This is a genomic window from bacterium (genome assembly GCA_012517375.1).
Taxonomy (GTDB): domain Bacteria; phylum Hydrothermota; class Tepidihabitantia; order B3-TA06; family B3-TA06; genus JAAYVC01.
Genome location: JAAYVC010000009.1, coordinates 1 through 43,209, shown reverse-complemented (window position 1 = coordinate 43,209; position 43,209 = coordinate 1). Strand labels below are relative to the sequence as shown.

Below are 43,209 nucleotides of genomic sequence, written 5' to 3'. Positions count from 1 at the left end.
GAGGGAAATGATGAAGAAGATTCTTCTTCTTACCGTCCTTCTTGCTACTATTGCCCTCGCGCAAAATTTTACTTTCGAGGGCATCCCGAATCCGGCAACTGTCGGACAAAAGTATGACATCACAATAACTGCAACTGAAAATACGGGAAATGTCAAACTCTATCTCGTGGTTGGATCCGATGCTAAAGAGTTTGTTATTCCCACGGATACGACTTTCGACGGTACGTCAGAAGTTACTTTTCCCCTTGAATTTACTTATGCGGGGAATGGTGTCAAGCTGCGTTGTGTTGATCCTATTGACGGAGACATCGGCGAATCAGATGCCTTTGATATCAACGCCGGAGCCTCCTCAAAATGGTTAATTGTTGCGCCTGGACAGACATACGCTCCGGGAACTCCGACCGGCAAAACCGGTACAGGTTCAGTTACCGCAGGCGATAGTGCCGATTATAACGTTTATGTAGTTGATAAGTGGTATAACGACAAAGGCGGCTCTGATATTCCGGAACTTGAAACTACTGATCTTTTCGGCCATGTACCTGAGACTGCTAACGTTGGAGTGAACAAAATCGAACTTCGCACTGCTGGCTCACGTACGGTTACAGTAAAAGGCGGAAGTTATACTCAGGATGTTTGTAACGTAATAGTCAATGCAGGCGCCGTGACGCAACTTCAAATTCTAGCACCTGATCAAGTGAATCTTCCAGGTGATGATTCGACTACCGCAAACGGCCCTAAAAAGAAAGCCTACCCAGGCACAACAGGGACTCCCGGTAAGGCAAGCGTCGGTTCGCCCTACATAGTTAAAATCTGGGCGGTCGATAAGTGCTGGAATGTAGTTACCAGTTATGGGCCATATGAAGTTAACGTCTTTGAATCTGGCAACAACACCGATTTAACAAGCACTACGGACGACACCATCAAATCAGGCAAAAACGATAATGTGAATGTTAAATTCACGACTGATAGCCCGACTAATATTTATGCCAAAGACAGCAACGGAAAGAACACGTCTTATAACACCAGCGTAGAAGTATTGGCAGGGATTGACTCATTAACGGCTACACTTAATCCTGCGATTGTACCAAAGGATGTCCATTCTACCCTTCATATTGAAGCGTATGAAAGTGCGAAGCCAGTAGCATTAGATTACGCTTACGTGGAGCTAGCTGAAGGCCCTAAAGAGTCTTTCCATATAGAAGATTCCACAAAAATAGTCGACGGCAAATGGGAATTGACCATTGTAAACGGAATAGCCGAGACAGAGGTCTGGGCCAGTGCTGAAACAACATACGTTCTAAAAGTAACTGCCGGGGAACAAACTAGAAATGTGACTCTTAATGTCAAAGACATTACCGGGCTTACAATAGCTCCCAATCCCTGGAAGTACGGTGCAGCCGGACACAATGCCATCAATTTTTCCTATAAAGTAGAACAGGCTGGTGCAGCAGAAGTTATGCTTCTCATTACAGATATTTACGGCAATGTCGTCTATAAGAATATCTTTACATCAGGAACACCTGTTCAGCCCGGTCAGCAGACTATCTCCTGGGATATAAAAAATGGTAAAGGCAACTCAATATCGAGCGGCATGTACCAGGCAGTGCTTAAGATTACACTAACTAACCTAAGCACTGAGGTGCTCAGGAAAAACCTCATGGTGATCTGGTAAGGTCTAGGAGGCAATGATGAAAGCAAAATATTTACTCGCAATCGTGCTTCTTCCCCTAATCGCCGGCGTGGCTTTTGCCCAACTGGATTCATCGGCAGTGGGCGGCAGCGGAGCCATGTTATTCGAGGCTGGCGGAAGCGCCCGTTCGCTTGCAATGGGTCAGGCCAACACCGGACTTGCCGATCAGGGCGAAGCCGTTCTATACAACCCTGCAGGCCTTGCAGAAATTCACTCTGCACAGCTTGCCCTTATGGGCGGTTCCTTGTACGGCGGATGCGCTCAGAGCGTTCTTTCGTTCAACATGCCCTGGGCGACCTTCGGCACATTCGGCCTTACCTACACTGGAGCTTTCGGCGCTATCGAGGATCCCGTTGGTCCTGACGGACAGCCCATCAGCGACCAGAGCATGAACAATTCAGGCGTTTTGATAAGCTATGCCAAGAAGTTCGGATTCCTCGGCGTTGGTGTTGCCCCGAAACTCATGTTCAGCCAGCTTGCCGACGAGCAGGCTCTTGGCTTTGATGTCGATGCAGGCTTTTCGTTCTATCCCATGAGTTTTGTGCCCTCCCTCTCCTATGATATGATAACCTTAGGTGTTGCAGTCAAGAATATCCTCGGCGCTACAATGGACTTTACGGGCAGCGGTATGGAGCCTGCAAACCCGCGCATCATCCGCGCCGGTCTCGGCCTCAGGCTTCTTGATGACCGCGTAAAGCTCGGTTCGGATATCTCCTACACTCTCGGCGACAACTCAAAGTTCGGCTGGTACGAAGGCCTTGAAGTTTATCCTGCAAAGCCGCTTGCCATCCGTCTTGGCGTAAACGATAGGTTCTTTAGCGCTGGCCTTGGCATCATCACCGAACTTTCCCGCAACCTTGGACTTGAAATCAATTACGCCTTCATGATGAATCATGCAAGCGAATTTAATCTGGACCCCATCCATAAGGTTTCATTGAATCTTGATCTCAAGAGCGTCGCAGGCGTCTGGGTTGAATCAAAGCCGGCACAGCTTAATTCGCCTGCAGATTATGCAGAGATAGTTGTCCACGGTAACTCCCAGTTCAAGAACCGAACCAAGCGCTGGATATTCGAGATTAAAGATGCCGGTGGAAACGTCCGATATCGTCAGACTCGTGACGTATACGGCGAGATCGACGAACTGCCAGCAAAATTCACATGGAACGGCGTGGATAATATCCGCGGCGGCCAGGTAGACAATGGCACCTATTACTATTCAATCAAGCTTTTTGATAAGCTTGGGGACCAGATTGTCTACGACGGTCAGCTTGTGAAGGTTGACTGGAAAGGCGTTAGGAGATAAGATATGAAGAAGGCAGCAGCCCTAGTAGCAATACTTATAGTTGCCGGGGCTCTCTTCGGTCAGGCAACGGACAAATTCATGTCCGATTACGAGAAGGCCGAGAAGCTTCTTTCCCAGAGAAATTACCAGCAGGCGTATGAGACCTACAACGGTCTCATACGCGATGCCGGCTCTCGCGGTTTTGCGGCGGAAATGAAGTACAGGACCGCTCAATGCGCCTATAATCTAGGGCGCTTTGAGGTCGCCATCTCGCTTCTGGAAAAAGCCCTGAACGAAGACATCCCCGCCGACTCCCGTTACGCCTACCTTGCTCCTCAAATCAAGTTTTCTCTCGGCTTGTGCTACTTCCAGATAGGCGAGGTGCAGAGGGCGCAGAGATTCCTTGATGAAGCGCAGGACATGGGCGGAATGGGTATCGCGGATTATCTCATTCGCAAAGACTATAAAACTGCATTCGATCATCTAAAAGATAAGGAATACCCGGTAGACAAGCTTTTCCTTGCGCGAAGCCTGATAAATTCGCGCGATCCGGCCTTTTTCAGCGATATTCGTTCAATACTTACTGAATTGTCGGATGACACCAACCTGGAAGAACTTGTCGATTTCAGCCGCGCAGAGATGTCGTTTTTCAATATGGATTACGCAACGGCAAAGAATGTTTTTAGAGATTTCATGACAAAGTATCCGCAGACCGCTCTGAGACCTTTTGCTGAGTATTACCTTGCTTGTACTTACTACCACGATAGGGAATACCGCTACTCTGTCGATTTGTTGAGCAAGCTTACCGATCCTAACAGGAATGGTCAGGTCCTTGCCGCCCATGCCTACTTTATGAGAGGCGAGGCATACAGAGAACTCAAGTTGGCGGATAGCGCGATGTTTTCCTTTGAGCAGGCAAGAATTGTAGCTCCAAACTCGATGGTTGATTTCTACACAACGTATCGGCTTTACGAGATAAATCGTAAAGAAGGGAATCTTGATATAGCCAAGGCAGAGGCCCAAAGGCTCGGAAGGATTGCTCTTACGAACCGCGGCCAGGGTATGATGGAGAATCTCTCCAGTATGGTTCTCGGAAATATTGAATTTGATCAGGCAAATTACACTCAAGCGCTCAACTATTATAATGCGGTTACTACGAATATTCCTAACGCGGATGCGCCACCAGAAGAGCTTCTGATATACGAAGGAACCATGACGATGGCTCTCTTAGCTCTCAACCGGCAAGATCAACAAGCGAGCTATAGCGACGCAATGTCGAGACCGAAAACGTACCTTTCGCTGTTCAAGCAAGACTCGGTTGCGATTCAATACGGCGGCGATTGGCGTGCATACCTTCTCTACAACCAAGCGGATGCAACGTATTACTCATCATATACTAGAGGAGAAATTCGCAACATAAAGCGGCGCGAAGATGCCAGAGTGTTGTATCAAGCGATTCTTGAAAAGTACCCCGAATCTTACATGAGCACTCTTGCAAAGGTTTCGATTGCTTGGTACAACATGGAAGCGAGACGTTTTGATGACGCTATTGCCAGCTTCGATAATATTATTGCTAACACATTGAAAACGGATGCGCTTGTTCTTGCCGCCTATGGCCAGGGTCTTGCTCATTTTTATAAAGGGGATTACCAGAATGCTGCCAACTGGTTCTTTGACGAGGCTGCTTACAGGAACGATATGCGCATCGCAGTTAGACGCGAGGAAGCTACATCTGATATTCACTATAATGAAATAGCCGATAGTCTCATCGATCGCGCGCTCTTCTGGCGCGGCAGGTGCTTTGAGCAGTTGAACTTTTACGGAGATGCTCTTCAGGTTTACCAGCACATTGCGGATTCATTCCCTCAGCGTAATACGGCCGGCGAGGCGTCACGAAAGATTATAGAGTTCTTCATTCGCGCCAAGCAAGTGGATAAAGCAGTGGCAAAAACCGAAGAAATCAAGGGGAAAATGACCAGAAACAGGCCTGTTTACAAGGATGCGTACGGATACGGTTTGGCTTCCCTTTTCGATTACTACCAGGGAATTGGCGATGAAGCCACTGCAGAGGTCTACGCAAAGAGACTTACCAGCGAACTTGGAACCACAGAGCCTATCGAAGTGCTGTATTATCGTCAAGCCATGCGGGACACATCAGTTGCGGACATTGCGGATCTCAGGGAAAAGATAGAGAAAATCAGAGCAAGAAATCCCCGCAGCGCGTATCTGCCTGATCCTCTCTTTCTTTTGAGTGTCCTTTTATTCGAGCAAAAAACATACGATGAAGCTAAAAACGTGCTTGTAGAACTCAAAAACTGGCCTGACGATAACGCTACGAAAGACAGGATGCCTGAAATTACTGTTCAGCTAGCAAGAGTTTATATCTCCAGTGAATCCTATCAGGATGCCATTACGCAGCTTGAAGCCTGGACGCGTTATTATGAACAAGGAGACAATGCACGGCTCGATTTGGCTCCGAGCGTTTACTATTATCTTGGTTTATCTTACATGAGGCTTGCTGAATCTGAACAGTCGCCGCAGGTTCGGGCAGGCAACTATCGGAAAGCTATTTCCAATCTTCAGACGATAAAAGATAGATACAAGGATAGCGATTTTTACAAACGCACTGGCGTGTCTGCTGATGTTGACAGGCTAATAGAACAATGCAAACGAAAGATTGGTTAAGGTTTGTCTTAACCTTTCTCGTAATTTCATCTGCATTTCCCCTCCAGATTCAAGGGGAAATGCAGATGACTCTTATTGAAGAGTACAAGGGTGTAATAAGGGAGCAGAAACCGCACGGATTGTTTCATTCCAGTATTGAATTGATAAAAGGGGGTTTTTCGCCGGAACAAGTTACTGCATTAAAGGATCTTGTAAAAAAAATGGAGTCACTGGCTGCCTACAGAGACGGCCTTGAGAATTTAATAATACTAGACCTTTATGAAAAAGGGAATTATGCCGCGCTTCTGAATGACGCTCAAGATTATATCGCTCGCTACCCTCAGGGAGATCCGACATTCAGACCTCATATGCTTTTTAACATGGCAGAAGCTTATTACTATCAGGAACAATACCAGGATGCTATGCTGCGTTACCGCGAACTCATGGACGATTACCCGGCTTCCGAGGTTTACGAATACGCTCATCACGGTCTAGCGTGGTGCCTCATGCATCTCGGGCGGTACGATGAGGCAAGAACTGTATTCAAAGATACATTTAGACCTGTGTCGCCGGATCTGATCATATCAACATTCTACGGTCAGGGGATTAATGAATTCAACTCGGGACGGTTTGACGAGGCGATCAGATACTTCTTTGATGACAAAGAATATCAACAGATTCCAGTCGAAGGCATATGGGGACCTTTGGCCAAGTCTCTGGTTCCTAAAAATCTATACTATAAGGGACTAGCTTATGACAGACTGGGTGAACAGGCTACAGCTTTACAATATCTTCGCCGTGTAGCCGACGATTATCCCAATCACCCTAAAGCACTGTCTGCAACCTATCTTGTTGGATGGCTTAGCTTTTCCACTGAAAACTATGATCTAGCAGTATTGTATTTCAATAAAGCCCTTAGCCTTGTCAAGGACAGTTCGGCTATCAGGGATATACGCATTAATCTTTCTCAGGCATATTACAATTCCGGAAGATTAAACGATGCTATAGATAACTGGAAATTAATCCGCAAAGGTTGGGGTGCAGCTTCTGCCAATACGGGTCTTGACATGTGTTATTCAAGGCTTGCAGCCGAAGCTCTGGCAGGGAATTACGGAATACTTCCAACTGATAGTCTTGAGAATCTTTTGAAGAATTTCGCTCAAGATGTACCTAACTCAAAAGACCTGCCCATTTATCAAATGCAGCTGGCGACCCGCTTTTACGATGAAGCAAAGTATGAAAAATGTCTTGCCTGGACCGCTCTGGCTACGGCTTCGCAAGCAAGCGAGGATGTAATTAAGAGCTCAAGGTCATTGCGGCTATATTGCTTTTACCCTCTCAAGGACTGGGATAAACTAATAACAGAGGGAGAAAGATTCAAAAGCCAGTACGTGTCCGATTTCACCTGGGATATGGCATTAATGCTTGGTGTTGCCTATGCTTCTAAAGCGCAATCCATCAAGAGCGCTAGTCCGACGGAGTCAAAAGACATGTTCCGCAAGGCAATCACCATGCTTGAAGACTATCTTGCAAGAGCGCCTGCGGCGGAATCGAATCGGGAATGGGCTACGAAACTTCGTGACGACTGCCGCCTGCAGACGCAGTAGAACGTTTCAAATCTAATTCAAGGAGGGAAAAGTGTTTATTCTTTTAGGTCTATTCCTTCAAATCAAAGAGGTCGAGAACTGGCAAGATAGCATTTCCACTTACCTTGAAATAATTCAAAACTACCCCGATTCAACAATTGCAGCCGAAGCATACTTGAAAATGATTGATATCTATACGGCAGCAGGAGATATAGATTCGGTGGAGATTATAACTGATCGTATTAAAAAAAAGGATAAGGGCATTTATAGAGAAGCCTACCGGCACGGATTGTCTGTACTATACAATTATTACCAAGACATGGGTCAGAGAGATAAGGCGGGTGAATTCATAAGGAAGCTAGCCAGGGATTATTGTGGGGTCAGCAATTACAGAAGTACCCAAGTTTATCGTCCAGAAGAAATAAGTGTTGAAAAAATAAAAGAATTGATTGATGAGGAAAAAATGAAACATCTGACGCCGCAACCGTTGTTCTTGATGAGTTTTCTTTTGGCGCTCGATTCGAGCTATACAAAAACGGAATACATTTTGTTGGAACTAAAGAGCTGGCCCGATAGCCAAGCCGTAAAAGGGATGATGCCTGATGTATCTTATCAACTGGCAAACGTATACTACCAGTCCGAAAAATACTACTATGCAATCGATGAGCTTAAAACATGGTTAGGGAAGTACGATACGCTCGATGAACCAGAGGTAGTCCAGTTGAAGCCTAAAACTAGATACTTACTTGCAAAAACCTATGAAAAGATACAATACTACGGGGATGCTCTATTGATATATCAATGTATCATCGACAGTTTTCCTAAGTTACCGGAGTCTCAAAAAGCAATAATAAAGATAATGGAGTTTTATCTCAAAGCAGGTCAGTATGATATCCTTGAGCGACAGCTTCAATCATCCCAATATCAATTCGATTCCTCATATTTTTCAGATATAAGCTTAATTAGAGCCAAAGTCTACATAGGCCAGAATCGCTATGAGAAGGCTAGAGCTGAACTAGAAAGCTGGATCTCAAAATATAACTCGGTGGAGATCACGAGAAACGACCTCAAGCCGGAGGTCTTGTACCTCCTTGGGATAATTCTCGAAAAGCACTACAAATCGTACTCCGAAGCGTTCGATAAATACTCAGAAGTCTTTGAAAATTACCCTAATTCGGAATGGGCAGGAAAGGCGGCAAAGAAGATAATTGTATTTCGCATCCTTGCCAAACAGGTAGACAAGGCAGTAGAGGTTACGGAAGAAGTCAAAAAAAGACTTTATAAAAGTAGCGAAGTTTACAAGAATGCATACGCCTATGGCGTCTTGTCGCTTTTCGAGTATTATACTTCGCTTGACCAGAAAAAGACTCCTCTTGCGAACAATTCTTTAAATCCCTTAGCATCGAGAATTTTTACAATATAGGGAAGTCTGATTTTGAAAAAGGTGATTATGAAGATGCACGGGATATCCTTTCAAAAATAAAGCTCCTGAAGGAATGTGAAGAGGCGAGGTCAATAATGCCGGAAGCCCTCGTCATTTTAGCCAAAAGCTACTACAACCTTGTCAATTACAACCAGGCGATAAATGAACTTGAAGAATGGCTCGAGTACGGTGAAGATGTAAAACAAGAGCATATTCCTCTATTACCAGAAATCTACTACTATCTGGCATTATCCTATTCTAATATACCGGAGGGTTCCTGCAAGGCGCTAGACAATTTTAGAATCATTAAAAGCAACTATCAGGATACAGAATTCTATAAATCAGGGGGTATATCAGCCGATATAGAGCAAAAGATAGCAGAAAGTGAAAAGGCTTGCAACGGCAACGTTAAGTGAGTATCATATCTTAAATCTTCAAGGAGCGTCTGGATGAGTTTTATATTTACAATACTTTTAATCGGTCAGGGGAATCTGGGGGTTCAGCAGGTCGAGGCATCAGAAGTGCTTCAGCGCAAGCCGAAGTTTGCGTATAAGTTGCCTGAATGGGTCACGGATGAATATCTATTCGCGCAAACGGGGTTTTCCCTTGACGATGAGATTGAAAAGTGCATTGATGCCACCATACTCTTATCAGAACTTGGGGGTAATCCCTTGATGCCTGCCCTGTCAGAATCCTATGAGCAGCTTGCAAGACTCAGACCTGACAGCGCGCTTAAATCGCTCGAAATGCAGCTTACGTTTAACCCTCCTCCCGATGCACGCCGTCAGATACTTTTATATCGAATCACGGCAGACTGGCTAAGAGGTGACCTTTCTGGCGTAAAGGCAAGCCTTAAAACCCTTGAGGCGGATAAGGAAGCTTCTTCAGGCGCCCCTATGGAATACATCCGCTCGCTTGTTTCATATCTTGAGAAGGGCGAGATTCCATCAAAGGATTCTCTTCTTTACTTTCTTTTTGTCAAAAGAGACGCAAGGAAGGCGCAAAGATTTTTACCGTCAAGAGAGGTTACGGCTCAAGCTTTAAGATACCATCTGGAGGATTCAGTCTCCACATTACCTTCCGGAAATGTTGGCAGATATCTCAGGGTGCACCGTCTGGTAAAGGCAGGTCTTTATAGCCAAGCTCATGATTCTCTGCAGGTTCTTTCCGAGATTCGCACGCCTTATAGCTCGCTTGTTAAATATGACATGGCTGAGGCTCTCCTGTGTCTAAAAAAGTCCAGAGAGGCGCATCTTGCGGTCCCGGACACATTCCTTTACCAGTGGCTTCTTCCTGAACGTGCGCTTGCCATGATTCGCGGCAGGGTTGAATGGATGGAGAACAGACCGGATGCCGCCAGGACATGGTTTAAAAAAGCTTCTGAAAACCCGTCGTATGCCGCTTATTCTCAATGGATTATAGGAGGCGGTGCCGGCGACCCGACTACACAGGCGTATTTCGAAAAGCGAAAGGCATCCGACTTGTACAACTTGCTTAGAGTTTCTGGGTATATACGCAAGGCGGACTATACTAGTGCACTGTTAATCCTAGGCAACATGATACAGAGTATGGATATGTCTAGTATTTCAAGCATGTCGAACATTATTCTTGCCGTTTATGCAGCATGTGAGAATGAAAAAAAAGAATATCAGCTGACACTTTCCCTTGCCGATGCAGTCAAGAATCGTGGTCAGGTCCTTGCTTCAAATCTTGGAAAAAGAGAAGAGGATTATTTCGCTACGGCAGCTCATGTGGCTGTTGGAGACGCATACTACTACTCTGGCGGGCGCTATGAGAAAATGGCAAGACCATATTACGAATACGCTATTCAGAGCTCTTATAAAGAACTGCGTCATCAAGGCTATTTCGGGCTGGCTTGGGGTTTTTTAACAGACAGAAATACGGGAGAAGTAAAAAAAATAGTAACGGCATTATCCGCCGATCAGCCGACCGAAATGGAGTCTCAAACTATTATTTTTCTCGAAGGATTAAATTATTACGCAGCCAGAGACTTCCGCGTGGCTGCGGAAGTTTTCTCGCGTTTAAACTTTTCTTCGGTTCCAGAGATGCGAATGCAGGGGCTATACTTTGAGGGACGTTCATATGAGCAAAGCGGCCGTTTCGACTTGGCAGCTTCAGCATATGAAGACCTTCTTGCGGCATTTCCGGCTTCAGAAGAGATTCGCGATGCGTGGTCAAGGCTTGCACGCGCCCAGATACAGATGGGGCACCCGGATAGAGCCGAAAAAACACTAGAGAAATTGATTGAACAAGCTAAATTGTACCACTTTCAATTTTCCGATATTTATAAAGAGATACTCCTTGTAATTTTTGATAATGCAATGGCTAAGGGCGACGAAGAACAAGCCAAGGAATTTGCGGAAAGGTTAAGCAGAACTCAGAACTCTACCCTGGCGCTGGAAACTTTTTATTATAGAACCGCTCAAAAAGACACAGCGCTCTGGCAAATCGATCACTTGATCGGGATTATTGCCAGGATGAAGAATATCAATCCTGAAAGTCCTTATCTGCCGACTCTGTTTCTGCAAGCTGCAAGAATGGAGATAGAGTTAGGCGACTACCCGGAAGCGGTTGCAAAATTAGAGAGCATTATTCAATGGCGCAGACTTCCAGAAGTAAATGATATTCTGTCCGAGGCTTCGTTCGAGCTTGTAAGGACTCTTGTGCTAGCAAAAGACTGGGAAAAAACCATACGTCAGGCCGAGATTTATCTTTCATCATATTCCGATTCGGATGAATACTCTTCAAGGGTACTTTACTTCCTTGCTTTTTCGCTCGTCAAAAGAGCCGGCAATAATGACCCCCTCGCTCGTAAAGATGACGGTAAAAAGGCACTTGAAGTTCTTGAGAAGCTTGAGCGTTTACACAAGGATAGTGAATTTGTTAAAAACTCACGCGCTGACATCGACGATTTGAAAAAGTCTGCAGAACTCCTGATTAAATGAAATTTGAATTATCCTAAATCATGGGGACTATTTTTTAGCTATCAGTTCAGGTTTTTGACTTAGGTTTTCACGTAAAGCATCTATCCTATTGACACGAGATGATTTCTGCTCAAAATGCAGATAGTATGATTGAGATTGGCACCAGCATGTTTATTGTTAAAAAAGAACCCCGCATAGGCGGTTCGTTCCGTAAACATTCGAGGCGCTTTAGACGTCTTAGTCATAGTAAAAACAATCATTTAGTTGCAGGCTCTAGTGCATATCCCATCAGGGGATATGGTCTTGACAAACTAGCAAAAGAGGATTATACTTTTGCCTAAGCTTCGCCATAAGGAGGAATTGAATGAAGCAACTGATTGATATAGTTACGCTTCTCTTCACCCGTGCCGCGCCAACTACGGGCATGTCAACTACGGAATCATTCGTAAGGATGATACTTCCATGGGATCCATCGTTCGACGCAACAATGGGACTTCTCGCCCTGATCTCTCTTGCAGCGATAACGCTGGTTGTAGAGAGATTTATATACTTCGGCAAGCGGCGTGTTAACGCAGACAAATACTTTGAAAAGGTTAAAGAAACTTTTACTACCGGTGGCATCCCTGAAGTACTAGCTCTTGTAAAGAATCATGACGTTCCCTTTGCTCACGTGGTTCGCGTCGCATTCGAGAACTATACGCTTCCTGACGATATGATAGCCGAGATGATGGAAAGCGAAATCCTCAAGCAGCGAGTTCAGATGGAACGTTTCTTGGCTGGGATCAACACCATTGGCAACGTAGGACCTCTAATGGGTCTTTTGGGAACCGTTGTAGGACTCATACAGGCTTTCTTGAACATAGCTGTAAGCGGATCAGGCGGTCCGGCTGTAGTAGCAGCTGGAGTGGGTGTAGCATTGTACACTACAGAGTTTGGTCTCGTTATCGCTATTCCGACCATCTTCTTCTACAACTATTTTGCAAAGAAATCCACTGACATAGTGGATGAGCTTGAGACATTTTTGCGCAAGCTGATGAAGCTCATCTCGCTTTCCAAGGGTGGATCTTATGAGAATCCGAAAGCCTGACAAGAGAAGCCACGTCGCGGGACAGGCTAATATTACATCGCTTGTGGATGTCGCTCTCAGTCTTGTCATCTTCTTTATAGTAACTCTGCCCGCTCTGCTTGAGAGCGGCATTTTCGTAAAGGCGCCCGGCGTGCAAACCGTTGGCGGAGCCGATCAAGGCAGCGAGTTTAAGGTAGCCATTTACATCAGGGCAGACGGAACTTATTTCCTGAATGATGAACCTGTAGAGAAAGACAAGATTCCGGCTCTAGTTGAACTTCTGCTGCAGCGCAGCGTAGATAAGCTAGTTGTTGTTCGCGCTGATGGAGCAGTCAGCCATGGAGCGGTTGTAGAGATTCTTGATATGGCTAAGGATAAGAAAGCCGGTAAGCTGGCTCTTCTTAGAGGCGTTCCTCTTGAAGAAGGAGGGGGCTGATGCCTGCAAAGAAAGAATCGCGTTCGCTTATGCCTAACATCATTCCTATGGCAGGAGTAGCCTTGCTCGTAGTTCTGATGATGATGATGACGGCTAATCAGCTTTTAACTCATGAGAATACGCCTGTCGAAGTGCCTTATGCGAACACGATGGAACGCAAGACTGAGGAGAATCTCACGCTTACGCTTCAAGTTGATCCGAACGGAACCAGAAATCTCTATCTAAACGATTCCCTCATGCCTCAGCCTGCAATTGAACGCGCTATAAGCAATAAGATGAGCGCCGATTCATATTATCTTATAGTTATTCGCGCGGATAGATCCGTTCCCTCGCAGTGGGTAATGGATCTTCTCGCACTGGTAAGAGAATCGGGAGCGCAACGAATTGCCTTGTCGACAAAGGCAAGGAAAAAGCCCGCCGAAGGATAAAGGAGTATTGAAATGGTTAAAATTCTGGGTTTCGAGCCTAATCTGAGGCCCAGGGATTGGGGACACGCTTGGAGACTGGCTCTCGTGAATACAGGAAGAGGTCTTGCCGAGATGTTCTCAAACAAGCGGCTATGGATAGGAATGGCAGTTTCGGCGTTGCTTCATGCTCTAATAATAATGTTCGCCCTTGGACTTTTTACAGGAACTAAAATTGAGGAGAGTGACGCAACACTGACTGAGGTGACTTCCTACGACGAGTCGCTTCCACCCAAGGCTCAGCAAATTGTTCAGAGAGAACAGCAATTTCTTACAAGCCCGACCGGGCTGGAAGAAGCTGCACCAATCGATCTCAGCGCCGGGAAGTTTACGTCGCAGGCGAAAATGTCGGTGGATAACTTTTCACTGGATAAGAGCCAGGCTAGTTTTTCCGGTGACGTAATCAGAATTAACCCCAACGCCAAAGTATCCACTGAAGAGATTCTTTCGCAAGCGCCCATTAACCTTGCCAGAGGTACGGGCGGCGTAGGCAACGTCAGTCCCTTTGAAAAAATAGCCGCTACCGGAGGAAGCATTGAACTGAACGAAGGCGCAACTCAGCTTGGTTCAGAAGCGATTAAGAAGCCCACGCTGGTCGCTCAGGAGACAAACGGCGGCGATGCAGCTCAGGCTGCAGGCAGCCAGAAATCCGGATTCTCGCTATCCGGAGATTTATCATTTGCGGATATTGTAAGCAGTGCCATGCCGGCATATCCACCGTGGGCGCGCCAGAAGGGTTTAAGCAACGTTAACGTAAGCATCCAGTTTTCAGCGGATGCGGCAGGCAATGTTTCGCCAACGATGATTGTAATAAAGAGCACCGGCTATCCTGATTGGGATGCACAGGTAAAATCTTCTCTTGCGCGTTGGAAGTTTAAACCTTCTGAAAGCGGAATTGCAAAACGTTCAGCGGTGGTCACTTTCAGATTTATCTTGACCTAGGAGGCAGCAAGTGACAAGGATACTCGGTATCTCTTTAGGAATACTGTTTCTTATGCCCGTATTCATGCGGGCTCAAGAAAAAATATACGAAGTAACTGAGACTGGTCTAATTGAATACAAACCTAAGGCTTTTTACTACGAGATAGATCCCTACCAGCCCATAGGAATAATGCTCGGCAGCACGCGTTTCATCCTTGACGACAATCTCATCACTCAGGTCGAAAAATCGGTCGGACGAAGCACATTCATGGCCGACCCTTTCCTGTTGCGCGTACCTGTTAATGTTACATCCTTCTACGACCTCGATCGTCAAACCTTGGCAATCGACGTTTCATCTTACCAGGAAAGAAACATTGCCAGCTGGACCGTTAACATACTCGACGCTCGCGGGAACACTTTCAGGACAATCCAGCAGAACGGAGCCCTCCCGGCGACAATAAGCTGGGACGGCAGGGGAGACGACCCCAGTCAGGTAATGGCCGTTGGAGACGTGTATTCCTTCATCATCATTCTGAATACTAAAGACGGTTCTCAGATGAGAAAGATAGGCCGTCCGATAGACTTAAACGGAATAGCTTATGAAAATGTTGTTGCAGTGAAGGAAGCGGAAATTGCGTCCTACGATGTGGGAGCAGTTTCTCAGAAAATCGCCAACTATTACCAATATGTCCTTAATCGTCTAAAAGAAAAGGGATTTACGAGTATTCTTATTAAAGCCTCCGATACTTATATTGCAGAAACAGCAAAACAATATCTGGATGAAAGGCTTTATCACACAAAAATAAACGTTCAAGAAGTCCCTGAATACGCCAGGGTCGAGTTTGTGTTTCAGTAGGCACCTCTTTTTGGCGAATTCTAGAAATGAAGAAAGCTCGTGTTGCTTGACACGAGCTTTCTTATTAATATAATTGTCATCCTCTGAAGGTTTGAGAATGAATGAGGAGCCGTAGTTCAGTTTGGTTAGAACGCTAGCCTGTCACGCTAGAGGTCGCGAGTTCAAGTCTCGTCGGCTCCGTTTTTTTAATCATATTTTACTCATCCTGGGAATTCGTTAACCCCTTCTTTTTTCGTCTTTCCAGCCAATATGAGAAAAGCCATAATACAGGCAACACAATCAAAGCCGTAAGTAGACCCCACCATCCAAGAAGAGTAAAAGATGTTACTACTACGTCAGCCGTGATGACCCCAAGGAATATCGTTACAATAGAAGGTAGAAACTGCAATCTCAATACAGAAGAGATTAAGGCTCCTGTCCAGGCGCCTGTCATAGGGAGGGGGATAGCGACAAATATGAACAGTCCTAAGTATTCATAGCGCTCTATTAATCCCCCTTTTCGTTGAGCTCTTTTCCTGAGCCATTCAAAAAAACGTTTGAAGATAGGCATTTTTCCAAGAAGCTTCATTATTGCATCAAGAAAGAGAAGAATAGGAATTACAGGCAGGATATTTCCTAGCAATGCAATCAATGATGCTTCAAGCCATGGGATTTTGAATGCGAGTATTCCCAGTGGAACAGCGCCTCTCAATTCCGAAATAGGTAACATGGATAAGAAAAACACAACGAGACGGTTTCCTAGGCCTCCGCCTTCCATCCAATCCGCGAATCTTTGGCTTAAGTCTTTCTCTTGTGAATTGCTGTTGTTTGATTCTTCGAGTTGATTTGTTTGTGCAATGACAGTTTCACCATGTAATACTTTTTCGCGCGATGACGGCTGAGCACTTGCGTTGCCATGCAACAACAAAAGAATAGACAGTATTGTTAAGGTAAGCCTTTTTTTCGTCTTTGCCATATCTCCAACATTAAAAGTGATCCTATAAGAATCACAATTATAGGTGTTTGTAAAGGTTTCAAAATAAGTGTTTTTCTTTTTGGAAGTGAATTCATGAAAAGTTCGAATCCCTCGGGTGAAGTTATTAACTGGCCTCGATTGTTTTCCGCGAGTGATCTGAGAAAATCGATATTTGCTCCACGGGAAGGTGATTCGGGTTCTTGCGGCATTATTTTAAAGCCTTTTCCTGGGCTGTAAGTTTTCTTTCCCCATCGTACTTCAAGAAAGTATTCCTTTTTCGGGGCATTGACAGAAGCTGTGAGTTTAATCTTATTGGATGAAATGAAAGCGGGAACAAGCTTAATTGAATCCGGGTTGAGCCATGCTTCAAGAGAACCGGCGCTAACTGGTATTTCAGATTCAAGTATCATAGAAATGTAGTTCGCAGAAGAATTGTTGGTAACTATCCTGAAAGGAAACCCTTCTGGATCTAGAAGGTAACGAACCGATGCTCTCAAGAAGAATTTGAAACCTTCTTGATTCCACTCTGTTTGTGCAGGCAAATCAGGCATTTCTAGGGCAAGAATTCTTTTAGCAGGCATCATTGAAGCGAGAAAGATGTTTCCCTTTTTTCCGTAGAGGGCTTGTGTTCCAGGTTTGTTCGAATAGGATGTCTCTTCACTGTGCAGGTTTTCGGGTTCCCACGTCGAGAAAAAAATATCTGAGATAGGAGTGGATATATCCTTGGTATTATTTCTTGATTTTACTGCCTGTAAAGGAAACAAATCTGCTAAGTCGGCAGGAATACCGGAGGCGGATTGGATGAATAAAATAGGTACTTTCCTGTTTGAATAACCCTTAATCAAATTGACTGTTGATTTCGATATATTATGTTGTAATGGTCCTATGATTACAACATCATATGTTTGCTTTGCGGCAGAAAGTGGTTTCCCGGAAGCTAGTTCAATCGCTGATTCAACATTGAAATCATTGATCTTATTCAGTTCGTTTCTTATTACCTCTGTTTCTCTTGAAATAACCCCAGCAATAAACAAGACGTTAATACTCGACGGATTGAAAGGATTAGTTACGCTAATACTATTATTGTCAAGACGGTCTTCTTCCTCAATAGAATCTAAAACGATAAGCAGTTCGGATTGAGGCTTCAAATCCGTGACAGGAACTGTGATTTCCGTAAGTTTTGATGGCAGTATAAGAAGATCGATTGTTTCAAGAAGTTTTGATCCTTCGAAAACTTGTAGTTCGTCTTTTACTTCCTGTTTAAAAGTAGATCTCAACCTTATCTTTAAGAGTTGATTTGAAATAGAGTTAATGGAATCTGATACTAGAAAAGCTTCTTCTATTGATAAGTCTGCAACGTTACCTGAACCGATGGGTTGTGCCCATAATGGGATATCGCTCATTTTCAGATTTGGATTATTGTGACTATTGTTTCTGCCGTCTGATATCATTAAGATTGCATCAGAATTGGAGTTATCTAATTTTGATAGCGCTCCGAATATATCCGTATTTTTTCCCCCAAAGGTTACAGATGATAAACTTTTTCCGGGCCGCAACGAATCAGAAAAATAATAATACTTCAGATTTGATACAGTCTGCAATCTTCGCAATTTTGATTGTAACGTACCTAGTTGATTCATTTTTCCTTCTTCATTCATACTTTTAGAATCGTCTATCAGTATAACAACTCGAGGTTTTGAAAAAAACATCGGTAGTTTTATCTCAGGAATAAATAACAACAAAGTCAGAATCATCAGAAAGGCGCGAAGAAGCCAGTTTAAAAATTTCACGGTTTTTCTTGGATAAGTTGCTCTAGGGAACGCGGGGGAACTGGTATATTAGTGATAATATTTAAAGCATCGGTTTCTCCTGCATAGATTAACTGCCCGTTTTCTTCAAAAAAACCGTCCCCGTCTATATCTGCCCATGCCTCAATTGTAACTGAAGTTTTTTTCTCAATTGCGGTACTGAAGCGCCCCGAACTGTCAGTTAGTGTAGCGGCGAATAAGGAATCATGATCTTTAAAAAGCAATAGTATGGGTCCTTTAGAGGGAGATGATGATTCAACCCTTCCAAAAACTCTATTTAATTCGAGGGCTGAATCTGCATATTCAAAAAAGGCCAAACCATTTCTTGTCTTATTTCCCGCAAAGTCAGCAATCCCTTGCGGAATTAATATATATAAAGGGTGTTTAATCAATGAGCTGTCCTTAAAATTGATGTCGAGTTTTTTCAGGTTCTGTCTCCAATAATACGAAATGTTTGAAACTGTAGGCAGATGAATTACTTTGAAACCGTCGCTTGTGTCCAAAGGTTCATTTGCCTCTAAAGTGACTCTATACGGGAATACAGTTAAGGTATCTTTAGGAAAAGCATTGATGCTTGGTGGAATGGAATCCTTTCGCTCAGAAGCCGTGAATCTGGAATTAATCGAAGAAGCGTTGTTGCTGTTATCAGTCGCAAGACCTATTAGCCTGTATTCTGAAGGCAGCAAAGGGGATGTATAAAAAACAAGTATTTTCGAATTGTCAGTGCTGGCCGTGATGAAACGGATTTCTGCGGTATCTTTGGGAGATAGAATCTGATAGGTTTCTTTCAATACTTTTACAGGATCGATAACTTCATCGAATCTAAGATGAAGCTCATTACGATTAGGCGAAGAGACAGATAAGAGATGGGGAGGGAACTTGTCAGGATTAGGTATAGCTCCCTGTCTAGCGCATGAAACACAAAGAAATAAGATCAGTAAGATCACGGAGCCAGTTTTATTGCCCATAGCCTTTAGTTTATTCTGTGTCCGCCAACTGTCAAGTGTAATACTTTAAACAATAGTAATATAAGAATTATACAAAAGGTTTAGGGGGATGCTTCTTTATTCTGATTGACTAGTATAACCTATTAAGAACATTGACTTAGATAGAAGCAGGTTGGCACAGAAATTGCTACTTGACATGACAGCATAATTATTCTATACTTACACTATAATGACCATTAAGGAGGTCGATAATTGATGCTTAAAAGAACAGCATTACTGATGTTGGGACTATCCGGCTTATTGCTAGGCGCAGCTAAACACAGACCTGGTGCTGTGTTTCTCACCATATGGCCCGGATCGCGTCCTACAGCCCTTGGGGGTTCGTTTACGGCAATTGCTGATGATGCTTCTGCCACATTCTATAACCCGGGAGGTTTAGGTTTTCAGGATAAGATTAACCTCTCTATTATGCATGTTAACTGGCTTCCTGCGCTAGCACCGGATATGTATTATGAATATCTTTCGGTATCTTCACCTTTTACGAAAATCGGGACTTTTTCATTTAACGGTATATATTTAACAACAGGTGAAACCCCCGTTGTTGTAAATGGCTCAAACCTTGGTAGCTATACTACATTTGATTTTTCTCTTGGTTTGGCTTATGGAAGGCAGATAGCTCCCAAGGTCGGAGTCGGCGGCGGCGCAAAATTCATATATTCGTTTCTTGCTCCGCAATGGGTTATTGATCTATACCCTGAGCTGCAAAATACAAGAGGTCAAGCCGTTTCGTGGGCTGTTGACGCAGGGGTTCTTTATAAGCCCTTAAGTAATTTAAATCTAGGTGTGGATCTGCAAAACCTTGGTCCGCCTATATCTTTTTCAGCTACTTCAGAACCTGACCCATTGCCGCTTTCCTTGAGACTGGGCGCAAGTTATAAACCTTTGAGTATAATGTCCAAGGATACTGGTCAGGCGCAATACGAAATAGTCGGGTTGCGTCTGACATCAGACATATCAAAGATCCTTGTCGGAATGTTTGCAATCGATCCCCCTGACGTCGATTCAATGACATTCGGTGAGGAGCTTGGTTACGAAATCTCTGAAAGCTGGCGCAGTATAGGTATGGAGCTATCTATCTTCAGGGAAATACTTACGATTAGAGGAGGTTACTTTTTTGATAAGACAGGCGCCCGGGGCGGTTTCTTTGTGGAGGATGAAAACGGCTTCAATGAGCATATCGGGCTTATCCCGTTTCTTTTTGAGGAACACGGCAAATTAAAAAAAGTAGGGGTAACTTTTGGGGCAGGCATAAAGTACGCAGGGTTCCAGCTCGATATCGGAATAGATGAAAACATATATGACTTTAAAACGACTAACCGAAAGTTCTCGTTAAGCTACACTTTCTGAAGATTTGAAAAACCTTGCGCTAATAGGATTGCAGTGGGGCGACGAGGGCAAAGGCAAGCTTGTTGATAAGCTCTCGGCCCGTTTTGATTTAGACGTAAGATATCAAGGCGGGCCGAATGCAGGTCATACCGTTGTAGTTGGAGGGAAGAAATGGGTTTTTCAACAGATGCCTGCAGGGATACTTAATTCCAATGTCAAGGTTGCATTAGCCTCAGGATGTGTGTTGCATCCCGAGACTCTTTTCGATGAATGGAAGAAGCTTGAAGAGCACGGTATTGAATACCGTGCTCGAACCATGATCGATCCCCGTGTGCATCTTATTCTTCCTCACCATATTCTTATTGACAGGCTCAGGGATGAGGCAAGAGGTGAAAAAAAGATAGGAACAACCGCCAAGGGAATAGGCCCTTGCTACGAAGAGAAAAGCTCTCGCTACGGTTTAAGGGTCGGTGATCTTTTCCTTCCATCTCTTGCAGAACGTTTAGGTCTTCAATTAAATCATGCGAATTCCATACTTCAAGAGGTTTACAAAGAAAAAACATTCGATAAAAACCAGATTCTTGATAATCTAAAGTTTGTTCGTGAAGAACTTACAGGTCTCGTCGGCAATGTATCGGATGAAGTGTATGAATATTTGCGGAACGGAAAAAAAGTTCTTTTTGAGGGAGCTCAAGGCGTTCTTCTGGATGTAGATCACGGTTCCTATCCTTATGTTACATCATCGAATACCGGAACTACGTCTATACCCACTGGTGTTGGTGTTTCGCCTAAAATCATAGATAAAGTTCTTGGACTCACTAAGGCCTATGCGACGCGTGTTGGCGCTGGTCCCTTTCCGACGGAAGCTACAGGAGAAGTTGAAGCCCAGCTTCAGAAACTTGGCAACGAGTTCGGAGCGGCTACAGGCAGACGCAGGCGCTGTGGATGGCTTGATTTACCGATGCTTCGGTACGCGATTAGGCTTAATGGAGTTGATGCGCTTGCAATTACGAAGCTTGACGTTCTTGATTACTTTGATGCTATTAAATATTGTACTGGCTACAGAAAACCAAACGGTGAGACAGCATTGACCGTTTCACCTTGGGATGATAATCCGGGCGAGCCTATATATAAGGAAGCGAAGGGCTGGAAAAGATCAACCGCAGATGTTCGCAATTTTACAGATCTGCCTAAGGCTGCTCAGAGTTACATAAATACTATCTCAAAAGAACTTGATCTCCCGATTTGGTTTGTCTCGGTAGGCGAGGAGCGCGAAGCGACCATTGAGCTTCCAGGATTTCCTTTCTAGAGAATGGCTCTAAAACTATTCTCGCCGTAAAGCGTGATTAGCAAACCTAAACTTTTATTTCATATCTGCTGCGCCCCAGACTCAACAGTTGTTTATGAACGTCTCAAGGACGACTTCGAGACTGCAGGATTTTTCTATAATCCTCAAATAGAGCCTTATAATGAATATGAGAGGCGTCTTGTTGATGCGCGTGAAGTTTCACATTACTTTGGTTTTCCACTTATCCAGGGAGAATACGATATCGAGAAATGGAAGCATGCAGTAAAGGGTCTTGAAAGGGAGCCTGAAAGGGGGAAGAGATGCGAGGTTTGTTATCGCTTGCGACTCGAGGAAACAGCTAAACTTGCCAGAGATATGAAATTCGAGTATTTCACGTCTACTCTTTCAATTAGCCCGCACAAATCCTTCGATTGGCTTAAAAATATAGGTGAAGAACTTGCCGACAAGTACGGCATCAGATTTTTGTCCGAGGATTTCAAAAAGTCGGAAGGTTTCAAAAAAAGCCTTGAGTGGTCGGCGAAGCTTGAGCTTTATCGTCAGGATTATTGCGGTTGTTTGTACTCCCTGAAAAATCGCAAAAGAGTTGTTGCAGAACAGGAAGAATCATACCGGATTTTTGCCAGGCAACTTCAAGGATGCATGCGTTGTAAGGATTTTCTTTCTCCAAGGGCAATATTCCAAGGCGGGGCGAGCCGCCCGCTCATGATCATCGGACAGGCTCCTGGAAAGCGGGAGATAGAAAAAGGCATTCCGTTCTCGGGTCCTGCCGGAAAAAAACTTTGGTCTTGGTTTAATACCCTCGGCTGCTCAGAAGACCATATTCGCTCCAATTCCTACATAACTGCAGTCGCCAAGTGCTGGCCCGGTGTCGGACCGAATGGCAAAGACGACGCGTCCCCCTCCTCCCAACAAAGAGGGAATTGTCTGCCTTGGTTGGAACAAGAGTTTTCTCACGCAAGGCCTAAACTCCTCATCCTGATTGGGTCACTTTCCTCAAAGACCATCCTTGGTAAGGAAGCCGGCATGAATCTGGTCGGAGAAAGGGTTGAAAGCCGCATCTTTAATCGCAAGGTTTCAATAATAGTCCTGCCTCATCCGTCCGGTCTCAACCGCTGGCCGCAAATGCCTGCTAACAAGAAAAAATTCCAAAAAGCTCTAGAGATTCTTTCTTCAGAGTTGAAGAGAATTATAACTTTTTAGTCTCAGTTTATTACAACCTTCTGAACGTGATTTCCTCTTTTCTCCAGAAGGGTGACGAAGTAGACACCTTTAGGTACATCTATTATATTCCAATTCACAGTATGATTGCCTGCTTCAAGATTATCATTAATAAGAGTATTTATGAGCCTGCCTGATGCATCGAAGACTTTAAGCATTACTCTTGAAGGGTTTGATAAGGTGAAGCTGATTCCAACATCTCGGTTCGCTATGTATGAAACTTCCATTTCGGTTGAGGGAAGCGGTACTGGTTCTTCAATGTAGGTTTTGGGTCCTTTATAGCCTATTCTTATCACGTGGAAGCTATCTGTTTCTGTTTCGATAGTACCCTGGTAGTATATACCCTTTGTACCGGATACATCCTCGATGCCGGTTGCAGGATTCTCCGTTTCCCATGATTCGGCAGTCGTATTGTGGTAAATGAAATGTATGAAGTGAGTACTTAACATCTCACCACCTGCTATTTCTTCAAGCAATTCCTTGCCTCCAAATTGCATAATAGCCATGAATTCATATCTGAACGCAGGAGTCTCACCAGAAGCCATATTATGCCATTCGACGAAAAGAGAATTCGCAACAGTATCGTAATAGAAATATACATAGCGCCAGCTAGGCTCAGGACCACCAGGATAATAATCGTTCCATAAAACTGAAAGCAATACATTAGGGGCATTCTCATTGGGGATAGGGGGAATTGTATTCGGCGGCGCGTAGAATCCATCTGGATAGGAAAATGGATCAAAGCTGAGCCAGCCATCAGGTGAAATGTACATTATTTCTCCTGGTCCATACCATATCCCATACAACCAGAAAGAGTCTGGAATTACATATCTATATGGTCGGTCGTTATACGGTGGACATCTAACCGATCCAGGTTTTTCCCATATTGAATAGTCCGAATAAGGTGGTTCAGGCATAGGCGGAAGCTCTGGCGATATAAACGGTGGATCAGACTTGTCATCGTACATGTAGTAGTAGCCTGTTTCCTCGGATGGCGCTTGTACCCACGCAAAAGCGGGGATTACACATGCAACCCCGATCAGGATTGCGGACCCTCCTAGGGCTTTTCTTACACTCACTTCTTCCATGAAATCCTCCTCTTGGATTTACTTAAGATAGAATAAGCTAATTTAAGTTTATGTCAAGGGTATTGAGATTGAACTAGATGATCTTTTGATTCAATTCTTTTTCTTTTTTGCTTCCCTAATTGCTTTTTTTTGTTCCCTGAGTGTTTTGAGTCTTTCCTTCAGTTTTGCCTCGAATCCCCTTTCCGACGGATCGTAATATGTGTGTTTTTCTATTGTTTGAGGACGGTAGTTTTGTTCCTCAACGGCATTCTCGTACGAATGCGGGTACTGATATTCCTTTCCGTACCCAAGTTCCTTCATGAGCTTTGTTGGAGCGTTCCTTAGATGAATCGGCACTGGCTCCGCCTGGGTCTCCTGAACATCCTTGCGCGCGGCTTGAATCGCTCTCAATGTAGCGTTTGATTTAGGAGCAAGAGCAAGATATATAGCCGCTTCCGTCAAATGAAAAACACACTCTGGGTATCCTACAAAATGCACAGCATCCTTTGCAGCGTTGGCTACGACCAGGGCCTGCGGGTCGGCGAGCCCTATGTCCTCTCCCGCGAGTATAACCATCCTTCTTGCAAGAAAGAGGGGGTCCTCACCCGAATCTATCATCCTTATCAGCCAATAAACGGCGGCGTCGGGGTCTGAACCTCTCATAGACTTAATGAAGGCGGATATGAGATTGTAATGCTCCTCTCCGGCCTTGTCGTACAGCAAGAACTTTCTTTCAAGCACGGCTTCCGCAACCTTAACGGTCACTGTTCTTCGTCCGTTCTCGTCAAGCTCAGTCACGTTCACTGCCGCTTCAAGGGCATTCAGGGCGCGCCGCGCGTCTCCGTCCGATACCTTCATTATGAAATCGAGCGCCTCATCCGGAACCTCGGGTTTAAGCGCTCTAAGCCCGCGTTCATCGGACAATGCCTGGAGCATAATTCTTTTCAAATCCTCGGTAGTCAAGGGATTGAAAACGAAAACCCTCGAGCGTGAGAGCAACGGACCTATAACCTCGAAGGAGGGATTCTCGGTTGTCGCTCCAATCAGGGTTATGGTTCCTCTCTCGACGTGCGGAAGAAAAGCGTCCTGCTGAGCCTTATTGAAACGGTGTATCTCATCTAAAAAAAGAATAGTCCTCTTATGATGCGCCTTCCAGACGAGCCTCGCGCGTTCGACGATTTCCTTGATATCCTTTATTCCTGCGGTAACCGCGCTCTTTGCCACGAAGTCGGCGTTTACTAGGGTCGCTATCAGAAAAGCCAAGGAAGTTTTTCCAGACCCCGGGGGACCCCAGAATATCATCGATGGAAGCCGACCGGATTCTATCAGTTTTCGGAGAGGTCGTTCTTTTCCTACAAGATGTTCCTGTCCAGTGAACTCGTCCAGATTTCGCGGCCGCATCCGTTCGGCAAGGGGAGCCTCTGCCGCATCCATATTTGTTTTCCTGTCTGTGAACATATCCACATATCATTATAGGGGTTACATTACCGTAGTCAATTCGTTGACTTGATGCAAAAAGCCATTTATACTTATCGACGCTGAAACAACTGGAGGAAATTTGTGAAAAAAACCACTCAATTAAAGAAGATGATAAACGAGCGCAGGGCGGTTGTTGCCCCTGGTTGCTATGATGTACTTAGTGCAAAACTAATCGAGGAAGCAGGGTTCGAGCTTACCCAGGCTTCAGGATTCGGAATATCAGCATGCCTCTTAGGAAAACCGGACGTCGGGCTTCTGGGATGGAACGAGATGCTCGATATGACGTGGCGCATCGCGCAGGAAGTCAATATCCCCGTTATGGGTGACGGCGATACAGGCTTTGGAAACGCTCTTAACGTGATTCGAACCGTTCAGGATTTCATCCAGGTCGGAGCTGCTGGTTTCAACATAGAAGACCAGGTTTTTCCCAAGCGCTGCGGCCATATGGAGGGTAAGCAGATAGTGTCTGAGGAGGAGATGGTTCTTAAAATCGAGGCTGCAGTTGAGGCAAGAAAGAAGCTGGATCCTGATTTCGTCATCAATGCACGGACGGATGCAATCGCTATTTCCGGCTACGAGGATGCGATAAAGCGAGCGAACGCCTATGCTAAAGCCGGAGCCGATATGATCTTCCTGGAAGCACCCACGAGTAAGGAGATGATCCTCGATGCGGTGAAGCGCATAAACGCACCTGTATCAGTCAATCTCTTCGATTCAGTAGTCGGCGGCAAGACACCGCTCATCCCGGTAGAAGAACTCAAAGCCATTGGTGTCGCCCGTATCTCGGTACCGGTTGGAACCATGTTCGTGGTCGTCAAGGCGCTTCGTGAATACCTGTTCGTTCTCAAGGAGCGCGGGATAATGCCGGACAGAACCGATCTTTTATGCACTTTTGCCGAGTTCAAGAAAGTAGTCGGACTGCCTGAATATACGGAACTCGAGAAGCGTTTCCTGCCGAAGTCGGTCGTTAGCCAGAAATACGGAGCTAAATAGGAGTTACTATGCCAATGACGAGTCCGCAGACTCTAGCCGAAAAAATCCTTGCAAAAAAGTCAGGGCAGAAGGAAGTTCACGCTGGTCAGATAGTTTCAGGAAAAGTGGATGTTGCCATGTCGCACGAAAACGGTCGCATGGTCAAGCTGTCTTTTGAGAAGATAGGCGTAAAGAAGGTCTGGGATCCTGACAAGATAATGATCATTTTCGATCACCGCGTTCCCGCGGAATCTGAACGCACCGCCGCTGGTCAGAAGGAGCTTCGCGAGTTCGTAAGGGCCCAGGGCATCAAGAACTTCTACGACATCAACATCGGAGTCTGTCACCAGGTGCTTGTAGAAGAAGGCTTTTCACGCCCTGGTATCCTTCTCGTAGGCACCGATTCACACACGACAACGGCAGGCGCCCTTGGGGCTTTTGCAACCGGCATCGGCGCCACAGAGATGGCGGCGGTATGGGCGACCGGCGAACTCTGGCTGCTTGTACCCGAAAGCCTCAAATTCGTAGTGGACGGCAAGCTCCCTAAGGGCGTGTATGCAAAGGACGTGATACTCAACATCATCGCAACGATCGGAGCCGACGGCGCCGACTACAAGGCGATAGAGTTCACAGGTTCCACAATCTCGGCAATGGACATCTCATCCCGCATGGTACTTTCTAATCTAGCGATGGAGGCCGGAGCAAAGGTCGCTTTCGTGGAACCCGACGAGATAACTGAAGAGTGGGTTAAGCCGCGTGCCAGAGGGCACTACGAGATGCTGAAAGCCGATCCTGACGCTACATATCTTTCAGAGAATCACATAGACGCTGCAAAACTAGTGCCTCAGGTAGCTTGTCCCCATGGAGTAGATAATGTTAAGCCCCTCACCGACGTCCAGGGGACCAAGATACATCAAGCCGTAATAGGTTCATGCACTAACGGCAGACTCGATGACCTCCGCGAAGCTGCGAAGATACTCAAGGGCAAGAAGGTTCATAAAGAAGTCCGACTCCTTGTAGTTCCCGCGTCATGGAAAGTCTTCTCAGACGCTCTAAAAGAAGGCATCATAGAAACCCTGGTCGATTCGGGCGCCGTCCTCGTAAATGCCGGATGCGGTCCATGTCTTGGCGCTCATGAGGGTTGTCTTGCTCCAGGCGAGGTCGCAATTGCCTCGACCAATCGCAACTTCCAGGGGCGTATGGGCTCGGCCGAAGCCTTCGTTTACCTTGCATCCCCTGCATCTGTCGCGGCATCGGCTTTGGAAGGTGTGATTACCGACCCGCGCAAATATATGGAGGCATAAGATGGATTCTGTAAAAGGCAAAGCATGGATATTCCCCGACGACGTCAACACCGACGTTATCTATCCAGGTCGCTACATGAAGGTAACGGATGCCGAAGAGACCCCGCAGTACCTCTTTGAAACGGTCTACCCGGATTTTCGTACTAAGGCAAAACCTGGCGATGTCATCGTCGCAGGCAAATACTTCGGTTGCGGTTCCTCCAGGGAGCAGGCGGCCACTGCTATCCGCTACTTCGGTATCGGTTGTGTCGTGGCTGAATCATTCGCACGCATATTCTACAGGAACGCCATCAACCTCGGCTTGCCTATCGCAATAGTACCTGATGTCCGCAAGCATGTCTCAGAAGGCGATGAAATAGAGGTGAATCTGGCAAAAGGCACGCTCAAAAATAAAACAACCGGAAAAGAAATCTCATTCGAACCACTTCCTGCCTTTATTCTGGATCTTCTCGGTCAGGGCGGGCTGATACCGGCTACGAGGAAGAAACTGGGAATTGAATAGGAATTTTATCCGCAGATTACACAGATTGCGCCGATTACTTTTTAGTATGAACGAATCTTTTGTATTCAAGAGAAACAGCACCAAAGTTGATTAACAAGCCTACTTCAAGACCACTTGCCTTGAGATAGTTAATCAATTGGGATTCTTCAACTGTTCCTATTTTGGACAGCGCTTTAAGCTCTACGACAATGGAGTCGTAACAAATAAAATCGGCACGATAGGAAGCGGTGAGTTGTTTCCTTTATAGAATATTGTTAACTCAATTTCTCTTTTGAAGGGGATAGCTCGATTCGTAAGTTCTAGAGCTAAGGCTTCTTGATAAACAGGCTCAAGGGAACCGTGACCAAGTATTTTGTGAACCTCCATTGCCGCGCCAATGATTGTGTATGTTCTTCTATCTTCTTCCATTAATCTGTGAAATCTGTGTAATCTGCGGATAATTCCACTTCACCATTCCTCGTAGGCGACGCGGAAGCCCTCGAACTCGAATGTAGGCTTTTCCCACTCCACGTCTACCTTCGTAACCCTTGCCGATGGCGGCCCAATCCTTAACTCATCGAGAAATGCTTTAAGCGAATCCTCCTTCCCCTCCGCGATTGTTTCTACCTTATCGCTTCCGACGTTTCGGACCCATCCCGTTAAATTAAGTCTTTCAGCCAGTCGGATTGTGAAGTAGCGGAAGCTAACGCCCTGCACGAGCCCTTGAATAACAACATGAAGTCTTGCATCACTCACTTAAAATCTCCTTGATCCTTAGTACTGCTTGTTCAGGTCCACCTACCTCTTCCACACCGGGTATATTCCATGTTTCGATCCCTAATACGCGCTTCTTTCGGGCAAGAGCAAGTGCAATCTCAGAAAGGGTTCCATATTTGCCGTCAACAGCAACCAGGGCATCTGAAGTTTGAACTATTATTACGTTGCGAGCCTCGGCCATTCCGGTTTTTATCACATGTGTAAGATAAGGGTTAGCCTTTGCCTCGTTTGATTCAGGGAGAATCCCGATAGTTACACCACCCACCTCATATGCGCCTTTGCAAGCGGCTTCCATAACTCCGCCGTGACCGCCGCAAATCACCGTCCATCCTTCTTTGGCAATTAGAACCCCCAATTCTTCGGCAATAAAAGAAATCTTAGGTGAGCAAAACCTTGCACCTATGACGCCTATTTGAAAACTTCGGCTCACAGGCATATCATTTTTCGAACTCGAGTACGCCGACATAGGGAAGATGCCTGAAACGGTCATCCCAGTCGAGTCCATAGCCGACAATAAACTTGTTAGGTACCGAAAACCCAAGATAATCAATATGTACCTCGACTTCCCTTCGCTGAGGCTTATCAAGCAAGGAACATACGGCAAGAGATGCAGGTTCTCTATCCTTCAGCAGATTGATAAGTTTTGACAGAGAATATCCAGTATCCACGATATCTTCGACAAGTATGACATGCCGTGCTTTGATTCCTGACTGTATATCTTTAAGAACTTGCACGTCCTTTGAAGAAGTGGTTCCAGAACCATAGCTTGAAAGCTGAACAAAGTCGGCGTGGTGAGGAATCGTCATAGCTCTTGACAGATCAGCCAGAAATACCCATGCACCCCGAAGTATTCCTATCATGATTGGGTTTTTGCCCGCGTAGTCCTCCGAAATCTCAGCCGCCAGTTCAGAAACTCTTTCGGCAATTCTCTCCGCGCTCAAAAGCGGGATTATCCTAGGCTTTTGTTCCATTATGAAAATCGGGGCGAGTGGATTTGAACCACCGACTTCTTGGTCCCGAACCAAGCGCGCTATCCGGGCTGCGCTACGCCCCGCAGATTTAGATTATACAAGAGCTTAGGGTTATGTCAACAATAAATTACAACAGAAATGAGTATTCCTTAAGTATTTAAGAAAAGATCCTACATAGAGTTAATCCAATATCAGTTTTTTTATTTTGTATGACCAGGAAGAAGAGGGACGAAATTACAGTCCGCAAGTTCCCGAATGCGTACTCCATGAGAACTTTTAATAATGAGATTTATTTTACCTTTTAATGGAATAACTATTCTTCCGCCGATCTTTAGTTGATCTATAAGTGCATTAGGTATTTCGCTTGCACCTGCGCTGACGATTATTGCATCGTAAGGAGCATGTTCTGACCAGCCCAGCATTCCATCGCCTGCTCTAAGATGTGCAACCCCGCAGTTTGCCGCAACTAGTTTCTTCTCAACTTCTTTGACAAGTTCGAGATTTCGTTCAATCGAAAAAATTTCTTTTCCTAGTTTCGTTAATAGAGCTGTCTGGAAACCAGATCCAGTACCGATTTCCAGAACTTTATCGGTTTGGATTATGTTAATATTTTGCAGCATAAAAGCCATTGTGGAGGGAGCAGATATGGTTTGACCTTTACCGATTGGAAGAGATAAGTCAAGGTAGGCTTTGTGTTCGAACTCTTTTGGGACAAAAAGGTGACGCGGTACTTTGCTGAAAGCCTCAAGCACTTTTTGGTTATCTATTCCTTTCGATATCAGAATCTCCTGGAGTTTTCTTGCCTGAATGCTGAAATCCGACACACGCTATTATATAATAAATGGCGTTTCAGGTCAAATAGATTGCAGAGTTGACCTTGAGTACAATCTCGATATACTTAACATAAATGGAGAGGTGTCCGAGCGGCCGAAGGAGCACGACTGGAAATCGTGTACCCCGGGAAACCGGGGTCGCGGGTTCAAATCCCGCCCTCTCCGTTTAGTACTCGATTTTGTTTTTGTTAAATTGGTTTTTCTGAATGCAATAAATCTTTTTTTGAAGACATTCCCTCGCAAGCGGCAAAAGTTTTCTTTACAATGTCCCGTGGAGTTTAACCTTGCGGACCCCAGGCTTGCGCCGAAGATTTTCAATAAGTTCTGGGGATGGAGAAACTTTTGAGTCTCGGCATAATACCTTTGTTTTTTCCCCTGTTTTGTCGGTATAAACGTTGAGATAAACCGAACAGCGGCCAGGAAATTCAGAAAGAAGAGATTTAATGACAATCAAGTCTTCCCTTGTTGTTTTTTCATCAAGATCAACTATTACTGATTTTATTCTTGCTCTTGCGCCTGAAAACGGTATTATCTCTTCGCTAAATAATTTAGGTCTTGCATCGTCTTCTGATGCGGATGCTCTGCCTTTGAAGATGATAGGCTCGTCCGTTCTTAATATATCGCGGTGTTGTTCATAAAGACGTGCAAAAACAAAAACATCAATCTCGCCTGTAAAATCTCTTAACGTAATAATTGAGTATTCGTTCCCTTTCTTATCCCTTTTTGCTTTTCTTGCGGAGACTGTTCCTCCAACGGCAAGATTCTTTCCATCTGAATTATCGTCAATTTCTTCAATGGGTGTCAAATCCAAGCCTTCGTAAATATCGCGATATTCCTCCATCGGGTGACCGGACAAATAGAAACCAAAAGCATCCTTTTCATAATTTAAAAAATCTGAAGGCTTGAATTCCTTTGACTTTACAGGTTGTTTTTGTTGCTTTTCAGCCGATTCGCTCGAGAAGAGACCGGCTTGTTTCTCCATAAGCAGACCACGCTTGTCGTTTAATCTTGCCATTTCATCTATCAAATGAGCGAGAAGCAATTCCCTGTTTGGATCCATTGAGTCAAAACAGCCAGCTTTAATTAGATATTCCACGCACTTTCGATTCACCGATCCCTTCGTGCGTTCAAGAAAATCCCTGAAATCTTTAAAGTGTCTTTTTGAGTTTTCGCTTTCAATGAGCTCTGCAGCTCCCTTGCCAACGTTCTTTACGGCTCCTAAGCCAAAACGTATAGAAGTATCTTCAATTTTGAAAGAGTATGAGCTTTTGTTGATGTCTGGTCTTAGAATATTGATTCCATATTGTTTGGCGTCGGTTATAAACTGGGACATCTTTGCTTCTGAATGCCCCATTTCGTTGGTTAAAAGAGAAGTAAAGAACTCAAGAGGAAAGTTAGCTTTTAGGTAAGCGGTCGCATATGATATATGCGCGTAGCCCGCAGAGTGTGATTTGTTGAAGCCGTATCCGGAAAAAGGCTCAATTTGATCGTATATTTCCTGTGTTGTTTTTTTGTCCACCCCATGTTTGAAAGCGCCTTCAAAAAACTGCTCTTTCATCTGAGCCATCAACTCCGGTATTTTTTTACCCATAGCCCTCCTGAGGTGATCGGCCTGGACGTAAGAAAAGCCCGCAATAGCTCTAGCTGTCTGCATTACTTGCTCTTGGTATACGAACATACCATAAGTGCTTGCGAGAACGGGTTCAAGGTTAGGATGCAAATACTTAATTTCGCTTTGACCGTTTTTCCTTCTGCAGAAATCGTCGATGTCAATATTTCCCAAAGGTCCAGGTCTGTAAATGGCTATAACAGCTGAGATATCCTCTATAGAAGTAGGCATTAGCCTTCTGAGTATGTCTCTCATTCCTCTGCTTTCCAACTGAAAAATGCCCGCCGTTTCGGCTCTCTGCAGGAGTTCGAATGTTTTCTTATCATCGAAAGGAATTCTTGCGCAATTCAAAGAACCCCCTCTTTCTTTTACTATTCTTTCACTCATCTTAATTACAGAAAGAGTACGTAATCCAAGTATATCAAGTTTCAATATACCCATGGAATCAATAGCTTTCATGTCGAATTGCGTAGATACTCCGCCATCGGAAGCTCTATAGAGAGGTATAAATTCCGTTAATGGTTCTGGAGTGATTACAACACCTGAAGCATGAATGGAAGCGTGTCTGGATACGCCTTCAAGTTTTTCGGCAATCTTGAATAGTCTTTGGTATCGAATATCGCTCTCGATAAGTTCGGCGAGTTCTTTTTGTGATTTGCGTGCCTGTTCAAGGCTGTCATTCATAGGAATCAACTTAGCGATTTTGTCTACTTCACCTAGCGGAATGTCCATTGCCCGACCAACGTCTCTTATGGCTGCTTTGGCTTTCATAGTGTCAAATGTGATTATGCGCGCAACGTTCTCCTGCCCGTAGCGTTCATGTATATAGTGAATCACTTTCTCTCTTTCATCGTCTGCAAAGTCGATATCAATATCAGGTAATGTTATTCGATCAGGATTCAAAAAACGTTCAAAGATCAACCCGTAATGCAGAGGATCAAGTTCTGTTATACCTAGTGCGTAAAGTACAAGACTGCCAACTGCTGATCCGCGACCTGGCCCGACAGGAATCCCTGTTCGTTTAGCGAAATCCACGATGTCTTTGACGATAAGAAAGTAGCCTGCGAACCCCATTTTTTCAATGACCTTGAGCTCGTGAGCCAGACGTTGTTCATAACTTTTTTCTCCCCATAAATTCTTCTCCCTGCAACCTCTTTCCGCGATGTCCTTCAAATACTGCATACTCGATGAAAACTCTTTAGGAATTGGATATCTTGGTAATTTAAAGTTTCTTCCATCAACGTCAAGAGTGACCATGCATCTTTCAGCAATTTTCTGAGTATTTTCAAGAGCTTCAGGAATATCTTTGAAAAGAAGAGACATCTCATCTGCAGACTTAAAATACATTTCACTTGATTCGAACCTCATTCTTTCGGTGTCAGCTACTTTTTTCCCTGTTTGAATTGCAAGAAGAACGTCATGAGCTTCAGCGTCTTCGCGGTTAAGAAAGTGACAATCGTTGGTTGCCACAAGGTTCGCTTTCTCCTCTTTTGCAAGTGATACCGCACGGGAAATCATATCATGTGTTTCAGGCATTCCAAGATTCTGAATTTCTATGAAAAAGTTGTCCCTGCCGAAAAGATCAAGAAAAAAACCGAGAGCTTTTCTTGCGCCTTCAATATCGCCTCTTATTAAACATGAAGAAATCTCACCGGACCAGCAACCTGAAAGAGCAATAAGACCTTCGTTGTGTTCTGCAAGGATGGTTTTGTCGATTCTGGGTCTGTAGTAAAAACCCTCAAGATAAGCTGCAGATGAAAGCTTCACGAGATTCTTGTATCCAATATTCGAAGATGCAATGAGCGTTAGATGATGAGAAGTTTCCCCTGAAGCGGGAGTATCACCCTTTTCCGTAAGCTTTCCTGAAGCTACGTAGGTTTCAAGACCAATTATCGGTTTTATTCCCTTTTTTTGCATTGCCTTGTAGAATGGAACAACTCCAAATAGATTGCCATGATCGGTAATCGCGACTGCCGGCATTTTGAATCTGTGGGCTTGGTCAGCAAGTTTGTCAACCTTAATTGAACCATCAAGCAGACTATATTCTGTGTGCAGGTGCAAGTGCACGAAATCTCTTTGAGGCATTACTGATGTTAACGGTTACATTCGCAATGTCAAGAAATATTACACAAATAAAATTAAGATAATCATAGGTTGACTTTAGCGGGAAACAAGTCTAAACTTCACCCATGAAATCAAGTATTGAAGGTGTTCAGATCAAGGCACTTAAGGTAATTCCTGATGAACGTGGCTGGCTTATGGAGATATTGAGATCGGATGACTTTTTTTTCGAAAAGTTTGGCCAGGCTTACCTTTCTGTTGTTTATCCTGATGCGATTAAGGGTTGGCATTATCATCATATTCAAAGAGATAATTTGTGTGTCATTAGAGGCATGGCTAAACTCGTAATGTACGATTCAAGACCAGAATCTTCAACAAAAGGTAATCTGATGGAGTTATTTGTTGGAGACAGGAATGCGTTGCTCGTATCTATTCCTCCGGGTGTAGCGCATGGCATGAAAGGGATAGGAACTGAACCTGCCTTTTTTATCAATATACCTACGGAGCTGTATAATTATGATGAGCCTGATGAGTTCCGAATTAATCCCCACTCCGGGGAGATTCCTTATGACTGGTCGAAGAGGGATGGATGAAAAAAAGGAGTATACTCATTACTGGTGGCGCTGGATTCGTTGGTTCGCATCTCGTTGAATCCCTTATTGAAAAGGGCGAAACTAATGTCACGGTCGTTGATAAGCTCATCTATCCCGGGCGTCTGGATACTCTTCCTAACTCGATACGCAAAGATCCAGGTTTTCGTTTCGTTAGAGGTGATGCAGGTTCGAAAAGACTAGTTTCACCTTTGCTTAAAGAGGTTGATTCAGTCGTCCATCTTGCCGCAGAGACGCATGTTGACCGTTCGATACTTGAGATTGAATCATTTGTACAGAACGATTTTGTGTCAACGGCTCATCTCTACGAAGCTCTGTCGCGTTCCAAAGTCCAGCGGATTATTCAAATATCAACCAGTGAGGTTTACGGATCTGCTCAAAAAACACCCATGGATGAACATCATCCTCTTGCTCCGCAATCACCTTATGCGGCTACAAAAGCAGCTGCGGATCGTCTTGCATATTCGTTCTTCAGAACGTATAGGCTGCCTGTAGTAATTCTAAGGCTTTTTAACATGTACGGTCCTCGCCAACACCCGGAAAAACTGATTCCTTTTTTTACAACAAATGCAATTCTTGGGCTTCCTTTGTACGTATACGGCGACGGAGAAGCAGAACGGGACTGGTTGTGGGTCAAAGACGGTGTAGCCCTTATTGAAGCAGGGCTTCAGATGGAAAATTATGCTTCTATTATAGGCAAAGAGATAAACGGGGGAACAGGCAGGAGCTTTTCCATCAACTGGATAGGTGAGAAAATTCTTGAGCGGCTTAAAAAACCTAAAAGATTACTCAAGACCCACAACGATAGACCAGGTCATGTCGTTAAGTTGATAGCATCGTCTGAAAGAGCTAAGAATATACTTGGTTGGTCTGCCGAAAAGAGATTTGAAGAAGGGCTATCTGAAACAATAGACTGGTACAAAAACAATCCCGGATTCTGGAAAGTGCGAAGGAATGATGGAAGATTTAAAGAATATACAAAATCATGGTACGGCAAGGAACTATGAAGAAGTTTGCAGGCATTGAAGAAGCAATCCAGAGTATCCGTAAGGGTAAGGTAGTTATAGTCGTTGATGATGAAGACAGGGAGAATGAAGGTGATTTTATTGCAGCCGCCGAGAAGGCGACTCCTGAAATGATAAACTTCATAGTAAAACACGGAAGAGGTCTTCTGTGTTCGCCAATTACTGAAGAGAGAGCAACTGAGCTTGAATTGCCTCCTATGGTTGATGAGAATACCGAGAAGCATGGAACTGCCTTTACTGTTTCAGTTGACTATAAACACGGTACAACCACAGGAATTTCGGCATTTGATAGAGCTAAAACAATAAGATCGCTAGTCGATCCTTCTACACGTCCTTCGGATCTTGCTCGACCAGGTCACATATTCCCTTTAGTTGCAAAAAAAGGGGGTGTATTGAGAAGAGTAGGCCATACAGAAGCAACGGTTGATCTTGCACGGCTTGCTGGTTTGAAACCGGCAGGGCTTCTGTGCGAGATAATGGATTCTGATGGTTCAATGGCAAGATTACCGAAACTTTTCGAGATTGCTGACGAGTTTGAACTGGATATCATCACAATCAAAGATCTTATAGCATATCGTCAGCGAAGCGAAAAACTTGTCAGGCGTCTTTTTTCGACACCTTTGCCCACAAGTTTTGGTGATTTCAAACTGATTATTTTCGAAACGGTGATAGAAGGCGAACATCACATAGCGCTTGTAAAAGGCGAAGTTGAAGGAAAGGAAAATGTTCTTGTTCGTGTTCACTCTCAGTGCTTGACCGGCGACGTCTTCGGATCAGGCAGGTGTGATTGCGGAGAACAGTTGCATGAGGCGATGAAACGAATAGAATCAGAGGGACTAGGCGTGCTTGTGTACATGCGTCAGGAGGGTAGGGGGATAGGACTTCTAAATAAACTCGTATGCTACAGATTACAGGATCAAGGTCTTGATACGGTTGAGGCAAATCTAGCGATAGGCTTTCCGTCGGATTCGCGTGATTACGGAATAGGAGCTCAGATACTTGCCGACCTTGGCCTTACTAGCATACGTCTTATGACGAACAACCCTGCAAAGAGAATTGGTCTTGAAGGATATGGATTGAAAGTAGTAGAACGTGTTCCTGTTCAGATAAAGCCCCATGAACACAATCGATTTTACCTAGAAGTAAAGAGAGATAAAATGGGGCATATTTTGGATTTTTCAAACAAAGAGGAGGAATCCGAATGAAGGTTATAGAACAAAAAGGCAGTCTTGATGCTAAGGGTTTAAACTTCGGTATAGTAGTCTCGAGGTTTAACGAGCGTATAACTAAAATACTCCTTGAAGGTGCATTGGATTGTCTATCAAGGCACAAAGCCGAAACTGTACAAATTCGCTATGTTCCAGGAACCTTTGAGATACCGCACACTGCAAAAATTATGGCAAAGGAAAAAACGATAGATGCAGTGGTATGTCTCGGAGCGGTAATCCGCGGAGAAACGCCGCATTTCGAGTTCGTGGCCTCGCAAGCGGCAAAAGGTATATCCGTTTTGGGTCTGGAACTTGAAATACCCGTGATATATGGAATTGTCACTGCGGATTCAACCGAGCAGGCAATAGAAAGAGCTGGTGTAAAACAAGGCAACAGAGGCTGGGATGCCGCTCTTGCGGCAATCGAGATGGCCAACCTTGCCCGTGGCGCCTAAAAAAGTTCAATTTATTCCTTAAAGGTTTAGGTGAAAATAGAAACCAAGAAGGGGGCAAGAACCAGAGCCCGGATAGCCGCTGTAGAAATACTTTACAGAACTGATTTAATGAATGAGGAATTTTCTATTATTACACAAGAGGTTGTAAATCGACGCAAATTAAGAGGAAAGGCGGTTCAATATCTTAAGTCGCTTGTTTCAATGATTTGCAACAACATGACTGCTATTGATTCAGCATTGAGTAGATCTTTAACGGATTGGCGCTTTGACAGGCTATCATATGTGGATAGAGCAATACTGAGAATTGCAGCGTGCGAAATCCTTTTTATTTCTGAGATTCCCCCAAAGGTTTCGATAGATGAAGCGGTAGAACTGGCTAGATTCTATGGAACGGATGGCTCGGCACGATTTGTTAACGGCGTTCTCGACTCTTTGTATAAGCGCGAAGTCACAATCTGAGCAGATGAAGATAGCCGTTTTATCAGATCTCCATTCAAACGCTGACGCACTTAGAAAAGTGATAGAAGACGCAAAAAAATGGGGTGCTGAAAAATATTATATTTGCGGCGACATAGTAGGTTATGGAGCTGAACCAGATGAATGCATAACGATAATAAGAGAATTAAGAGCGGATGCCGTCGCAGGTAACCATGATTGGGGGGTTCTTGAACGTACATCCATTGAATATTTTAACGGTGATGCACAATCGGCGATACTCTGGACAAAAAATAAAATAAAAAGCGCTTCAAGGATATATTTGGATTCTTTGCCTTTAATTCTAAAATCGAACGAATTATGTATATCGCATGCGAATTTTAAGAAGCCTGATGGTTGGGAATATATTTTAACCCTATCTCAGGCTGCCGGTCAATGGGCAAGTCTATCATCATCGCTTGGGATTATTGGACATTCGCACCAGCCGTTTATTGTCAAATACAGCAAAGAAGATGGAAAGACTGATCTTGTCGAATCGAAAGAAGCTTTCTGGGATGGTAATACTTCATTGTTAATAAATGCTGGAAGTGTGGGGCAGCCAAGAGATGGGAATCCTCGAGCTTGTTACTTGAGAGTAAATACAAAAGAAAAGAGCGTTCGTCTTATTAGAGTGGAGTACGATATAGCTTCTGCGCAATCCAAGATCATTAATGCAGGATTACCGGAATCTTTAGGCAGGCGGCTTTCATACGGCAGATAGTTGACTTTCTCAGGGATTCTGATAGAATTCACAACATGTACACTGTTGAATTTGGAGGAATAACGAATGATAATTAACCTTCGTAAGAGAGCAACGATCATTATGTTTGTCGTCCTATTGGCATTTGTAGCGTCTATTATTTTCGTTTGGGGTATGGATATTACTGGCCGCAGCGCTAGCATTTCGAGGAGGAAGGGATCTGACAGTACTTTAGCCGTTGTGGGTAAGGAAAAAATAAAAGTCGTTGATTATCAGAATGCAATTTACGAGCTAATTAATGCATCCGGTTTGGATGTCAATCTTAATCAGCTGACGAAACAAGAAAGGGCAAAGTTATACAGCCAGGCCTGGGAAGAAGTTGTAAAAAAAGCAAGATGGACCGAGATACTTAAAAAGGAAAAAGTTGTTGTAGGCGACGATGAAGCTTCCGAGATTTTGAAGGTCGTTCCGCCTCAGTGGATATCAAACGACACATCATTTTATGTCAACGGCCAGTTCAATTACGAACGTTACTGGCAGGTGCTTAGCGCACCTAATTTGCCCCAGCAATATAGGCAGGCTTTTGAATACCATAAATCATTGCTTGCGAGAAACCGTCAGGAAGAAATAGTTCGCAACGATGTAATGAATGGTTTCAGGTTGACCGTAGCTCAAGTTGTAGACGCCCAATCCAAGGCCGGAACTAAGATGGTTCTTGAGGCATTATTCGTTTACGAACTGCCGCCGGTTGATTCTACGGTAACGGAAGAACAGATACAGACATATTATAAGGAAAACATCAAGAGTTTTGAACGAGACAAATGGTGGATTCTAAGAACCTTGATGTTTCCGGTATTGCCTTCACCAGATGACAGTATGAATATTAAACTAAGAGCCGAAGATGCGGAAGCTGCTATCAGAGCTGGCGCAGATTTCGAGCAGGTCGCGATTGATTTCACTGGAGATTCTTCTATTTTTGTTGAGCGCCCTGTTTCAACCCTGGATGCCGCGGAATTCGAGGAGCTCAGTAAACTCTCGGCTGGTCAAATCGGATCGTTATATTACGACAGAGGAGCATGGCATATACCTAAATTTATCGAGAAATCCAAGGATACGCTCAAATACAGGGAGATTTTCCTTGCGATAGAAGCGGGCGATTCAACCCGCAGAAATGTGATGGAAAAGATAGAAGATTTTAGGAAAACCGCGAGGAAAGCTAAGAACTTGGATTCCTTGATAGCTCAATACCAGCTTGTATCTCGTCAGGGTCCTTATGTTCTTGAGGATAGAGATGTCTTTGTCCCATACTTTCCTTATAACGAGGCTGTCAAAACGTATGCTCTGTCATCCAGAAAGGGCGACATAAGCGAGCCTTTCCCAGAGACGAACGGCATATACTATCTCTTTGCAACAGTAGATATCACGGAAAAAGTCCTTATTCCTCTTGATAGTAATCGCGATTTCATCAAGAAGGTAGTTATCAGGGAAAAAGCAAAAGAGGCTCAAAAAGTGTACGCGTACAAATTAAGACAATCCGTTGCAAGCGGTAAGCCTTTTTCTTCTTTCATCGGGGTTCCGCATGTAAGCATTGATACTTTGAAGTTCAGTTCTTACTTTGAAGCGGAAACAAGATATGGTCCAAGAATGGCAGGCGCGTGTTATGCTCTTGAACCAGGTCAAATGACCGGGCCCGTTAAATGCGATATAGGCTACGGGTACTTCCGCTGTCTTGAACGCAGTCCCAATGATGAGGCAGAGCTAATCCAGCAGGCTCTTGAAAATGAGCACAACGATCTACTGGATGATTTAAGCAAGGACTTGTTTACAAAACCGGAGATAAAGGATTTCAGAAGCGCATTGAATTACTTCGGAGGGGAATAAAAAAATCTAGGCCCTATCGTCTAGTGGTAAGGACATCACTCTTTCAAGGTGAAGACACGGGTTCGACTCCCGTTGGGGCTATAAAAACCTTCGGCGAGGAGGTACGTGATGAAAAAAACAAGTTTGAGTTTATGGGCAATCTTAAGCTTTGCCTTAAGCGTCACTAGCGGTTTTGCCAGCCCGAATCGATGGGCACAGAATGGCTTTCTGGATGTTTTCTATTCTTACCCTCAGAAACAGGGATTACTTTCAATATCAGTTCTTCATCTAGGCGGCGGATATTCGAATGATGTTTACGGACACGTTTATTCGTCTATAGGTTTTGCTCCTCTTTCTTTCTTGGAGTTTTCTGCCGCAGTCCACGGAGATGGTTACCGAACTGACGACAATAATTACCTCATTGGTCCGATTAAGATATCCCCGGCATTAAAGATTGGATACCCTTTCTATCTGGGCGCAAATAAACGTTTTTTTATCTCACCAGGACTGCTTGCGCTAGGTGATTTTTCCACATCAAGCTTCTGGAACGGTGATTCGACAACACAACCACCTACTACTTCCGCTTTTGACGGCAGATTGATATTCGGTCTGGGTATTGAACCGGTAAATTTCAATATCAATGCAGGCTACGGTATATCCTTCGATTCTCTTGGTTCAGGTTCCACTCTACCTTACGGAATATCCATAGAGGTATCCCCTCTTAAATTCCTTTCTTTTGGATGCGAGGTGTCGAATCGCGCTTCGATGGATTCATTTTTTTCGATTTCCAACATGACCTTAGTGCCTTTAATACGAATGAAAACAGCTCCTGCAGGCGGAGTGACGTTCGACCTGTCGGCGCCGATAGGTATTGGCAACTCTGTTCCACCGTGGAAGATTGAAATAGGCGTTTCAGTCGGATTCGATTTGATGAAACCGCCAAAACCTCCCATGGCGACTCTTGCAGGAAAAGTCATAAGCGAGGAGACAGGAGAGGGTCTTTCCGCAAAGATAAGCTTTCCTGGCAGCGAGATTCAAACCGTCTATGCCGATTCACTGACGGGAATATTCACGCTGGGACTCTCCCCCGGGGCATATAGAGTGCGCGCCGAGGCCGAAGGATACAAATGGATTGAACAGGGAATTATTCTCCAAGACAAGGAAGCTAAACTCCTTGATTTCGCCCTCGTTAAAATAAAGGAGCCACGGGCTCAATTATCGGGAATTGTCAGAGACAATAAATCTGCCGAAGCAATTGAGGGTGTGCTTGTTTCATTCGGTGATTCCTCAATCCCTGAGGTCAGAACGGACGTTTTGGGAATTTTCAAAGTAACTCTTCCGCCAGGTAGCTACTCGTTAACATTTTCTAAAGAAGGTTATGCATCTGAAAATGTTGGGCTTACTCTTCAGGATGGAGATGTTAGAGAACTCAATGTCGGTTTAGGTCTTCCAAAACCTCGGGAATTGCCTGAGTTTCAAAATATCTTCTTCAGACCTGGTAGTGCAGAGATATTGGAAGATAGTTACCCTGCTTTGGAAGAAGTAGCGGTTTTTTTGAAGGAATACCCGGATGTCCGTATTGAGATTCAAGGACATACTGACAGCATAGGGGATGAACAGACGAACCTTGAGATTTCACAGAAGCGTGCGGATGCAGTTCGAGATTGGCTTATCAATCAAGGCATTGATTCAACACGTTTAATGTCCCGGGGGTATGGAGAAACGAGGCCTATAGGTGACAATAGGACCCGTAAAGGTCAGGAAGAAAACCGCAGGATTGAGTTTGTTATAGTATCAGAATAGATTAAGAATCAAGGATTTTTCGAACTTCAAAGGCTTTCTCGATGGGAAGGCCTTTCTCTTTTGCGACATCGATTAATATCTTAGATAATAACTTGTAAATAATTTCCTCGTCAGAACCCTTAATGGAAGCAAGATTCATCTTGATGGTTTCAATATCTCCTCTTAGTAAAGGTCCGGATAATGCTTTATCGAAAGAGGTCTGTTCTGATGCAGTAGTAATGGTTTCAAATGCGAATCGCAACACAATCTCCCTGGATTGTTTTTCCTCCAGACCTGCTCGAAGCCCCAATCCTTCTGCGCATTTAAGCAGACCTATCAAGAGATTTGAAGCCATAACACAGGACGTGTGGTACAAAGGTTTGTTTTCCCTACACAAAGGGAAGGTTTTTCCACCGATGCGTTTTATTAAAGGCTCAAAAATTGCCACGGCTTTAGGATTTCCCTCAAGTGCGAAGGAAACATCCTTAAAGACATCATCCTCTAACCTTGGATATGGAAAAACCTGGGCTGGATGAGCTGAAAGCCTGAACTCGGCTGAATCAAATACTTCAGAGGATAGCGAG

At 44.5% G+C, this 43,209-nt stretch carries 37 protein-coding genes, 4 tRNA genes and 1 pseudogene; 29 read left to right on the top strand and 13 right to left on the bottom strand.

Annotated elements, in window-relative coordinates; all coding sequences use genetic code 11:
- Positions 1-7: 7 nt before the first annotated feature.
- The 13 genes from GX441_01240 (at position 8) to GX441_01180 (ending at position 15,513) form a co-directional block, all read left to right on the top strand.
- Entirely contained in the window at positions 8-1,672 is a 1,665-nt protein-coding gene (locus GX441_01240; protein NLI97264.1) for a hypothetical protein, read from the top strand.
- 13 nt (positions 1,673-1,685) lie between these two features.
- Positions 1,686-2,993: a hypothetical protein gene (locus tag GX441_01235; protein NLI97263.1), complete on the top strand. Its 1,308-nt coding sequence runs from the start codon at positions 1,686-1,688 to the stop codon at positions 2,991-2,993.
- A 3-nt stretch (positions 2,994-2,996) separates the two neighbouring features.
- Positions 2,997-5,657 carry a tetratricopeptide repeat protein gene (locus GX441_01230; protein ID NLI97262.1) on the top strand — a complete coding sequence of 887 codons (2,661 nt, stop codon included), beginning with the start codon at positions 2,997-2,999 and terminating at the stop codon, positions 5,655-5,657.
- 65 nt (positions 5,658-5,722) lie between these two features.
- Entirely contained in the window at positions 5,723-7,243 is a 1,521-nt protein-coding gene (locus tag GX441_01225; GenBank protein NLI97261.1) for a tetratricopeptide repeat protein, read from the top strand.
- A gap of 31 nt (positions 7,244-7,274) precedes the next feature.
- A complete protein-coding gene (locus GX441_01220; protein NLI97260.1) occupies positions 7,275-8,645 on the top strand; it encodes a hypothetical protein in 1,371 nt (456 codons plus the stop codon).
- Between the two features lie 95 nt (positions 8,646-8,740).
- Entirely contained in the window at positions 8,741-9,061 is a 321-nt protein-coding gene (locus GX441_01215; GenBank protein ID NLI97259.1) for a hypothetical protein, read from the top strand.
- Positions 9,062-9,094: 33 nt separating this feature from the next.
- Positions 9,095-11,611 (top strand): tetratricopeptide repeat protein, encoded by a 2,517-nt coding sequence (locus tag GX441_01210; GenBank protein ID NLI97258.1) that lies wholly within the window; start codon positions 9,095-9,097, stop codon positions 11,609-11,611.
- Between the two features lie 343 nt (positions 11,612-11,954).
- Positions 11,955-12,677 carry a MotA/TolQ/ExbB proton channel family protein gene (locus tag GX441_01205; GenBank protein NLI97257.1) on the top strand — a complete coding sequence of 241 codons (723 nt, stop codon included), beginning with the start codon at positions 11,955-11,957 and terminating at the stop codon, positions 12,675-12,677.
- A complete protein-coding gene (locus GX441_01200; protein NLI97256.1) occupies positions 12,658-13,092 on the top strand; it encodes a biopolymer transporter ExbD in 435 nt (144 codons plus the stop codon). The genes GX441_01205 and GX441_01200 overlap by 20 nt, the downstream gene beginning before the upstream one ends.
- On the top strand, positions 13,092-13,520 hold the full coding sequence (locus GX441_01195) for a hypothetical protein (GenBank protein ID NLI97255.1): 429 nt from the start codon (positions 13,092-13,094) through the stop codon (positions 13,518-13,520). The genes GX441_01200 and GX441_01195 overlap by 1 nt, the downstream gene beginning before the upstream one ends.
- 12 nt (positions 13,521-13,532) lie before the next feature.
- Positions 13,533-14,498: a TonB family protein gene (locus tag GX441_01190; GenBank protein NLI97254.1), complete on the top strand. Its 966-nt coding sequence runs from the start codon at positions 13,533-13,535 to the stop codon at positions 14,496-14,498.
- A 10-nt stretch (positions 14,499-14,508) separates the two neighbouring features.
- The gene (locus GX441_01185; protein ID NLI97253.1) at positions 14,509-15,333 is read left to right on the top strand and encodes a hypothetical protein; all 825 of its coding nucleotides are present in this window, start codon (positions 14,509-14,511) and stop codon (positions 15,331-15,333) included.
- Positions 15,334-15,438: 105 nt separating this feature from the next.
- Positions 15,439-15,513 (top strand) — tRNA-Asp (locus GX441_01180).
- 16 nt (positions 15,514-15,529) lie between these two features.
- Here the strand turns inward: GX441_01180 and GX441_01175 are convergent.
- The 3 genes from GX441_01175 to GX441_01165 form a co-directional block, all read right to left on the bottom strand.
- Positions 15,530-16,288 (bottom strand): small multi-drug export protein, encoded by a 759-nt coding sequence (locus GX441_01175; GenBank protein NLI97252.1) that lies wholly within the window; start codon positions 16,286-16,288, stop codon positions 15,530-15,532.
- Entirely contained in the window at positions 16,258-17,946 is a 1,689-nt protein-coding gene (locus tag GX441_01170; GenBank protein NLI97251.1) for a hypothetical protein, read from the bottom strand. The genes GX441_01175 and GX441_01170 overlap by 31 nt, the downstream gene beginning before the upstream one ends.
- A gap of 128 nt (positions 17,947-18,074) precedes the next feature.
- Complete coding sequence (locus GX441_01165; protein ID NLI97250.1) at positions 18,075-19,064, bottom strand: hypothetical protein; 990 nt, start codon at positions 19,062-19,064, stop codon at positions 18,075-18,077.
- 234 nt (positions 19,065-19,298) lie between these two features.
- Between GX441_01165 and GX441_01160 the strand changes: the two genes are divergently transcribed.
- The 3 genes from GX441_01160 to GX441_01150 are packed head-to-tail and all read left to right on the top strand — an operon-like array spanning position 19,299 to position 22,938.
- Complete coding sequence (locus GX441_01160) at positions 19,299-20,450, top strand: UPF0164 family protein (GenBank protein ID NLI97249.1); 1,152 nt, start codon at positions 19,299-19,301, stop codon at positions 20,448-20,450.
- 4 nt (positions 20,451-20,454) lie between these two features.
- Positions 20,455-21,738, top strand: a complete 1,284-nt coding sequence (locus tag GX441_01155) for an adenylosuccinate synthase (GenBank protein NLI97248.1) — start codon at positions 20,455-20,457, stop codon at positions 21,736-21,738.
- Positions 21,739-21,771: 33 nt separating this feature from the next.
- Positions 21,772-22,938 (top strand): hypothetical protein, encoded by a 1,167-nt coding sequence (locus GX441_01150; GenBank protein NLI97247.1) that lies wholly within the window; start codon positions 21,772-21,774, stop codon positions 22,936-22,938.
- 2 nt (positions 22,939-22,940) lie between these two features.
- On the opposite strand, the gene GX441_01145 is transcribed toward GX441_01150, so the two are convergent.
- Both GX441_01145 and GX441_01140 read right to left on the bottom strand, forming a co-directional pair.
- Complete coding sequence (locus tag GX441_01145) at positions 22,941-24,044, bottom strand: T9SS type A sorting domain-containing protein (GenBank protein ID NLI97246.1); 1,104 nt, start codon at positions 24,042-24,044, stop codon at positions 22,941-22,943.
- Positions 24,045-24,134: 90 nt separating this feature from the next.
- Positions 24,135-25,481: a replication-associated recombination protein A gene (locus GX441_01140; GenBank protein ID NLI97245.1), complete on the bottom strand. Its 1,347-nt coding sequence runs from the start codon at positions 25,479-25,481 to the stop codon at positions 24,135-24,137.
- 102 nt (positions 25,482-25,583) lie between these two features.
- Between GX441_01140 and GX441_01135 the strand changes: the two genes are divergently transcribed.
- From GX441_01135 to GX441_01125, 3 genes are read left to right on the top strand one after another with little or no spacing between them, the layout of a single operon-like run.
- Positions 25,584-26,495: an oxaloacetate decarboxylase gene (locus tag GX441_01135; GenBank protein NLI97244.1), complete on the top strand. Its 912-nt coding sequence runs from the start codon at positions 25,584-25,586 to the stop codon at positions 26,493-26,495.
- Positions 26,496-26,509: 14 nt separating this feature from the next.
- Positions 26,510-27,778, top strand: coding sequence for a 3-isopropylmalate dehydratase large subunit (locus GX441_01130; protein ID NLI97243.1), 1,269 nt, complete (start codon positions 26,510-26,512; stop codon positions 27,776-27,778).
- A gap of 1 nt (position 27,779) precedes the next feature.
- The gene (locus GX441_01125; protein NLI97242.1) at positions 27,780-28,280 is read left to right on the top strand and encodes a 3-isopropylmalate dehydratase small subunit; all 501 of its coding nucleotides are present in this window, start codon (positions 27,780-27,782) and stop codon (positions 28,278-28,280) included.
- A 34-nt stretch (positions 28,281-28,314) separates the two neighbouring features.
- Here GX441_01125 and GX441_01120 read toward each other — a convergent pair.
- The 6 genes and pseudogenes from GX441_01120 to GX441_01095 form a co-directional block, all read right to left on the bottom strand.
- Positions 28,315-28,688: pseudogene (locus tag GX441_01120) on the bottom strand (GxxExxY protein).
- Positions 28,689-28,727: 39 nt separating this feature from the next.
- On the bottom strand, positions 28,728-29,015 hold the full coding sequence (locus tag GX441_01115) for an acylphosphatase (GenBank protein ID NLI97241.1): 288 nt from the start codon (positions 29,013-29,015) through the stop codon (positions 28,728-28,730).
- A complete protein-coding gene (locus GX441_01110; GenBank protein ID NLI97240.1) occupies positions 29,008-29,472 on the bottom strand; it encodes a TIGR00725 family protein in 465 nt (154 codons plus the stop codon). The genes GX441_01115 and GX441_01110 overlap by 8 nt, the downstream gene beginning before the upstream one ends.
- 1 nt (position 29,473) lies before the next feature.
- Positions 29,474-30,007 (bottom strand): hypoxanthine phosphoribosyltransferase, encoded by a 534-nt coding sequence (gene hpt, locus GX441_01105; GenBank protein NLI97239.1) that lies wholly within the window; start codon positions 30,005-30,007, stop codon positions 29,474-29,476.
- 8 nt (positions 30,008-30,015) lie between these two features.
- Positions 30,016-30,090: transfer RNA gene (locus GX441_01100), tRNA-Pro, on the bottom strand.
- A 117-nt stretch (positions 30,091-30,207) separates the two neighbouring features.
- Positions 30,208-30,831 (bottom strand): protein-L-isoaspartate(D-aspartate) O-methyltransferase, encoded by a 624-nt coding sequence (locus tag GX441_01095; protein ID NLI97238.1) that lies wholly within the window; start codon positions 30,829-30,831, stop codon positions 30,208-30,210.
- 85 nt (positions 30,832-30,916) lie between these two features.
- Here GX441_01095 and GX441_01090 point away from each other — a divergent pair.
- Positions 30,917-31,005 (top strand) — tRNA-Ser (locus GX441_01090).
- A 94-nt stretch (positions 31,006-31,099) separates the two neighbouring features.
- Here the strand turns inward: GX441_01090 and dnaE are convergent.
- Entirely contained in the window at positions 31,100-34,534 is a 3,435-nt protein-coding gene (dnaE, locus tag GX441_01085; protein ID NLI97237.1) for a DNA polymerase III subunit alpha, read from the bottom strand.
- A gap of 104 nt (positions 34,535-34,638) precedes the next feature.
- On the opposite strand from dnaE, the gene GX441_01080 reads away from it, so the two are divergent.
- The 9 genes from GX441_01080 to GX441_01040 all read left to right on the top strand — a co-directional run bounded on the left by GX441_01080 (position 34,639) and on the right by GX441_01040 (position 42,646).
- A complete protein-coding gene (locus GX441_01080) occupies positions 34,639-35,103 on the top strand; it encodes a dTDP-4-dehydrorhamnose 3,5-epimerase (protein NLI97236.1) in 465 nt (154 codons plus the stop codon).
- Positions 35,100-36,128 carry an NAD-dependent epimerase/dehydratase family protein gene (locus tag GX441_01075; protein NLI97235.1) on the top strand — a complete coding sequence of 343 codons (1,029 nt, stop codon included), beginning with the start codon at positions 35,100-35,102 and terminating at the stop codon, positions 36,126-36,128. The genes GX441_01080 and GX441_01075 overlap by 4 nt, the downstream gene beginning before the upstream one ends.
- On the top strand, positions 36,125-37,351 hold the full coding sequence (locus tag GX441_01070) for a bifunctional 3,4-dihydroxy-2-butanone-4-phosphate synthase/GTP cyclohydrolase II (protein ID NLI97234.1): 1,227 nt from the start codon (positions 36,125-36,127) through the stop codon (positions 37,349-37,351). Before GX441_01075 ends, GX441_01070 begins: the two co-directional genes overlap by 4 nt.
- The gene (locus GX441_01065) at positions 37,348-37,809 is read left to right on the top strand and encodes a 6,7-dimethyl-8-ribityllumazine synthase (protein ID NLI97233.1); all 462 of its coding nucleotides are present in this window, start codon (positions 37,348-37,350) and stop codon (positions 37,807-37,809) included. Before GX441_01070 ends, GX441_01065 begins: the two co-directional genes overlap by 4 nt.
- 30 nt (positions 37,810-37,839) lie before the next feature.
- Positions 37,840-38,268, top strand: a complete 429-nt coding sequence (gene nusB / locus GX441_01060) for a transcription antitermination factor NusB (protein NLI97232.1) — start codon at positions 37,840-37,842, stop codon at positions 38,266-38,268.
- A gap of 4 nt (positions 38,269-38,272) precedes the next feature.
- Entirely contained in the window at positions 38,273-39,004 is a 732-nt protein-coding gene (locus GX441_01055; GenBank protein NLI97231.1) for a metallophosphoesterase family protein, read from the top strand.
- Positions 39,005-39,070: 66 nt separating this feature from the next.
- Entirely contained in the window at positions 39,071-40,864 is a 1,794-nt protein-coding gene (locus GX441_01050) for a hypothetical protein (GenBank protein ID NLI97230.1), read from the top strand.
- 9 nt (positions 40,865-40,873) lie between these two features.
- Positions 40,874-40,945, top strand: a tRNA-Glu gene (locus GX441_01045).
- A 27-nt stretch (positions 40,946-40,972) separates the two neighbouring features.
- Positions 40,973-42,646 carry an OmpA family protein gene (locus GX441_01040; GenBank protein ID NLI97229.1) on the top strand — a complete coding sequence of 558 codons (1,674 nt, stop codon included), beginning with the start codon at positions 40,973-40,975 and terminating at the stop codon, positions 42,644-42,646.
- A gap of 1 nt (position 42,647) precedes the next feature.
- Here GX441_01040 and GX441_01035 read toward each other — a convergent pair.
- Positions 42,648-43,209 (bottom strand): DUF2520 domain-containing protein (locus GX441_01035; protein ID NLI97228.1); only part of this gene is annotated, 562 nt, incomplete at its 5' end.

What these genes read in the sequence shown, in the direction of transcription:
- GX441_01040 (NLI97229.1), top strand. Translation starts at nt 40,973, where the DNA reads ATGAAAAAAACAAGTTTGAGTTTATGGGCAATCTTAAGCTTTGCCTTA.
- GX441_01190 (NLI97254.1), top strand. Translation starts at nt 13,533, where the DNA reads ATGGTTAAAATTCTGGGTTTCGAGCCTAATCTGAGGCCCAGGGATTGG.
- GX441_01230 (NLI97262.1), top strand. Translation starts at nt 2,997, where the DNA reads ATGAAGAAGGCAGCAGCCCTAGTAGCAATACTTATAGTTGCCGGGGCT.
- GX441_01065 (NLI97233.1), top strand. Translation starts at nt 37,348, where the DNA reads ATGAAGGTTATAGAACAAAAAGGCAGTCTTGATGCTAAGGGTTTAAAC.
- GX441_01080 (NLI97236.1), top strand. Translation starts at nt 34,639, where the DNA reads ATGAAATCAAGTATTGAAGGTGTTCAGATCAAGGCACTTAAGGTAATT.
- GX441_01050 (NLI97230.1), top strand. Translation starts at nt 39,071, where the DNA reads ATGATAATTAACCTTCGTAAGAGAGCAACGATCATTATGTTTGTCGTC.
- GX441_01055 (NLI97231.1), top strand. Translation starts at nt 38,273, where the DNA reads ATGAAGATAGCCGTTTTATCAGATCTCCATTCAAACGCTGACGCACTT.
- GX441_01195 (NLI97255.1), top strand. Translation starts at nt 13,092, where the DNA reads ATGCCTGCAAAGAAAGAATCGCGTTCGCTTATGCCTAACATCATTCCT.
- hpt (NLI97239.1), bottom strand. Translation starts at nt 30,007, where the DNA reads ATGGAACAAAAGCCTAGGATAATCCCGCTTTTGAGCGCGGAGAGAATT.
- GX441_01070 (NLI97234.1), top strand. Translation starts at nt 36,125, where the DNA reads ATGAAGAAGTTTGCAGGCATTGAAGAAGCAATCCAGAGTATCCGTAAG.
- GX441_01130 (NLI97243.1), top strand. Translation starts at nt 26,510, where the DNA reads ATGACGAGTCCGCAGACTCTAGCCGAAAAAATCCTTGCAAAAAAGTCA.
- GX441_01125 (NLI97242.1), top strand. Translation starts at nt 27,780, where the DNA reads ATGGATTCTGTAAAAGGCAAAGCATGGATATTCCCCGACGACGTCAAC.
- GX441_01165 (NLI97250.1), bottom strand. Translation starts at nt 19,064, where the DNA reads ATGGGCAATAAAACTGGCTCCGTGATCTTACTGATCTTATTTCTTTGT.
- GX441_01145 (NLI97246.1), bottom strand. Translation starts at nt 24,044, where the DNA reads ATGGAAGAAGTGAGTGTAAGAAAAGCCCTAGGAGGGTCCGCAATCCTG.
- GX441_01240 (NLI97264.1), top strand. Translation starts at nt 8, where the DNA reads ATGATGAAGAAGATTCTTCTTCTTACCGTCCTTCTTGCTACTATTGCC.
- dnaE (NLI97237.1), bottom strand. Translation starts at nt 34,534, where the DNA reads ATGCCTCAAAGAGATTTCGTGCACTTGCACCTGCACACAGAATATAGT.
- GX441_01200 (NLI97256.1), top strand. Translation starts at nt 12,658, where the DNA reads ATGAGAATCCGAAAGCCTGACAAGAGAAGCCACGTCGCGGGACAGGCT.
- GX441_01225 (NLI97261.1), top strand. Translation starts at nt 5,723, where the DNA reads ATGACTCTTATTGAAGAGTACAAGGGTGTAATAAGGGAGCAGAAACCG.
- GX441_01210 (NLI97258.1), top strand. Translation starts at nt 9,095, where the DNA reads ATGAGTTTTATATTTACAATACTTTTAATCGGTCAGGGGAATCTGGGG.
- GX441_01160 (NLI97249.1), top strand. Translation starts at nt 19,299, where the DNA reads ATGCTTAAAAGAACAGCATTACTGATGTTGGGACTATCCGGCTTATTG.
- GX441_01110 (NLI97240.1), bottom strand. Translation starts at nt 29,472, where the DNA reads ATGCCTGTGAGCCGAAGTTTTCAAATAGGCGTCATAGGTGCAAGGTTT.
- GX441_01170 (NLI97251.1), bottom strand. Translation starts at nt 17,946, where the DNA reads ATGAATGAAGAAGGAAAAATGAATCAACTAGGTACGTTACAATCAAAA.
- GX441_01140 (NLI97245.1), bottom strand. Translation starts at nt 25,481, where the DNA reads ATGTTCACAGACAGGAAAACAAATATGGATGCGGCAGAGGCTCCCCTT.
- GX441_01215 (NLI97259.1), top strand. Translation starts at nt 8,741, where the DNA reads ATGCCGGAAGCCCTCGTCATTTTAGCCAAAAGCTACTACAACCTTGTC.
- GX441_01075 (NLI97235.1), top strand. Translation starts at nt 35,100, where the DNA reads ATGAAAAAAAGGAGTATACTCATTACTGGTGGCGCTGGATTCGTTGGT.
- GX441_01205 (NLI97257.1), top strand. Translation starts at nt 11,955, where the DNA reads ATGAAGCAACTGATTGATATAGTTACGCTTCTCTTCACCCGTGCCGCG.
- GX441_01175 (NLI97252.1), bottom strand. Translation starts at nt 16,288, where the DNA reads ATGGCAAAGACGAAAAAAAGGCTTACCTTAACAATACTGTCTATTCTT.
- GX441_01235 (NLI97263.1), top strand. Translation starts at nt 1,686, where the DNA reads ATGATGAAAGCAAAATATTTACTCGCAATCGTGCTTCTTCCCCTAATC.